We start from the raw sequence: 57,671 nt of genomic DNA, 5'->3' as shown, positions 1-57,671 counted from the left end.
GCTTGGCGGCTTTAATACGTTCTTACTACCCAAAACTTACGGCTGCCCAAGTTAAAGATGTAATTCTAAAATCGGGGCTTCAGCTCACTACAAAGGTTATTGTGGGTGGCGATGCCGAAAATGTTCAGCCATTTACAAGCTTATCGAAAAGCGGCAGAATTGCAAATGCCTATAACGCCTTAATAATGGCTTCAAAATTATAAACACATGAAAAAACTATTTCAAATTTTAATAATTATATCGCTAATATATTCTTGTAAAAGTTCGGATAACATAATTCCAAATCCTCCATCGCCTCCAGCTCCACCAATGGTAAAAGCCCAAGGCAACAGTTATTGGCAGCAACATGTCGATTATAAAATGGACATTGATATGGACGTTAACACCTATCAGTATAAAGGTGACCAAACCCTAGTGTACAGTAATAACTCTCCTGATGTATTAAACCGCGTCTATTACCATTTATATTTTAATGCCTTTCAACCTGGTAGTGAAATGGATGTGCGATCACGCACAATAGCAGACCCAGATAGACGTGTTGGAGATAGAATTAGTAAACTTAAACCAAACGAAATTGGTTATATAAAAGTTAATAGTTTGTCACAAAACGGAACGCCGATTACTTACGAAACTGTTGGTACTGTATTGGAGGTAAAGCTGAATAAACCAATTCAACCTGGTGAAAAGGTCACTTTTAAGATGAATTTTGATGGTCAGGTTCCTGTTCAAATTCGTCGTTCTGGAAGAAATAATGCTGAAGGCGTAGCACTTTCCATGACCCAATGGTATCCAAAACTAGCGGAATACGATGATGAAGGTTGGCATGCAGACCCATATATCGGACGCGAATTTCATGGCGTTTGGGGTGATTTCGATGTCTCTTTAACTATTGATAAAGATTACGTTGTCGGTGGTACAGGTTACCTTCAGGGCGAACCAGCAATTAAAGGCAATAAAAAAACTATGCGTTTTAAAGCGCCCAAAGTTCACGATTTTACTTGGGCGGCAGACCCGGATTATATCCATGATGTTTACCAAATGCCCAACGGACCAACGTTAAATTTTTACTACAAAAAAAATTTACCTGCAGAAAATCTTAAATATTGGAAAGATCTGCAGCCAGACACAGCAAAACTTATGCGTTTTTTCTCTGAAAACGTTGGTGAATACCCTTATGACCAATATTCTGTAATCCAAGGTGGCGATGGCGGAATGGAATATGCCATGTCTACATTAATCACCGGAAAACGAAGCTACGGAAGTTTATTAGGCGTTACTGCGCACGAATTGGCACACACGTGGTTTCAGTTTTTATTAGCAACCAACGAAGCTAAGCACGAATGGATGGACGAAGGTTTTACGAGTTATATTTCTGCCTTAGCGATGAATTCGCTTAGAGATGAGCCAAGAGAAAACCCTTTAACCGGTTCTTACCGTGGTTATTTTGCGCTTGCCAGTTCGGGTAGAGAACAACCGTTAACAACACACGCAGACCGTTACGCGTATAATGGTGTTTATGGCGCTGCGGCATATAGTAAAGGCGCGGTGTTTATAGCTCAATTAGGTTATGTTATTGGTGAAGACAATCTAAAGAAAACACTTAAAAAATACTTTAATGATTTTGCGTTTAAACACCCTAAACCAATGGATATTGTAAGAACTGCTGAGCGCGTTACAGATTTTGAATTGGATTGGTATCTCATCGATTTTGCACAAACAACAAACACTATAGATTATGGTGTAAAATCAGTAGATGAATCAACTATTACCCTAGAGCGTATTGGACTTATGCCAATGCCACTAGATATTAGTGTTACTTATACCGATGGCTCTAAGGAGGATTTTTACGTTCCTTTGCAGATGATGCGTGGCGAAAAACCTACAAACGCAACTATTGTTTCTGATTGGGCTTGGGCTTACCCGACTTACGATTTAAAAACGTCAAAGCCTGTGAAATCTGTTGAGATTGACCCGTCGCAATTAATGGCTGATATAGATAGGGCAAACAACGTTGTTAACTTATAAATCATTTTAAAATAACTATTAAAGGCGCTTAAAGCGCCTTTTTTTATGCCTTATACCAAGGTAAATATCTGTACATGTTTCGTTTAGAAACACGCTCTCTGTTGTATAACAAAAGGTGGGTTTCGTCTTCTTGTTTATTTCTATACCCAAACAAATGGAAAATAGATTTAGCCAGAAAGCGGGTTATTTTTAGATTGGCCCGCAATATACCTTTAGATTTATCGTGCCAACTAATTCCTGGAAGAAATGTAAGAAAGTTATCGGCTTTAAGCTGTCTTAAAACCGAAGATAAATTGAGGAAAAACTTGGGTATTTCCTTTATAATAAAGAATCCATCGTTGCCAGTTTCTTGATACAATGGCATAAATAACACATTGGATGATGGCGCAAAAACAGGTTTATTGTTCGATGTCGCTAACAAAGTTCCCTTTTTTATAGGTTCAAAGCTTTTAAAGCCAGATTTCATTTTAAAATCTTCATTAGTTTTAATAGTGTATTTATAAACCACTTCGTAAATCTCTCTGTTTTCTTTAGAAGCCTCCTTTAATTGCTTAAAGGCATATTGAAAATCTATAGTTTTATCCTCTAAATTATTGGTAAAATAACATGCTAAATGAATAAATGATTCACAATTTACAATAGCTTGGTGATCCGTGTGTTGTCCTGATTCGAAGCCTAAAGACACAAAACCTTTTTCATTAAGGTAACTTAACAAAGGACCATCTAGATATTCTTCAATACCAAGAACAATCGGTACAGGAAACAGTCTTGAAAACTTGCGATTTATTAAAGCATCATTTATGGTAACAAACGGTAGTGTCTTGCTAGAGGTTGTGTGAAAATCTATAAAGTAAATCGGTTCGTTTTGATTTTCCAACAACCCTAGAATAAACTTTAAGATAGATTTTTGTTCTATCTCTTCTGAGGTTAATGTTGTTTTTTGAAACAGTTTGTAAAGCTGTTCTTTTGTCCACATTCTGTTTAAATCATTATCAATATATCTTTTGTTTTGTAAGATGGCACTTGTATTACCGTAAATACCATAAATATCTCCTTTAACTTGGTTTGTGTTTAATTTAGGCAAGACATTCTTTAGCGCTTTTATTCCTGCTTGTTCATTGCCATGAATACCAGCAAAAAAAACCAAAATAGGTCCTTTTTCGTTGCCCTTTACATGATGAATAATTCGCTTATCTAGCAATATTTTTTTTTCTATTTGTTGGGGCATTATTTAGCTTTTTAAATCATTTGTAGTAATAATTCCTAAGAGTCTTTTGTTGTGAACCACAGGTAGGCAATTTATTTTTGCCTTGGTCATGATTTCCTTAGCTTTTTTTATTGATTTTTCTTGACTGATTGTGTAGAGCTCGGTTTTCATTACGTCTTTTACGCTTTGTTTCAAATCGGAATTTCCGAGCTTTATTAAGTCTGTCCAAGTAATCATTCCTGTTAGTATTTTATGCTTATTAACCACTGGTAAATGATGAATCTTTTTCCACTCCATTATATGCGCTACCAATTCTAGACTATCGCTTTCGTGAATAATAAACAATTTACTCTGCATTTTATGCTTCACTAAAGGCTTAAATTTTATTTTATCTAAATCGTAATCCGTAAGCACTGGCCACTGCCCTATGCCATTTTTTGAGAATTGGTTGTCATGTAAATAAGCTGTTAAAGCTTGTCTTGCCTCGAACTGTGTTTTGGTGTGTTGTAAATTTCTATAACTTTTAACCGTCCATTCCGATCCTGTTTTTCCGTTTACGCGTTCTTTTATAACATTTAAATAAAAATCGATATCGTTAGGATTAATTTGTGTGTTTTGAAGTCCTCTTTTTGCAAGTGGTAATAGCTCATTTAAAATTAAGTCTTTTGCAGAAATTGTATCTCCCATCCAATTAAAACTTACGTCCATACCGTATCTGGCGGCCTTAAAAAAATTGTTTTTCACAGCTTTAAACGGCATATTTTGGGGCATATTCTTATAATTCTCTGGTTGCCCAAGCATCACGCCAACCCAAAATACCATGTTGGCAATTTCGTCTGTTAACGTTGGTCCGCTTGGTGCATAACGACATTCTATTCTTAAATGTGGCTTTCCGCCACCAACGCCATAACACACTCGATTCCACTTATAAACAGTGCCATTATGAAGCTGTAGTGCCTTTAGTTTGGGTATCTCTCCTTTTTGCAATACATCAAGGCTATCTTCGTAATCGTCTAAAGCCAGTAAACTTCTAAAACGAGAAATATGGTCTTTAAAAATATCTGTTATCGTTCCTGTTTCCCATCGGTCTCCAAAACTTACACGTGATTCTTTTTCGTTAAAAACCATAGAATTTGTTCGTGTATCTATACTTTGGGTAAAAACAGCAATTCTTGTTTCTGCCCACAACTCTCTTCCGAATAAAAGAGGTGAATTGACACAAGCGGCTAAAATGGGTCCAGAAATGGTTTGTGCCCAATTGTATTTTTCTACAAACTCCTCTAGTTTAATCTGTAGGTGCATCTGAAAACTAGTATTACACGCCTCTAGCATTACACTGTTATGAAACAAGCTAAGCTCATCAGCACCTTTTATATGTATATTAAAGTTTTGGCTTCGTGAATCTTTTAAAGCTTTATTTAAAACTCGATACCTAGGTTTTGGTGTCATGTACTTTTCTAAAATATGTTTATGCCGTAAAGTGGGCAGAATACCAGTAAGCAACACTTTTGTGTTATTAGCTTTTGCTGCTTTCTGAGCTTTTAAAAGCAAGGTCTCTAACTGTTTGTGTAGTTCTGAAAAGCAATTTTCTTTAAGAACAAGAGGGTCGGAATTTATTTCTAAATCATACACGCCTATTTCGGTGGTGAAATGTGGGTCGTTAATAGCTCTAAGAATTTTTAGACAATTCTTATGGGGCGAAAAATCGTCTTTTAGAATACAAAACTCTTGCTCAGCGCCGATTCGTATTGGTGTCTTTTCAAACAAATCGTCTTTAAGCATCTTGTCTAAAGCCTCGATATCCTTAATAAGAAAATGTGTGTAATGGGCTTTTTCCTGTGGAGTTTCTAATTGTTTCACGTTTAATTGTCCCATAATATTCAGATAAAAAAAGGTTAGAATACTGTAAGTTAGGGCTTAAACTTCTGTTTTTACATGATTTTTATCATACCAATATTAGAGTATTGCCGATGTAACGGATATCGCTACATTTGTAATCTGTAGAATAGTTGTATGGTCTTTGGATACTCAAAAAAAGATAAACTAAAACGTAAAAAATTAATAGAACAATTGTTCGCCGAAGGAAAGGCTGTGACTGTTTTTCCGCTTCGGCTTATATACCTAAAGGCTGATTTTAATGATGGTTCTATATTAAAAACCGGAGTTTCTGTTAGTAAAAAACTACATAAAAAGGCTGTAAACCGCAACAAAATAAAGCGTTTGTTACGTGAGGCTTATCGCTTGAACAAGCCCATATACTTTAACAAAAGTGAAACATCTTACCTGTTTATGATTTTGTACATTGGAAAAGAAAAACCTACATTTCAATTGGTAGATGAGAAAATGAAGCTACTTTTTGAAAAGTTTTTAAAGCTCGATAAAAATTAAATTATGGAGTGTTTTTTGCGTTATAATAACAAATGTAAATATGAAATTTCTAATAACCCTACTTTTAACCATTCCGCTAGCGTGCAGCAATAACAGTGGTAGTACTTTAGACGACACTTATTACTCTGAAGACATTGCAATGCCTGAAGTTGCAGTAGAAAATTTTGAAAACACCAAACAATTCGCTGCTACACCACAAAAACAAAAGCTGATAAAAGAGTCGGTAATGCGCTACGAAACGCAAGATATGGCCGATGCCTACTCGAAATTATCTCAAATAATTTCAGCGAATGATGGTTTTATTCAAGACGACTCTGAGATAAAAAGTTATGGTCGTACATCACGGCAAATTATAGCGCGTTTACCATCAGATAATTTTCAGAATGCCATTGATGCCATAACAAAAAACGTTGATTACTTCGATACAAAACGTATAAATTCTAAAGACGTTACTGAAGAATTTATTGACTTAGAGGCTAGATTAAAAGCAAAGAAAACTCTAGAAAACAGGTATTTAGAATTATTAAAGCAAGCAAAAAATGTAAAGGAAATTCTAGATATAGAACAAGAGCTTTCTACTATAAGAGAAGAAATTGAAGCAAAACAAGGTCGACTTAAATACCTGCAAAACCAAGTCGCTTTAAGTACAATACATATAGAGTTTTATAAAGTTACCTCAAACAAAGGCGTTACTAAGTCTTATGGTTCTAAGATGTGGAATGCTGTTAAATCTGGTTTCAATGGTATTTCTATATTTTTCTTAGGATTACTTCATATTTGGCCATTAATCTTAATATGTGGTATTACCTTTTACATTATTAAAAGAAAATTCTTTAAAAAGAAATAAGATGAAAAAAATTCTGACTAAAAAAATACTTATACCATCGGCTATTTTGGTTGTGTTTTTAACAACTACGGCTTTCAATTCAAACTTCTTTGAAATTGCCAAACAGATAGAAATCTTTACGACCATGTTTAAAGAACTAAACATGAATTATGTAGATGATACAAATCCAGGTGATTTAATGGATACCGCAATTAAAAGTATGCTAGACGAACTAGATCCTTACACTAGATTCTATAACGAGCAAGATGTACAATCTGCAAGAATTAATAATGCAGGAGACTATACTGGTATTGGTGCTAAAGTGCGCACTATGAAGGATAAATTGGTAATAGTAGAACCTTATAAAGACTATGCTGCAGATAAAGCCGGATTAAAAGCTGGCGACGAAATTATAAAAATAGATGGTGTAGATATTACGGATTTTAAAGACGATGCGGGTAACCTTTTACAGGGCACCGCAGGCACAGAAGTTAACCTTACATATAGCCGTCAGGGTAAAATAAATACTGTAAAAGTTACAAGAGAATCTCTAGAAATTGATGCCGTTCCACACTACTCTATGATTAACGATAATACAGGCTATATCGTTTTACGGAAATTTAATAAAAAAGCATCCTCACAAACTGCAAAGGCATTAAACTCTTTAAAAAATTTAGGCGCTAAAAATATTGTTTTAGATTTAAGAGGAAATCCTGGTGGACTTTTAAACGAGGCTGTAAATATTGTAAATCTTTTTGTTCCAAAAGACCAGCTTGTAGTGACAACAAAGTCTAAAGTAAAAAAATATAACAAAACCTATTACACTAAACGAGAGCCTTTAGATTTAGAAATTCCTATAGTTGTTTTAATCGATAGCAAGTCTGCATCTGCAAGCGAAATTGTTTCTGGAGCCTTACAGGATTTAGACCGCGCTTTAGTTATTGGTGCTCGGAGTTTTGGAAAGGGACTTGTACAACGCCCAAAGCCTTTGACTTATGGCACCCAAATGAAAATTACCATATCTAGATATTACACACCTTCAGGACGCTGTATACAAGCCTTGGATTATTGGAATAGAGACGAAAATGGTAACGCAACTAGAACAGAGCAGAAAGATTATAAAGCTTTTAAAACAAAAAAAGGACGTTCTGTTTTTGATGGTGGTGGTGTACAACCAGACATAGAAATTGCACAAACTAAACAAACACCAATTTCTAAAGCTATAGAAGAAGAAAACTTAATTTTTGATTTTGCCACAGATTATTTTTACAAGAATACTGTTTCTGATTTAAATAACTACGAGTTCTCTGATAGCGACTTTCAGTCGTTTAAAAATTACTTAAAAACAAAAAATTTTAACTTTAAAACTAAGACAGAAAAAGCCCTTAACGATGCTTTAGAAGTAGCTAAAGAAGAAAATTTAGATAGTGCTATTTCTTCCGAATATCAGAAGGTTTTTAATGCTTTAAGCGATTATAAAAATTCAGCCATTAGTAAGAATAAAGAAAAACTTTCTAGCCTTTTACAAGACGAGATTATAAAACGCTATTTCTATGCTGAAGGCTTATACGATTATTATAAGGCCAACAATAAAGAAATAAAAGAAGCATTAGAAATACTTAATAACCCTTCTAAATACAACGAAATACTTAATTAATTTAGTTGCATTTTTATATGAGGGATACCGTCTTCAAGATATTCGTCTCCGGTTGCTTTAAAACCAAGATTATTATAAAATCGCTTTAAATAGGTCTGTGCTGATATTGTTATTTTATCTGTATCGTAATATTTAGAAATTGCTTTGATAGATGCATTCATAATATCATAACCGTAGTTATTTTGGCGTTTATCTTTAGCTACAACAACTCTACCTATACTAGCTTCATTAAAATAAAAACCCGCATCGAATAATCTGGTATAAGCAACTAGCTGTTGGTTTTCATATCCTAACACATGTATTGCTTCTTGGTCTTTTCCATCTAAATCTTGGTAGACACAGTCTTGCTCTACAACAAAGACTTCACTTCGTAATTGTAAAACATCATATAATTCTTTGGTGTTAAGGTCTATAAAGTGTTTGATTTTAATTTGTAACATTAACCTTGTTTCTAAATTTTAAAATAAGCATAAAGCTAGTTAATAGATATTAATTACTTCAAATAAAAAACCTTAAGTCGCTATTGAACTTAAGGTTTATATAAGTATAATTGATCCCCCAATAAATTATACTGATTGAAATTTTTTTAATAGAGATTAAATATATGCCTATCAGTGTTTTACACCAAAAAAATATTACGAAATACACAATTTCTATTATAAGTGAACAAAATTTGTAAGAATTTTAATCTTGTACTATGATTTCTTTATTATCAGGCTTACCGTATTCTGGCTGAATGTTGATATGATTAATATTATATTTATGTAGTAAAAGTTCTTCAACCTTCTGAAGAATGGTATCAAATTCTGAAAGTGAAATATCTTTATAGAAGTCTAGATGAGCTTCTAAGTGTATTTCATCTTCATTTAACTGCCAAACATGTACATGATGTACATTTTTTATAGATTCAATCGTTTGAACATCTTTAATAATAGCATCTATTGGTACATCTTCTGGAGTAAATAACATTAAAACTTTAGTAGAATTTTTAAGCAAATCCCAACCCATAATAATAAGATATATAGCTATAGCTAGAGTTAAAGCACTATCTACCCAATACACTTGATAATACTTCATTAAAAGTCCACCGATAAGTACTGCTACACTTGCCATCATATCTGTTAATAAGTGTAAGTAAGCACTTTTAAGATTCATATTATCATCGGCACTTTTTTTAAGTAACAATACACTTAGGCCATTACCTAATATTGCAATCATCGATAACCAAATAACAAGATTAGATTTTATATCCTGAGGATTTTGAAATCGTTTTATTGCCTCAAAAATCAGTAATATAGCAACAATAACCAAAGTAGAAGCATTAATAAAAGCTGCTAAAATTTCGGCACGCTTGTATCCAAAAGTCCGTTCTAAAGAGGCTTTTTGTTTTACAAGTTTATTTGCAATGTAACTTATCACTAAAGAAATAACATCACTAAAATTATGTAATGCATCACTTAATAGAGCTAAGCTACCAGAAACGATACCTCCAATAACTTGAGCTGTAGTAATAGCAATATTTAATACGATAGAAATTAAAAGATTGCGGCCATTTATATCTTTATGACTATGGGAATGCTGATGAGAATGACCGTGCCCCATTTTAACAGCTCATTGGTATTTTATCTACACGATTTTGATGACGACCACCTTCAAAAGCAGTATTTAAAAATGTATCAACCATCTTTATAGCTTGCGGTATAGCGGTATAACGTGCAGGAATACAAATTATATTAGCGTTGTTATGTTGGCGTGTCAACTCTGTAATTTCATTCATCCAACAAATACCAGCGCGTACGTTTGGATATTTATTAGCTGTCATAGCCACACCATTAGCCGAACCACAAATAAGAATACCAAAATCTACTTTTGCTTCATTAACATCTTTAGCTACAGGATGCACAAAATCTGGATAATCTACGCTATCAAAAGAATCTGTACCATAATTAGTTACAGTAATTCCTTTAGTTTGGAGATGTTTTACAATAGCTTGTTTGTAATCCGGACCTGCGTGGTCATTACCTATCGAGATTTTCATATTCTTGTGTTGTGTTATACTTTGGTCAAAGTTACAATTATTTCAAATTGGTTGATATGCGTATTCATTACTTGTTAATAAGTGTTGACAAGTATTTAGAAGTAAAATTTTATTTTCTCAATAAAAATTACAAACCAGAATTGGTTTTAGATAACCAAAAAAGTTAGCCTTTAATTTTAGATGAGTTATCAGACGAAAAAGAGTATCTACCAACATAAGATTTTAAAAGAATTATTAAAAATAATACGTTAGTATAGGTTATTAACACTTGTGAATAGTAAATCAAAAAGTACTGAATTCTAAGTCTTTAATTAGCTTATAACTTGTTAATAGAAAACAGTAAGTCATTTTTACAACTAACACTATAAAAAGTTATACCGCTATTAACAAACTATAATAACCATCATTTTTATTTTAAATTTTAAAAAAGAAAAAATGTTTTATATGTATATATGTTGATAAGTAAATAATTTTTTAATTATTAGTTATTTTTGAAGGAAATTATTCAAAGATTAAGTTATGAAAAGAATTATACTACTAATATCTCTAATATTTACAACATGTTTGTTTAGCCAAACACAAATAGGTCAAGATATTGAAGGCGAAGCTGCAAATGATAAATCAGGTTATTCAATTAGTTTATCTGCTGATGGTTCTATTCTTGCTATTGGAGCAAGAAATAACGGAGGTAACGGATTAAATTCAGGACATGTTCGCGTTTATCAAAATGAATCAGGTAATTGGTTACAAATTGGTCAAGATATAGATGGAGAAAATGTAGGAGATAATTTTGGTCAATCTGTTAGCATTTCAGCAAATGGACAAGTATTAGCTATAAGTGCTCAATTTAATGATGGTAATGGTAGTCCATCATCAAATATAGGTCATGTTCGTGTCTTTGAGTTTATTTCTAATAATTGGATACAAATAGGAGTTGATATTGAAGGAGAGGCCATTTTAGATCAATCTGGTTATTCTATAAGTTTATCTAATGATGGAAACCTGATAGCAATTGGAGCAAGATTTAATGATGGAAATTCAGGTGATTCAGGTCATGTAAGAGTTTATGAAAACCAATCAGGTAATTGGATACAAGTTGGTCAAGATATAGATGGAGAAGCTAGTGGTGATCAATCTGGTTATGCTATTAGTTTGTCATCAAATGGATCATTTGTAGCAGTTGGTGCTCCTTTTAATGATGGAAATTCAGGTGATTCAGGTCATGTAAGAGTTTATGAAAATCAATCAGGTAATTGGATACAAGTTGGTCAGGATATAGACGGTGAAGCAGAAGCTGATGGTTTTGGATCCTCAGTAAGTTTATCTTCAGATGGTTCTATTTTAGCGATAGGTGCTCCATCAAACGATGGAAATGGAAACATTTCTGGCCATGTTCGTGTTTTTGAAAATGTAAACGATGTTTGGGTACAAATAGGTCAAGATATAGATGGAGAGGATTCAACTAATCAATCAGGTGTTGCTGTTAGTTTATCTTCAGATGGTTCAATTGTTGCTATTGGAGCGATTAATAATTCTGATAATGGAGCTAATTCAGGTCATGTAAGAATTTATAAAAATCAAAATGGTACTTGGAATCAAATAGGCAATGATATAGATGGTGAATCTGGTAGCGATTTAAGTGGTTTTTCGGTATCTTTATCTTCAGATGGTTCAATTGTTGCTATTGGAGCGATTAATAATGATGGTAATGGCTCTAATTCAGGTCATGTCCGTGTTTTTGATTTAAGTGCTGTTTTAAGCAGTGATAGTTTCAATTTAGATTTGTACAAAATTATTACAGATAATAACTTGCAAGAGTTGCAAATAACTTTAAATCCTAATACTATTTTAAAGCAAGTTAATCTTTATACTATTGATGGAAAGTATTTGTATTCATTGAATCAAAATGTAATTAGTACAAATAATTTATCTTCTGGTGTTTATATTGTAGAGGTAGAAACTAATAAAGGGAAGTCTGCTAAAAAAGTGGTTGTAAATTAGTATAAATCTATAAAAATCTTAAAAAGCACTGTAAATTTTACAGTGCTTTTTTGTTTTCTTAACTTTAAAAATCAATTGTTAAATATTAATAGCTTAGCTTTGTAGAAACTTAATATAATTTCTTCGCCTGATATTAAGTGGATTATAGAAAGAATTCCTGACACTTTTCAGGAAAATGAAATGACAAAATTATAAATGACAAGAAAGAAAAAAAAGAAATCCAATAAAGGCATTTCTAACCTTACAAATACAATACTTAGTATTTTAAAAAAAGAGCGAAACAAATCCTTTAATTACAAACAAATAGGTGCTATACTTGGTGTAAACGACGCAAGTAGTCGCAACCAAATCATTAAAACCTTAGCAAAACTTGCTACCAAAGGTGACATAGAACAAGTCGATAGAGGTAAGTTTAAAGCTGTGGTTACGGCAGATTATTATACAGGTATTTTAGATTTATCAGCCAAAGGAAATGGCTATGTAATCTCAGATGATTTTGAAGATGATGTATTTATAGCTTCAAACAATATTAATAAAGCTTTAGATGGAGACGAAGTAGAATTTTACGCCTACAAACGACGTAAACGAGGTAAGTTAGAAGGAGAAATTACCAATATATTAAAACGTGCCAGAACAGAGTATGTAGGTACAATTCAAATACAAGACAAAAAGAATTTTGCTTTTGTAGTTCCGGATAGCACTAAGATGTACAAAGATATTTTTGTACCCATTAATAAAATTAACAATGCAGAAGATGGAGATAAAGTGCTTGTATCTCTAGAAGATTGGCCAGAAAAAGCAGACTCACCTTACGGAAAAGTGCTTCAAGTTTTAGGAAAACCAGGAGAACATAGTACAGAGATACACGCTATTTTAGCCGAGTATGGTTTACCACACGAGTTTCCTCATGAAGTAGAAGAATATGCTAATAACATCGACATTTCTATTACGGAAGACGAAATAAAAAAACGTCGGGATATGCGTAAAGATTTAACCTTTACCATTGACCCAAAAGATGCTAAAGATTTTGATGATGCCTTATCGTTTAAAGTTTTAGAAAATGGAGACTACGAAATCGGAATTCACATTGCAGATGTTTCTCATTATGTAAAACCAGACACAGTTTTAGATGACGAAGCTTACGAGCGCGCCACTTCAATTTATTTAGTAGACCGCGTAGTACCAATGTTACCAGAACGTTTATCTAATGGCGCATGTTCTTTAAGACCACATGAAGAAAAGTACACCTTTTCTGCAGTGTTTAAAATGAATAATAAAGCTGAAATTAAAGACCAATGGTTTGGTAGAACAGTCACTTATTCTGATGCACGTTTTGCTTACGAAGAAGCGCAAGCTATTATAGAAAATAACCCTTCAATGACGCTTAACTCAGTAAATGCATCTGAGTTAAATACTACAATTCCAACTGAAGTTTCTTTAACAGGAAAAGAATATAATACGGATTCGCAAATTGCTGAAGCCGTTTTAGTTTTAGACAGACTAGCTAAGAAAATGCGAGCCAAACGTATGCGCGAAGGTGCTATTTCGTTCGATAAAGTTGAAGTAAAATTTAATCTGGACGAAGAAGCAAATCCAACAGGCGTATTCTTTAAAACTAGTCGCGATGCTAATAAACTCATAGAAGAGTTTATGTTATTAGCTAACCGAAAAGTTTCAGAATTCGTTGGAAAACAGAGACCAAAAAAGACCTTTGTATATCGTGTACACGACGAGCCAGATGAATCTAAACTAGCACAACTTCAAAATGTAGTAAGTCGCTTTGGTCATAAACTTAATTTTAAAGATAAAAACTCTGTAGCATCTTCACTTAATAATCTTCTTAAAGATGTCGTGGGGAAAAAAGAGCAAAATCTAGTAGATACATTAACTATCCGCACCATGTCTAAGGCGGAATATACGACACATAATATTGGGCATTATGGTTTAGCATTCGATTATTATAGTCACTTTACATCACCTATTCGTCGCTACCCTGATGTTATGGCACATCGTTTACTACAACATTATTTAGATGGTGATAAATCAGCTAACGAAGAGGTTTACGAGGAAAAATGTAAGCATAGCAGTAATATGGAATATTTAGCGACAAAAGCAGAGCGCGATTCTATTAAATACATGCAAATTCGTTTTATGCAAGATCATCAAGACGAAGAATTTTTAGGTGTAATTTCTGGTGTAACCGATTGGGGTATTTATGTAGAAATTATATCCAATAAATGCGAAGGTATGGTAAGCGTAAGAGACATGAAAGATGACCATTACTACTTTGATCAAGATCACTATGCTATGGTTGGTAAAAAGACGGATACTATGTATCAGCTTGGAGACGAGGTTATTGTAAAAGTTAAGAATACAGACCTTGTAAAAAAGCATTTGGATTTTTACTTAATAGGAAAACCGGAAGCATAGCTATTTGTGTAACAAATAGTAAGAATCTTTTACTTATTTAAAAACGAAACTATTTTTTGATACATGAAAACAGATATCTGTAGTGCTTGTGGTTCTTCAAAAATAATGCATGATATGCGCATTGTAGATTTAGGTGAATCTCAAATGAAAAATGATTTATCGGTTGAGATAAAAACAACAAATAGAGCCTTTTTTAATAAATTTGAAAAAGGTACTTTAAAAGCTCAAATATGTGGGTCTTGTGGTAAAGTAGATTTATCCATTAATAATCCACAAGAGTTGTGGCAAGCTTATCTAAAAAATAAAACATTATGATATTAACAACAACCAACTCCATAGAAGGTTTTAAAATAGCAGACTATCTTGGTATTGTTACTGGCGTTGCTATCAATGACGAGACTTTATCTGTAGGTTTTAGTCAAAGTAAATACTATAAAAAAATTCAAGACAGTGTAGATAAAGTTAAAGAGCGCGCGTTTCAAGCCTTAACTAATAATGCAAAAGCATTAGGCGCTAATGCTATTGTAGGTATTAAAATAGAAATAGAATTAACAACAACAAACTATCCTATGGTATCCGTAACAGGTACAGCAGTAAAAATTTTGGTTTAGTTATGTCAGCAAATCTAAAAGCAAATCTTATTTATTTCTTTTCTTTTTTAGTGATATTTTTTGTTTTCAAGATTATTCTTGGTTTGATTTTTAATTTCGAAAACCAACTTATTACTAGTTTCTTTTCAGCGGCATTAGCAGCAGCTTTATCATCTAGAAAAACAATAGTTACTAAACAATCTGGGAAAGAAATTCAGCTAAAATTTATTTTTAGTAAGCGTATTTTTATTGTAAAATAATTAAAACTGTAACAAATAAAGTTTTGCATGGTCTTTGTTATAGTACAATTAATCTTTTAATATGTTATCTATGAAAAATGCCATCATTGCTTTAACCTTAAGTTTATCTGCTTTAGTATCTGCTCAGAGTCCTATTGTAAAACAGATAGGCGAGTTTAAAGAAGTTAAAGTTTTTGATTTAATCAATGTTACTATGATTAAGTCTAGCGAAAATAAAGTTGTAATAGAAGGTGCAAATCGAAGAAATGTAGAGGTTATCAATAAAAACGGAAAACTAAAAATCCGTATGGAGCTAGAAGAATCTTACGACGGAAATCGTACTAATGTAATGTTGCACTACACATCTGTTGATATTATTGATGCAAACGAAGGCGCAGATATTAATGTAGAAAGTACAATAGACCAGTTCGAAATTAAATTAAGAGCTCAAGAAGGCGGAAAAATTACCGCTAAAGTAAAGGCCTCTTATACGGATATTAGGTCAGTCACGGGTGGAGAAATTACACTCACCGGCGAATCTAAAAATCAAGATATTTCTATTTATACAGGCGGAATTTTTAATGGTGAAAATTTCAAAACCGAAAACACAGAGGTCTCTATAAATGCCGCAGGTGAAGCTAGTGTAAATGCTTCAGAATTTGTAGAAGTAAGGGTTAGAGCTGGCGGCGACGTTTACATTTACGGAAATCCAAAAGAAATAGACCAAAAAACAGTTCTTGGCGGTCGTGTAAAACGAATGTAACTGTTACTAATTATTTGCTGATATAATCTACTGTCATTTCGAGCGTAGTCGAGAAACCGTTAGGTTCAGCGCAGCTAAATCTAAATTATTTAGTTTTCTAAGACATCTCGACTACGCTCGATGTGACAGATGACAAGATAATTTTTATAGATTTATTTAAATTTTAGACTGTGTTAGATATTAACGCACAACTTATTTCAGCTATTTAATTATCTATTACTTTCTTACATTTGTGTAAACCATCATGTTTACATGTTCGACGATATATTAACAGCAATTCCCTTTGGGATAATTCTAGCCTTTACTATTGGTCCAGTTTTTTTTGTACTCTTAGAAACTAGTGCAACCAAAGGATTTAAAAGTGCCTTGATTTTTGATTTAGGCGTTATTCTCGCTGATGTTGTTTTTATAATAGTTGCATTTTTTAGTACTAATAAACTCGTCGAAAAAGTTAAAGACGACCCTAGTTTTTTAATTTTTGGAGGCGTTTTACTCATCGCATATGGTGTTATTTCTTTCATTAAAACCTCCAAATCATTTAGGTCTATTGTAAGAGAATATCACAAAGTAGAAATAAAGAAAGGCTACGGAAAACTTTTCGTTAAAGGATTTTTACTCAACTTTATAAATATAGGAGTACTCTTAGGATGGCTTGGTTTTATAGTTATTGGTACTTCTTTAACTACACACGAAAATGGTACTTTAATTTTTATATCAACCATGTTGGTTTCTTATTTCGTAGTAGATTTATTTAAAATTGCTGCAGCAAAACGACTCCGAACAAAACTCACACCACGCCGTATCTTTAAAACAAAAAAGATAGTAGCTTTAGTAATTTTAGGTTTTGGAGTTTTATTATTAACACAAGGCCTATTTCCTGATATTTACGAAAAAGGTAAAGAACAAATAGAGAAAATTAATCCTGTAGGAACGGATTAATTTTTAAAGTGATGTAACATTTTTTGATTTCTGCATCTAAAGTGAAAATCAGAAAATTTAAAAATCATGAAAAACATCACCCTTGCAATTATTAGCCTATTATTCTTTTTTATTACAGAAGCACAAGAAACACCAAAACCTATTCATGTCGAAGTCATAGGACAAGGTCAACCCATACTATTAATCCCTGGATTTACAGTACCAGGAGATAGCTGGACTAACACAGTAAACCGTTTAAAAAAAGACTACGAATGCCATATTGTTACATTAGCTGGTTTTGGAGGTAAGCCGCCGATTAAATTTCCTTGGCTACCAAAGATAAATGAAGCATTAGAAGATTATATAACATCCAATAAACTTGAAAACCTATTAATAATAGGGCATAATTTGGGAGGAACAGTAGCCATTTGGCTAGCGAGCAGAGAAAGTTTAAATCTATCCAAGCTTATTTTAGTAGATGCTTTACCAGCTGCTGGGGCACTTATGTTTCCTAACTTCAACCCAAATAATTTAGCGTACGACAGCCCTTTTAATAATCAACAATTAGCGATGAGTAAGGACGATTTTAGCAAATTGGCTGATGGAATGTCTAAAGGAATGAGTCTAAACCCTAAGGATCAAGAGCAGATAAAGCATTGGATTTTAGAAACAGACCGTAAAACCTACGTGTATGGATATACAGATTATCTTAAATTAGATGTTAGAGAACATTTAAAAAGCATTAAAATACCTGTAACCATTCTAGCCGCAGAGCAACCTTTCGGAAAAGATACAGCTCTAGAGAATTACAAGAGTCAGTATGCCAATCTTAAAGCTTACGATTTAATCGTTGCAGAAAATTCAGCACATTTCATCATGTTTGACCAGCCAGAATGGTTTTTACAACACATAAATAAAAGCTTATCGTTAACTAAATGATTACAGAGAAAGACTTTACTGAAATATATAATGCGCACGCCTCTAAAATATTCAGGTTATGTCTAGGATACGCACAAGGTGACGAAGATTTATCAAAAGAGTGGTTGCAAGAAACCTTTATTAAGGTTTGGAATCATAGAAAGTCATTTAATAAGGAATCTTCTGTGAGCACTTGGATATATAGAATAGCTGTAAATGTCTGTTTAGGAGATTTACGAAAGCCAAAAAAAACAATCTCACTTAAAGAAAACAATATCCCTGACCAAATTGAAGAAGAACATCAAGACAATCAGAATAAGGATATCAACAAATTATATGGTTGCATCAATCAACTAACAGAACAAAATAAAGCGCTTATTTTATTAGAGTTAGAAGATATACCCCAAGCAACTATAGCAGAAACAGTAGGTCTTGCGCACAATGCCATAAGAACTCGATTAAGCCGAATACGAAAAGCACTTTTAAAATGTATGACAAATGGAAAATGATAACCTAAATACAATATGGAACAAGCAAAACGATAGTTTACAAATAGATAGCCCTAGTAAACTTATAAAAATAGCAAAAAACCAACGTAAAGGTCAAATATTAAGTTTGGCCATTATGGCAACAACGGTTGTTGTTTTAATAGCTTTTACTATTTATACCAAAACCAATCAATGGAACGACTTTGCATTGGGATTAACCCTTATGATTTCCAGCCTTTTCTTTAGAATTATCCTTGAAATGTTTACACTTTTCCGAAAAGATAATCAATTAGTCTCGTTAGATAGTAAAACCTATCAGGATTACCTAAAAAAGCATTACAAGGATAGATTAACAATTAACTATATCATTACACCGCTATGCTTTATTGCCTATGTGTATGGTTTTATAAAACTTTTACCCTTTTTTAAAGTAGAATTTTCAAACGGATTTTACACTTATATTTTAGTTTCAGGAATTGTTTCTCTTCTTGTGATACTTTATATCATTATAAAGAGTATTTTGAAAGAAAATCGTTTTTTACAAGAACTAAAACAAAAGAAATGACAATAAAGGGAAAATCAATCAGAGCTTTTATCGGAGCGAAGGATTATGATGTATCACGGAATTTTTATAATGATTTAGGGTTTACTGAGATTATTATTTCAAATAAGATGTCTTATTTTAGATTAGGAGAATTCGGATTCTATTTGCAAGATGCCTATGTAAAAGACTGGATTGATAATTCTATGATTTTCTTAGAAGTAGAGAATCTAGACAACACGTTTGAAACTATAAGTAATTTAAGATTAACTGAAAAATACGATAACGTTAGGTTATCTAACATTGTATATAACGACTGGGGGAATGAGGTCTTTTTACATGACCCTAGCGGAATATTATGGCACTTTGGAGTATTTAACTATTAGCTATAAACTTCAATTAAAACAAGAAGAGGTTTCGTTTGCCCTGTTACGACACTTAGAGATTCACAAAACCGCTATAAATGGAAAGAGCTTTAATTAATTTTTACTTGGACTGAGCTTGTCGAAGTCTAAAAATTAGAAATAAACCCCATCTTACGTTGAAGGTTTAAAGAGGTGTCGAGCGTCCCGACACGTCGGGAGAACCGCGTCAATCTTAATCTAAATTCTCTCAAAATTTAAAGTACAAAAAAACCCTTGATAAAATCAAGGGCTTTAAAATATGAAGAGGTGTCGAGCGGATTCGAACCGCTGTAGATGGTGTTGCAGACCACTGCCTAGCCACTCGGCCACGACACCCTAATGGGACAGCAAATATAAAAATATTTACTGTTTTTTACGTTTTTCGCTCATTTTTATAGTTACCATCTCTACATCACCACCAATAGGAGGATTTATTTTACTAACACTGACGGTAGCTTTACTTACCATACGATCTTCTTTAAAAATCCTATTCAGGATGCGCTTTGCAACAGTTTCTAGTAGTTTAGAGGGTTGAGCCATCTCCTCACGAACGACTTTATTTAAGAACACATAGTCAACAGTATCCTTTAATTCATCAGTATTAGCTGAGGTTTTCAAATTTGCCTTTACCTTTAAATCCACACGATACTCACTACCAATTTTAGTTTCTTCAGATAAACAGCCGTGATATGCAAACACACGGATATTTTCAACTTTTATTATTCCCATACAACAAAGATAATTAATCTATCACACCGAACGCAGGCGAAAAATCATTGAAGTTTAATTCGTAAACAAATCAAAAATATTGCTTAAAGCACTTGTTTTAGCCTTGAAAAATTCGGTGTAAGAGCATTTTTTACATGTAATTGATGTAAATTTCTTGTTCTGCACATCAAATATTTTTGAAAGTGTTCCTCCGGTTGCTCTCATTTCGTCAACATCGTAAGTTGTATTATCACATTTTGGACATTTATACCCCATTTTTATTAGATTTTATAGTTTGTTCTATAGGTGTAAATTAAAGCCTTTTTGTTACAATTTTGTTTAATTTTGTTGCCAAAACAATGATGTTTAACTATGTTGCTGTAAGAAGCGGTTTTTACCCAACAGCTAATAGCTAAAAGCTAACACCAAAAAGAATGTCAGAAGAAATAAAATCGCTCAATTTTATAGAGCACATTATAGAAGAAGATTTAGCAAACGGTTTGCCACAGGACAATCTACGTTTTCGTTTTCCGCCAGAGCCAAACGGTTACTTACATATTGGACACACCAAGGCAATAGGGATTAGTTTTGGTTTGGGCGAAAAGTATAATGCGCCTGTAAATTTGCGTTTCGATGATACTAATCCAGCTAAGGAAGAACAAGAATACGTAGACGCTATTAAGCGTGATATCGCTTGGCTCGGATACCAATGGGAAAACGAATTGTATTCTTCGGATTACTTTCAAAAATTATACGATTGGGCAGTCCTAATGATAAAAGATGGTAAGGCTTATGTAGATTCGCAATCTTCTGAGGCCATGGCAGAGCAAAAAGGAACGCCAACACAAGTCGGTACTAATTCGCCTTACAGAGACAGAACGGTTGAAGAAAACTTGGAACTATTTCAAGGCATGAAAGAGGGTAAATTTAAACAAGGTGATCATGTGTTACGCGCTAAGATTGATATGGAAGACCCTAACATGTTAATGCGCGACCCAATTATGTATCGTATTTTATTTTCTCATCATCACCGAACGGGTGATAAGTGGTGTATCTATCCAATGTACGATTGGACACATGGCGAAAGCGATTACATAGAGCAGATTTCACACTCGTTATGCTCATTGGAATTTAAACCCCACAGAAAGCTTTACGATTGGTTTAAAGCACATGTTTACGAATATGCAAAGGATGAATTGCCAATGCTGCCAAAACAGCGAGAATTTGCCCGTTTAAACCTTAGTTATACCATAATGAGCAAGCGTAAATTATTGCGCTTGGTCGAAGAAGGTATTGTAAGTGGTTGGGACGACCCACGCATGCCAACCATTTCAGGATTGCGTCGCCGAGGTTACACGCCAAATTCTATTCGTCAGTTTATAGAGAAAGTAGGTGTAGCTAAACGCGAAAATGTTATTGATGTTTCGCTTTTAGAATTTTGCGTACGTGAAGACTTAAACAAAACAGCCAATCGCGTCATGGCGGTTTTAAATCCGGTTAAAGTTGTAATTACTAATTATCCAGAAGGAAAAGAAGAATGGTTGGAGACTGAAAATAATCCCGAGGACGCCTCAGCAGGTTATCGAAAAATTCCTTTTTCAAGAGAAATATATATTGAAAAAGAAGACTTTAAAGAAGAGGCTAGCAATAAATTTTTTAGATTAAAATTGGGAGGTGAAGTCCGCTTGAAAAGTGCATATATTATTCAAGCAAATGATGTTGTAAAAGATGCACAAGGACACATCACAGAAATACACTGTACCTATTCAACAGACACTGAAAAGAAAGTAAAAGGAACCTTACATTGGGTATCCGTTAAACACGCCATTACTGCAGAGGTAAGAGAATACGACCGTTTGTTTATGGACGAGTCTCCAGACGGTCATAAAGATAAAGACTTTATGGCATTTCTAAATCCAAACTCGTTAAGAGTAAAAACAGGATATCTAGAACCAAGTTTAGCTGAAGCAAATATTGGTGAGCAGTTTCAATTTCAGCGTTTAGGATATTTCAATGTAGATAATGATTCTCAACTAGATGCTTTAGTGTTTAATAAAACGGTTGGTTTACGTGATAGTTGGGCTAAGCAAAAACCTAAGCCACAACAGAGCCAGAATCAAAATAAACCACAACAACAAGCACGACCTGCAATAAGTGTTATTCAACAATTAGGAAAGAAATACACAAACTTACCAGAAGAAAAACAACTAAAAACTAGAGCCGAAATTCTAGAACTTGCTAAAGATGTGACTTACGAAGAATTAGAGCCTCTTTTTGGTACAGCTGTAAAAAAAGTGGGTACACGTATTGCGGTAGCTTTATCATTAAGCGTGCTGCTTAAAAATGGACAAGAAAGAACGGAAGCAGTTAAGGATTTTATCGAAAAAGCATTAGAAGATAAAAATGAATTATTAGTTAAAGAAGCACAAGCACTTTAATTATTAATTAACCCATTGAGAAAAACCTCTAAGCGCATCACTTAGGGGTTTTTTTGTACTTTTAATTCATTACTAACTAAAAAAATCAAACAATCATGGAATTACCTATTAATCCTATTGCCATTCCTGTAGCGGCAGTAGCAGCTTTACTTATTGGCTCTATTTGGTACAACCCAAAAATCGGTTTTGGAAATGTTTGGATGCGTGCATCTGGAATGACAGAAGAACGAATGAAAAGTGGAAATATGGCTATTATTTTTGGCTTAGCATTACTGTTTTCGGCATTATTAGCAACCCTTTTAATGCAGTTTACAAACCATCAATGGGGCGCCATAGGCATGGTAGGCGGAGACCCAACAATTGCAAAACCATCTTTCGAAGCCTTTATGGCAGATTACGGTACAGATTTTAGAACATTTAAGCACGGCGCTTTACATGGAACTATCTTTGGAATTTTTGGTGCATTACCCATCATTGGTACAATAGCCTTATTTGAGCGTAAAAGTGCAAAATACATTTTTGTTAATGCGGGCTATTGGATTGTGACCCTAGCTGTGATGGGAGCCATTCTTTGTGGTTGGAATTAACCAATTAAAGCAGACAATTGAATAAATCAGTGTCACATCGAGCGTCAGTCGAGATGTCTCAATTATTTCTCGACTAACGCTTGAAATGTCAGAAAAATCCTTTAAGCATCTTTTTTCTTATTAGCATCTGCTTTTTTCATCGCCTCACCAATTTGGTTGCTTGCTGCAAAACTAGCCACCATATCGTTAAGCATGTTGCTACCAGCTTGTGGCGCATTTGGTAAAAGAATAAGGTTGCTATTGGTTTCTTCGCCGAGCGATTGTAGTGTGTCGTAATGCTGTGTCACTACGATAAGTGCAGACGCTTCTTGAGAGTTAATCCCAACACGGTTAAGCACCTCTACAGATTCTTCTAAACCGCGAGCAATTTCACGTCTTTGGTCGGCAATACCCTGACCTTGAAGACGCTTACTTTCAGCCTCAGCTTTTGCTTTTTCCACAATTAAAATACGCGCAGCATCACCTTCAAACTGGGCAGCAATCTTCTCGCGCTCAGAGGCATTAATTCGGTTCATCGCTGCTTTTACTTGTGCGTCTGGGTCAATATCTGTAACTAAGGTTTTAATAATGTCATAACCATATTCCATCATAGCATCATTTAATTCAGCTTTTACGGCTATGGCAATATCATCCTTTCTAACAAAAACATCGTCTAGTTTCATTTTTGGAACTTCGGCACGAACCACATCAAAAACATAAGATGTAATTTGATCATGTGGATAATCGAGTTTATAAAACGCGTCGTATACTTTATCTCTAATGACTTTGTATTGTACAGAAACCTTTAAGCGTACAAATACATCATCTAGCGTTTTGGTTTCTATAATAACATCTAACTGTTGAATTTTTAAGCTTAAACGACCTGCAATACGGTCTACTAATGGAATTTTTAAGTGTAATCCCGATTGACGGATACTTTGAAATTTTCCAAATCGTTCTACGATAGCGGCGCTTTGTTGTTTAACAGTAAAAAACGTTCCTAAGGCAATGATAATTCCCAGAAATATAAAAGGAAATAAATAATAAGGAGGCATAATAATATGATTTAATAATTAGTAAAATAAGTGCTACTAAAAGTAAGTTATATTTTCTCAGAAGACGACATAAATCAAAATAAAAAGCATGTATATATAAATTTTTACCTAGGTTTGTTTTCTTAACTCCCAATTTAAATCATGAAAATCACTAGTTTTTATTTTCTCTTTTTTGCCTTAATTACACTATCTGGATTTGCTCAGAATTATCGTATTCAGAATAGTGTTGGCATTTATGCTGGATTAACTCAGTTCGATATTGAAACAAGTGATTTGATTACCAAAAAAAACAATGGATGGCATGTTGGTCTCGCTGCTACAGTAGATTTACCGCATCGTTGGTATAATGTGAGCTATAACATACAACTGGCCGAAAATAAAATTGGTGTTTTAGCGATGCCGGTTGGTGGTTTGCAAGAAGAGGCGTTAGATTATAAGCTATTTACTGCCCAAATAGCACTAGTAGGACATTTAAAATTGATAAAGAATAATCTTACCTTAGACGCAGGTCCTATGCTACAGTACAACAGCACATTAAATCTTGAGGATGATAGTAAAGAAAATTATATTGTTAGCGGCTATAACACAGTAAGAGCACAAGATATTACTGAAATATCGAGATTTAATGTTAACGGAACGGTTGGTCTTTCGTTGGGATTTGATACTTTTAAACTAAGAGGTCAATATATTTATGGTTTCACCAATTTACTCAACAAGTTAAACAACCAGAACTTTCTAGAAACCGTTAATTTTAAAGGCAATCAAAGTATGCTGGTTTTTTCGGCAATGTTTCTCTTTTAAATCGATTTTATTAAAGCGTCGATACGCTTTACGGTTTCATTTTTCCCTATTAGAAACATAATTTCAAACACATCAGGTCCCTGTAAAGCACCAACTAATGCTAATCGCAAAGGCATCATTACTTTACCAAAGCCAATGTTGTTGTCGGTAATCCAGCCTTTTAGTTTGGTTTGAAGGTTTTGTACAGTAAACTCTTTTGTTGCTGTAACAATTTCTATTACCTTTTGCATAAGTGCCGCTGTGTCTTCTTTTAAGGCTTTTTTGGCAGCTTTCTCATCATAAGACGATGGGGCAGAGAAGAAGAAGTGGCTTAAGGCCCAAAACTCATTTACAAACGTGGCACGTTCTTTAATTAAACCAACCACTAAGGCGATGTAATTTACATCGATGTCAGCTAATTCAGGACGTTGTGTTTTAAAACTTTTAGCTAAATCTAAATCGAGTTGCTGTTGCATGTATTGGTGATTAAACCATTTGGTTTTATCTGGGTCAAAACGCGCACCAGCCTTATTAACTCTAGCTAAATCAAATTCCGAAATTAAATTTTCTAGACTGAATAATTCTTGTTCTGTTCCAGGATTCCAACCTAAAAAAGCCAAGAAATTAACAACGGCTTCTGGGAAATAACCATCTTCTTTATAACCTCTAGAGACTTCGCTAGTCTTTGGGTCAGTCCAAGCTAAAGGAAATACAGGGAACCCTAATTTATCGCCATCACGCTTGCTTAATTTTCCTTTTCCTGTCGGTTTTAAAATTAATGGTAAATGCGCAAATTCTGGAGCGTCCCAACCAAAGGCATTATACAATAATTGGTGCAAAGCCAAACTCGGCAACCACTCTTCACCGCGGATAACATGTGAAATTTCCATTAAGTGGTCATCTACAATATTCGCCAAATGATACGTTGGCATGCCATCACTTTTAAATAATACTTTATCGTCTAACGTATTTGTGTCAATGGAGATATCGCCGCGAATACTATCTTTAAGATGAAGAGTTTCGTCTTGAGGTGACTTAAAACGAATCACATAATTTTCCCCGGCATCAATTTTAGCTTGTGTTTCTTCAGTAGTTAAAACAAGCGAATTTACCAAACGTCCTTTTTCACGATTATGCCAGTTATAGATAAAGGTTTTGCCCTCTGCTTCGTGGTTTTTTCGTTCCGCATCCAAAGCTTCAGGTGTATCAAAAGCGTAATAGGCCTTACCTTCTGCAATTAATTGGTCAGCGTATTGTTTGTATAAATGTTTACGCTCGCTTTGTCTGTAAGGGCCAAATTTTTCGTTTTTATTTGGACCTTCATCAAAAGGAATGTTACACCAATTAAGTGCTTCAATGATATAATCCTCAGCACCTTCAACATAACGGTTTTGGTCTGTATCTTCAATACGAAGCACAAAATCACCACCGTGTTTTTTAGCAAACAAATAGTTGAAAAGTGCAGTGCGTACACCACCAATATGTAAAGGGCCAGTTGGACTAGGCGCAAAGCGCACACGAACGTTTTTAGACATAACGAAATAATAAATATTTTGTCATTCTGAACTTGTTTCAGAATCTCGTGCAAAGATAGGATTAAAGGCGAAAAGTTTGAAGTTTTCTATATTAACTTAAAACCATTTCTCTAGGCACACGCTTATTCATTATTTTAAACCAAAGCGGGGGAAACATGGCCAGCACCATGGATGTAGGATAGCCAAATGGCATTTGCGGACTCTCGTCATGACAATCTAAAATCTGATACTTTTTTGATGATTTGTAGTGGTGGTCACTGTGGCGCGTTAATTCGTATAGTACAATTCGGCCAATCACATGATTAGAATTCCAAGAGTGCATTTCTCTAACACGCTCGTAACGTCCAGATTTAGTTTTAAGTCTAAGTAAGCCGTAATGCTCAATATAGTTCACAGTTTCTAGAAGAATGAAACCAACAACTCCCGAAGCAATCGCAAAAATTAGTCCTGTTGAAGAAAACAAAGCAAACACAACGGCTAAATAACCAAGTTGAAGAATATGATACCAAAATATATCGTTTTTAAAAGATAAAAACGATTGATTGTTATTTTCTAATAATCGCTTCTGAATGCGCCACGCGCTAAAATATTGTCGCACCGTTGATGTTAACCAAAACGAATACACCGTTTGATTATACCTTGCTGTTGCTGGGTCTTCTGGTGTGGCCGCATGCAAATGGTGACCGTGATTATGCTCAATGTAAAAATGCATGTAAAAAGAAGGCAATAGTAAAGCTTTACCAATAAAGCGCTCGTTGGTGGTTTGTCTATGACCAAGTTCGTGCGCTACATTTATACCATTGACGCCCAACACAATCCCAACGGAAACGATAAGACCTACATATTCATAGGTTTCTAAAGTCGCTGAAGACACTATAATAAAACCATAAATTAACAAACTAAAGACTATAGGTAAGTTAAGGTATAGCAACCAATCGAAGATGTGTTTTTTAAGACGATTATCCACAGCGTCTTCAGATAGATTTTTGTTATCAATTGGAAAAATTAGCTCTAGAACAGGAATACATACAAACGCGAATACCGGCGTCAACCAAACCCAATAATCTTGAAAGTAAAGCCCAATAAAGGCGCAAATAGGTATAGAAAACGCAGCTAAATATTTAAAATCTTTCATGACTATGCTGTTTGTAGATAAAAATCTGACGAATTAGGGGCGAATTTAACACTAAACACCACTAAATTAACAGAAACTTATCAAATTTAGAAAATCAAAAATTAAAATAAAATTGTAGTTTAGTGAGTTCTTCAAATAACTATGAGCAACTTTAAGACCATACAAGAAAAATTACAGCAGTTTATAAAGAAATTTTATACTAACGAGTTGCTTAAAGGCGCTATACTTTTCTTTGCTATTGGTCTTCTTTATTTTCTCTTTACTGTTTTTATCGAATACATGCTGTGGCTTAATCCTGCGGCAAGAACGGTGTTATTTTGGGTCTTTATTTTAGTTGAATTTGGGTTGTTTGTAAAGTTTATAGTAATGCCACTAGCACATCTTTTTAACCTAAGAAGGGGTCTTGATTACGAAACAGCTTCTAGATTAATAGGTAACCATTTTCCAGAAGTTGACGATAAGTTGTTAAATGTGCTTCAGCTTAATCAGAGCAACCCCGAAACTTCGGGACAATCCGATTTATTAATTGCAAGTATCGAGCAAAAATCAGCAGAGTTAAAACCAATACCGTTTCAAACAGCTATTAATTTTAAATCAAGTCTCCGCTATTTAAAATATGCGGCCATACCTGTTGCTATCGTTTTAATGTCTTTAATTACAGGAAAAATCAATTGGTTTAGCGATAGTTACCAGCGTGTTGTTAATTATCAAACTGCTTACGAGCCGCCAGCGCCATTTCAGTTTTTTGTTGTTAACGATAAGCTTCAAGCCATCGAAAACAAAGATTTTACACTTACAGTAAAAACCGTTGGTGAGGTTATCCCAGAACAAGTTCAGATAGACCACAACGACCAAACGTATTTTCTTCAGCAAAATGGCCCTGGAGAATTTCAGTATGTTTTTTCTCAGCCTAAAAGCAATATTCCATTTTCCTTATCAGCTAACGATGTAATTTCAAAACCTTACGAATTAAGGGTTGTAAACACACCTACGCTTACAGGTTTTGATATGGTTCTAGATTATCCCGCGCACACACAAAAAAAAGATGAAACTCTTAAAAGCTCGGGTAGTGCCGTAATTCCCGAAGGTACAAAAGTTACGTGGAGCGTCAACACAAAATCAACCTCAGAAGTTGTTATTTACGCAGATGATACCTTAAATTTTAGTACTGAAAGCCCAAATAGCTTCAAGGCATCAAAGCGTCTATATCGCAACTATAACTATAGTATTAATACTAGCAACGAAAATCTAAAAAACTACGAAAGCCTTGTGTTTTCAATAAAAGTGATTAAGGATGCCTATCCCGAGCTAGATATTAAAGTAGAAAAGGATTCTCTAGACCAACAAAGTTTATATTTCTACGGCCAAGCAAACGACGATTACGGGCTGCGTAAACTACAACTGGTGTATTACCCAACAGATAATGAAACTAAAAAAACGCTAGTACCAGTAGATATATCTAAATCAACGTTTTCGGAGTTTGTGAGTGCTTTTCCAGATCAGCTTAATATTAAAGAAGGCGTGTCTTACGAGTTGTATTTCGAGGTTTTTGATAATGATGCGTTACATAATTTCAAAAGTGTAAAAAGCAGTGTTTTTAGCTACAGAAAACGAACAGCAGACGAAGAAGAAACAAAACAGCTTAACGAGCAGAATGAAACCATTAAAAGCATAAGCGAGACCTTTGAAAAACTGAAAGAACAAGACAAAAAGCTTGAAGAATTATCCAAAACTCAGAAAGAAAAGGAAGCGTTAAACTTTAATGATAAAAAGAAATTTGAAGACTTTTTAAAGCGTCAAAAGCAGCAAGAAGAGCTGATGAAGAATTTTAATAAGAAGCTTCAACAAAACCTCGAGGAATTCCAAAAGGACAAAGAGGACGATAAGAAAGATGAGTTTAAAGAGGATTTGAAGGAGCGCTTAAAGGAAAATGAAGAACAGCTAAAGAAAGACGAAGAGTTATTGAAGGAATTAGAAAAAATGACTGAAAAGATTAATAAAGAAGATTTCAGTCAAAAACTTGAAGAATTAGCTAAGAAAAACAAAAATAAAAAGCGCAGTATGCAGCAATTATTGGAGCTAACTAAGCGCTTTTATGTAACAAAGAAGCAAGAAAAAATTCAGAAAGAACTAGAAGATTTATCTAAGAAGCAAGAAGAACTTTCAGAGAAAGAGCAGAAAGAAAACACAAAAGAAGCTCAGGAAAAACTAAATAAAGCGTTCGAGGACGCGCTTAAAGAACTGGATAAGTTAGAGAGCGAAAATAGAAAGCTTCGTAACCCAATGGATATCGAGCGCGATGAGCCAACGGAAGAAAGTATAAAACAAGACCAAAAGGAAGCTAAAGAAAATTTAGAGTCGCAAAAGCAGAAAGAGAATCAAGAAAGACAAGAGCAAAAGCCAATGACGCCTCAGCAAATGCAAAAAGCAAAGAATAAGCAAAAGGCGGCCGCTAAAAAGATGAAACGTCTTGCAGAAATGATGAAGCAGAATATGATGAGCGGCGGCGGTGGCGGTGACCAAATAGAAGAAGATGTAGAGATGTTACGCCAAATTCTAGACAATTTGGTTTTGTTTAGTTTCGACCAAGAAGCCTTAATGAATCGCTTTAACGAAATAGACATCAACCACAATCAGTACGGTAAGTTTATTATTAAGCAAAGCACATTAAAAGAACATTTCGAGCATGTAGACGACAGTTTATTTGCTTTATCGCTTCGCAATCCAAAGATTTCAGAAAAGATAAATTCTCAGATTACCGATGTGTATTTTAATATCGATAAAAGTTTAGCTCAACTTACCGAGAACAGAATTTATCAAGGCGTTTCCGCCCAACAATACACCATTACAGCTGCAAACGACTTAGCTAACATGCTAAGCAATATGTTAGACAACATGGAGATGCAAATGAATATGTCACCGGGTCAAGGAGGCAAAGGAGAAATGCAACTTCCAGATATTATTATGAGCCAAGAAGAGCTTAATAAGAAAATGGAAGAAGCAATGAAAAAGTTGGGTGAAGGCGAAAAAGAAGGAGAAGAAGGCAAAGAGGGAGAAAAGGGTAATGAAGGTGAAAAAGGCAAAGAGGGCAAGGAAGGAGAGCAAGGTCAGTCTGGGCAGAAATCTGGAGGGCAAGAAGGCGATGGAAAAGAAGGAAATAACGAAAAACAAGGAGAAGGTTCAGAAGGAAATAGTGGTAAAGACGGAAAGGGTAACCCTGGAGAAAACGGTAAAAAAGAAGGATACGGCGAGGGCGGAACCGAAGAGTTAAATGGTGAGCTTTACAAAATTTATCAGCAACAACAGAAGTTGAGACAGGCGTTACAGGACAAAATAGGTAAGGAAGGTGGTCAAGGCAATGCGGGCGATTTAATTAAACAGATGGAAGAGGTGGAGTTAGATTTAATAAACAAGGGCTTCACAAATCAAACGTTACAAAAGATGATGGATTTACAGCACCAATTGCTAAAGTTAGAGAATGCGACATTCACTCAAGGTGAAGACGAAAAGAGAGAATCCAAAACTAATAGAAAAGAATATAATTCTAATACCAAAAGCCAAATCCCAACGGCTAAACAATATTTTAACACCACAGAAATTTTAAATCGTCAAGCGTTACCTTTGCGCTCGCAATTAAAAAAGAAATTGCAAGATTATTTTAAAAACAAGGATGATTAGTTTTAATTACGAAATCGATTTTAAATTAGAAGACGAACAAAGAAAGCGCGAATGGATTGCTCGGTTAATTCAAGAAGAAAATTGTAGCGAAGGAGAGATAAATTATATTTTTTGTTCAGATGTGTATTTACATAAAATTAATGTTCAGTTTCTTAATCATGATACGTTAACCGATATTATTAGCTTCGATTATTCGGTAGGAAAAGAGCTACATGGTGATATTTATATTTCTATAGATAGGGTTAGAGATAATGCAAAAGATTTTAAAACGACGTTTAAACAAGAGCTATCTAGAGTTATGGCTCATGGGGTTTTACATTATTGTGGATACAAAGACAAAACAAAATCCGACCAAGAGTTAATGACCCTAAAAGAAGATTATTACTTGTCTAAGTGCATTTAATATCAGGGATTTCAGCGTATATTTGCAAACTCAAAATTTAATACTGTTCCACGTGGAACACAAAACGTGATTTATGTTTAGTGAAGTTTATGATGTGATAGTGGTTGGCGCCGGACACGCAGGAAGCGAAGCTGCTGCCGCTGCCGCTAATATGGGTAGTAAAACACTTCTCATTACTATGAATTTGCAAAACATTGCACAGATGTCTTGTAATCCCGCTATGGGCGGAATTGCCAAAGGGCAAATTGTAAGAGAGATTGATGCGCTTGGTGGTTATAGCGGAATTGTTTCTGACACATCCGCTATTCAATTTAAGATGTTGAATAAATCAAAAGGACCTGCAATGTGGAGTCCTAGAGTACAAAGCGACAGGATGCGTTTTGCCGAAGATTGGAGGTTGCTTTTAGAAAACACCCCAAACTTAGATTTCTACCAAGAAATGGTTTCAGGTCTTATTGTAAAGAACGGAAAAGTTGAAGGTGTAACTACCTCACTTGGAATCGAGGTAAAAGCCAAGACGGTTGTGTTAACCAACGGTACTTTTTTAAACGGTCTTATTCATATAGGTGAAAAGAATTTTGGTGGCGGAAGAGCAGGTGAAAGAGCAGCGACCGGAATCACAGAACAGCTTATCGATTTAGGCTTTGATGCCGGACGCATGAAAACAGGGACGCCACCTCGTGTAGATGGACGCTCTTTAGATTATTCTAAAATGATTGAGCAACCTGGCGATGAAAATCCAGAAAAGTTTTCTTATCTAGATATTACAAAGCCTCTGAAGGAACAGCGTTCTTGCCATATGACCTACACTAGCGAGGAGGTTCATGATTTACTTCGCGAAGGTTTCGACAGGTCACCAATGTTTAATGGTAGAATTAAGAGTGTCGGCCCAAGATATTGTCCGTCTATAGAAGACAAAATTAATCGCTTCGCGGATAAAAATAGACACCAGTTATTCGTAGAGCCAGAAGGTTGGAATACAGTAGAAGTTTACGTGAATGGTTTTTCTACGTCGTTACCAGAGGATGTTCAATTTAAAGCACTTCGATCTGTAGCAGGTTTTGAAAATGTGAAATTTTTCAGACCAGGTTATGCCATCGAATACGATTATTTTCCACCAACACAACTAAAGCATACTTTAGAAACTAAATTGGTTGATGGTTTGTTTTTCGCAGGTCAAATAAACGGAACCACAGGTTACGAAGAAGCTGCATCACAAGGATTGATGGCAGGTATAAATGCTAGCTTAAAAGTTCAAGAAAAGGACGCTTTTACGCTCAGAAGAGATGAAGCTTACATAGGTGTTTTAATCGATGATTTAATTACTAAAGGAACGGAAGAGCCATATCGCATGTTTACGTCTCGTGCTGAATACAGAACCTTGTTACGTCAGGATAATGCAGATTTTAGATTAACACCGAAGGGATACGAATTAGGACTTGCCTCGGAAAAGCGTCTTAGACGTATGGAAGAAAAACAAGCAAAGTCTGATAATTTTGTAGAATTCTTTAGGACAACGAGCGTAAAGCCAGAGGAAATAAATCCTATTCTCGAGGCGAAAGATTCGGCGGCTGTTAAGCAGCAAGATAAAATGTTTAAGTTGTTTGCCAGACCAAATATTACGATTGACGATATGAGGAAAGTGACTGTTGTTGACAACTATGTGCGCGAAAACGATTTGGATATAGAGGTATTAGAGCAGGCTGAAATACAAGTTAAATATGCAGGATACATTGAGAAAGAAAAGAATAACGCAGACAAACTACAACGTTTAGAAAATGTAAAAATTCCAGCTAATTTCGATTATACAAAATTGCAATCCATGAGTTTAGAGGCAAGAGGAAAGTTAACCGAAATTCAACCTGTAACAGTTTCACAAGCCTCAAGAATTAGCGGTGTGTCTCCTGCCGATATTTCTGTATTGTTAGTCTATTTAGGCCGATAATTTTTTAAATGTTCCACGTGAAACAATATGATGGTGGCTTCTAGAGCCTCAGCCACCAAGCTGGTCATTGAGGCTCTCGAAATGACCAATATATGATAGATGATAATCAGATTTTTTTAGAAGTAAAAGACCATTCTGTTTCAGGAGAACAGTTTAAATTGGTGTTGGATAAATATGAAGATATTTTAGAAACATCGCCACAACCATCAGCTGAAAATTTACCCAAATATTACCAAAGCGAGGATTATATTTCTCATACAGACACAAAGCGAAATCTATTAGAACGAGTTTATCATCTAATAAGAAAACGTGCTTTAAAGAATAAGTTAAGTTTAATTAATTCGTTTCAGCCAGAAGAGAAAACACTTTTAGATGTTGGTTGCGGAACAGGAGATTTTCTTAAGACAGCAAAAGAAGATGGCTGGAGAGTTTCTGGAATTGAACCTAATCCAGAGGCGCGAGAAATTGCCAATTCAAAAACTAAATCTTCTGTTTTTGATGTTCCTAAACTTTCAGAATTTAACGCTAACAGTTTTGATGTTATTACCCTTTGGCACGTGTTAGAACACTTACCAAATTTAGAAGAACACCTTGAAATTTTTAAGCACCTTTTAAAACCTAATGGTCATTTGGTAATTGCCGTACCAAATTATAAAAGTTACGACGCGGAATATTATCAATCGTTTTGGGCAGCTTATGATGTGCCTAGACACCTTTGGCATTTTTCTCAAAATGGAATTAAACAATTATTTGAAGGATTTGGTTTCGTTTGTAAAAAAACAGTACCGATGCCTTTTGATTCGTTTTATGTAAGTCTGCTTTCAGAAAAATATAAAAAAGGGTTTATGAATCCGTTTATGGCATTTTGGGTTGGCTTAAGGTCAAATCTCAAAGCAAAACGCTCAGGAGAGTATTCATCCCTAATTTATGTCTTCAAAAAAGCCTAAAACTTAAAATAAGACGTTTTAAGCGACTTTTAATGCTAATACTATATTTATACTATTCGGTTAAATAAACCTGTCGATTTTATAGATTATTTTAATCTGTTTTTAATAGACCACAGTTATTTGTAACATAATTCACGATAGAAAAATCTTATAGTAAATATTTAGTGTCAATTATCGACCAACTTTTATACATTTGCCAAAATTTAATTTCAATATTTTAAACAAAGATGAAAAATATATTTAGAGTTTTAGGATTAGCACTTTTACTATCGTCCTGCCAAGAGCAATTAAAAGTTGGGTACATTAATAATGGCGATGTTATCGATGGCTATCAAATGAAAAAGGATATCGAAGAAACATATAAAGCAAGAAACGAAGCCTTTACTAAACGTATGGATAGTATCGATAGAGAGTTTCAGGTAGAGGTAAAAGCGTTTCAACTAGCGTCTGGTAAAATGTCGCAAAAGAAAGCTCAAGAAAAATACAATGAGTTGGGTCAGAAAAATCAGCAATTAACGCAGCAATTTCAAGCAGACCAGCAAATTCTTCAGTCTGGTTACAATAAGGAAATGGATTCTGTAATTAAAAAGGTTAATGCTTTTGTAAGAGACTACGGAAAAACAAATGGGTACGATTTTATTCTAGGACAAAATGAAGTTGGTAGCAGTGTTATCTTTGGAAAAGAGGCTAGCAATCTAACAAAAACGATTACAGATGCATTAAATACCGAGTACAAAAATAAAGACAAAGAAGAAGCAGAAAAATAAAAGATTTATTTATAAAACACTAAAAGTCAAGCATTTGCTTGACTTTTTTTATGCAATAATCTTGTGAGTTTTATAGAAAGATCCGTCAGAATTATCTTAGCATTACCGTTTCGCTCAATATGATAAATAGCGTCTTCAAGCTCATTTGTTATCTCTAAAATGTTACTATCATGTACAAAAGGCGCAAATTTCTCCAGTTTAAAACTATCGGACTTTGGCTCTAAATAGACCAACTCATTTGCTTTGTAATTCAACAGCATGGCTTGCCTAAAATAATTAATGCAGAAATGTAAAAACTGCTTTTGGGTTTCTCTACCTGTTTTGGCAATTTCTTCAGACCAAGCAATTAACTCTCTAATGGCAGATTTGTTTCCTTTGGCCTTAAAAGCGGCGCGCACCCAGAGAATAAACCACTTTTCAAATTGTATGTCCTCGCTGTCTTGGTAAATAAGGTCACAAGCCTTATTAAAATTTCCACTAGACTGTTGCGCAATTTTATTAGCAATACTTTGGTCTATATTATATTTATCGACCAGCGCTTCGGCAATTACAACTTCAGAAAGCGGCGGGAAATGCAAGACCTGGCAGCGCGAGCGAATTGTGCTAATAATCTGCTCTTCGTCTTCGGCAATAAGAATAAAAACTGTTTTTTCTGGCGGCTCTTCTATAAGCTTCAGGAGTTTGTTAGCAGCCGATGTATTCATCTTTTCTGCCATCCAAATTAGCATAACCTTATAGCCGCCTTCATAAGCTTTAAGGCTTAACGATTTTACAATGTCTTGAGCTTCGTCCACTCCAATTTGCCCTTGTTTATTATCAACTCCAAGCAGTTTGTACCAATCAAACAGATTTCCATAAGGCTGTTGGCTAAGCAATTGTCGCCATTCCTCTAAAAATAATTTAGATACAGGATGCCGTTTTACCTTATCGTTCGTGGTAACAGGAAAAGCAAAATGTAAATCGGGATGCGAAAAATTCTGAAATTTTAAGTTGCAACTGTCGTTACCTTCGGTGTTTTCGGAATTTTTATTCTTGCATAGCACATATTGTGCGTAGGCTATTGCCATTGGTAAAGTGCCAGAGCCTTCTGGACCCACAAACAGTTGCGCATGCGGAATTCGCCCAGCAGCCGCAGTTTTTGTTAAGTGCGCTTTAATATGAGTTTGCCCTAAAATTTCTGAAAATAGCATAGCACAAAGCTATGTATTTTTTTGGGACTAATTTCAACAAAATAGGTGTACAGATAAGTAGTCTTTATAATGGGAATATTTATATTTGTTATTCTAAACGCTATTATAATGAAAATCCTAAACGACTTCAATTTTAAAGATAAAAAGGCCCTAATCCGAGTTGATTTTAATGTACCATTAGACGAGGATTTTAATGTCACAGACGATACCAGAATTCAATCTGCAAAGCCAACAATAATAAAGATATTAGAAGATGGTGGCAGTTGCGTTTTAATGTCGCACTTAGGTCGTCCAAAAGGCGTACAAGATGAGTTTTCTCTGCGTCATATAGTGGATAAAATCGAAGATGTTTTTGGAGTAGAAGTTACATTTGCTAGCGATTGTATTGGTGAAGAGGCCGAAGCTAAAGCAGCAGCTTTACAGCCAGGCGAAATTCTATTATTAGAAAATCTGCGCTTTTATAAAGAAGAAACTAAAGGCGATAAGAGTTTTGCCGAAAAACTTGCAAAACTAGGAGATATTTACGTTAATGATGCGTTTGGAACTGCACACAGAGCGCATGCATCTACAACGATAGTCGCAGAATTTTTTCCTGAAAATAAGTGTTTTGGTCATTTATTAGCTAAGGAAATCGAAAGTATCAAAAAAGTGATGGAAGATGGTGAAAAACCTGTTTTAGCAGTGCTTGGAGGCGCCAAAGTATCTTCAAAAATCACAATTATCGAAAATATTTTAGATAAAGTAAATCACCTTATCATTGGCGGCGGCATGACGTTTACATTTATTAAAGCGCAAGGCGGAAGTATTGGCGATTCTATTTGCGAAGACGATAAAATGGAACTAGCTCTAGAGATTTTAAAACAAGCCGAAGTCAAAGGCGTTAAAGTACATCTGCCTGTCGATGTCTTGGCGGCAAATGCATTTAGTAATGATGCAGACACACAAGTCGTCGATGTTACAAAAATACCAGATGGTTGGCAAGGTTTAGATGCTGGCCCAAAATCTAAAGCTAATTTTCATGAGGTTGTGATGCAGTGTAAAACTATTCTATGGAATGGTCCTTTAGGGGTTTTTGAGATGGAAAACTTTGCCAATGGCACCATAGAACTGGGTAATTCTATAGCAGAAGCGACAGAAAATGGCGCATTCTCCCTAGTTGGAGGCGGCGATTCTGTAGCTGCAGTAAAGCAATTTGGCTTTGAAGATAAGGTAAGCTACGTAAGTACAGGTGGTGGCGCAATGCTAGAAAGTTTAGAAGGAAAAACATTGCCAGGCATTGCGGCTATTTTAGATTAATCGTTTATTTTTCTAATTTAAAACACAATTTTAATAGGGCTATCCGTTAGCAGTATTAAATGTATAAACATATGAAATCTAAAATCTGTATTCTTTTTATCGTTTTTTTTGGCGCACTTGGGATAGCGCAAGATTCTATACCTGCGTCAACAAATAAGAGAATCACAGAGAAAGATTTCAAAAAAGGGAGAACGTATGTCATAGACACCATTATTAATGGGCAAACATACTACAAACCATCCAACACCAGGGTTATTGATGGGTCTAAAGCATCAACCAGTAAAATCCCAGCTGTAGCAGATTCAATAAAAATAAACCAACTAGAAGATAATGAGCTTGCAAAGCAGCTCGATGAAAAGTGGCTAGAAGAATTATATAGCAATGCGCTTTTCGATTCTATTTACAAATCTGTGACGGAACTTAATTATAAACCTGTCGATTATCCAGAGCTTCCTACAGATACATTAAAAGCAAGACTAAAGCGTCTAAATGCCAGAACGCCTTTTAATATTGAGTATAATCCGTCTTTAGAAAGCGTGATAAAAAGCTATCTAAAAAACCGAAGAAATTCTATGGAGCGTTTAATGGGCTTGAGTCATTTTTACTTTCCTATGTTCGAGGAAGCGTTGGACAAAGAAGATATCCCATTAGAAGTAAAATATTTGGCAATAGTGGAATCTGCCTTAAAACCAAAAGCACGCTCTAGAGTTGGCGCAACAGGATTGTGGCAGTTTATGTTTGGTACAGGAAAAGAGTATGGGCTAGATGTAAGTAGCTATGTAGACGAGCGCAGAGATCCCATAAAATCAACAGAAGCTGCAGCAAAATATTTAGCGAGACTATATAAAATTTTTGGCGATTGGGACTTGGCTTTAGCCTCTTATAATTCAGGGCCAGGAAATGTCTCTAAAGCCATAAGGCGTTCTGGAGGTTACACCAATTATTGGAATATTAGGCCACACCTTCCGCGTGAAACAGCAGGTTATTTGCCGGCTTTTCTAGCGACCATGTATATTTTTGAATTTGCCGAAGAACACGGATTTAAACCCGAAAAGCCAAAATATCAATATATTGAGACAGACACTATCCGCGTTAAGCAAATGATAACCTTAGACCAAGTAGCAGAAGTAACCGATGTAAATATTGAAGAGCTTCAGTACTTAAATCCTGCATATAAGCTAGATATTATCCCATATATTAAAGACGAAAATTATACGCTTCGTTTACCAAGGCATGCCATTGGGCCTTTCGTTGCTAATGAAGAAAAGATTTATGCCTTTGCGAAGGCCGAATTTGATAAGCGTGAAAAACCCTTACCTCAATTTTTTGAAAATGACACTAAGGTTAGGTATCGTGTTAAAAGTGGCGATTACTTAGGTAAAATTGCTAGAAAATATGGCGTGCGTGTTAGCCAAATAAAACGGTGGAACGGTTTAAGAAGTAATAATCTTAAAATTGGACAACGACTCACAATATATCCAAGAAATCCGGTGGCAAGTTCTAAGCCAAAGGCTACGACAAAAGTTAATACAGCGGGGAAAAAGACCTATACAGTTAAGGCTGGAGATTCATTATGGAGTATTGCACAAAAATTTTCGGGTGTTTCCGTTCAGAATTTAAAAGATTGGAACGATATTAGTAGCAACAAACTTAAAATTGGAATGACTCTTGTGGTGTCCCAATAAACCAATTCAAAATATTCAAGAATATGAAGCATATTATCTATTTATTCTGTCTGCTTTTAGTACTTAGTTGTGATGATAAAAACGATAACGTACGTTACCTCACGGCATCTTCAGGAAACATAAACTCTATCTCTGTTGTTGCAGATAATGTGCTTTGGGAAGGCAAAGTGGGTGAAGCTATACGTAAAACATTAGCCGCACCAGCAAAAGGATTACCTCAGGACGAACCAATGTTTTCTCTAAAACAAATCCCAACACCAGTATTTAATGGATTTGCCACAAAAAGCAGGATTATTTTAAAAGTTGAAAAGACAGATACAACCGCTGTTGTCATTAATAAAGATGTATACGCCAAACCCCAAACTGTGGTGACAGTAAAAGGCAAAACAAATCAAGAAATTATAGATTTAATTAAAGAAAACGAGTTAAAAATTATTGATGCGTTTACAAAACAAGAAGTGGCAGAAAAATTAAGACGGATTAATAAATCCTTACTTAAAGATGAAGACATGGAGAATGCTTTAGGTTTTACCATCGATATTCCATCAGCGTATAAAATAGGTAAAGCCGAAGATGATTTTTATTGGGTGCGTAAAGCGTTGAGCAATAATAAAACTATGGATTTAATGTTTTACAGCTATCCGCTAGATTCTATTAGACAAGGCGATAGCACGATTGTAGATATTATAAAAATGCGAGACAAAATAACAGCAACTAAAATACCAGGAGAAGACGGTATAATTATGCAAACAGAAGACGCCTATGTGCCTTCACTTTTTAATGCTATAATAGATAACAAACCAGCCTATGAAACAAGAGGCGTTTGGGAAATAGAGGGCGCTTATATGGCAGGGCCTTTTATTAACTATGCAATAGAAGACAAAGTAAATAATAGATATTTGGTTGCAGAAGGTTATGTTTACGCACCATCACTAGATAAACGCGAATATGTTTTCGAGCTAGAATCTATAATAAAGTCAATAAAGCTTAAGTAATTTAAAGCCGCGTGCAAAGACTGTAATAAAAAAAGCCAACTCTTACGAGTTGGCTTTACTTTTATACTACAAGAAAAATTAATCTTTTTTCTCTACGTCTTTAGAGTCGTCTTTGCTAGCATCCTTAAATTCTTTAATTCCGCTCCCTAAACCTTTCATTAATTCTGGAATCTTCTTCCCGCCGAACAAAAGAATAATGGCTAACCCAATAATCACCCATTGCCATGGGCCGATAGCTAATACAATTGACATTAAAATCATAATAATTAAATTAGATTACAAAGTTAGTAATTAAAGTTTAATTACAACGCTATTGGGCTAACTTTAGGATTTAATAACTTAGGGATTACGCTATTTTATATACTTTTGTTTAACCTATGGCAAAAAAAGAGAAAAAGAAAAAACAGCTTAAGAAAAAGCTGCTTCATAAGTATCGTTTAGTGGTGCTAAACGAAGACACCTTCGAAGAGCGCTACGCTATAAAACTTAATCGGCTTAACGTGTTTGTTTTAACCGCGATATCTGCCATTGTTTTAATTGGTTTTACAACAATTTTAATCGCATACACACCATTGCGTGAGTATATCCCAGGATATTCCTCAACCTCTTTAAAGAAAAAAGCAACCGAATTAACCTACAAGGTCGATTCTCTTCAGCAACAACTTTTATTTAATGACCAGTATTATGCATCCATCAAAAAAGTGCTTACAGGAGATGTTGCTGAGGTCGATTTTAATCGTGATTCAATAATAGAAGCTGCAAAAATAGAAGACTTTGAAACTATTTATCCCAATAAGCAAGATTCACTTTTAAGAGCAAAAGCGGATAAAGAAGATAAGTATAATTTATTCGACTCTGAGACGAACAGTGCTAATTTTGTGCTTTTTCCGCCAGTAAATGGTATAATTTCAGAAGGCTATAATCTTGAAGAAAAACATTTTGCGGTAGATGTTATTGTACCAGAAACAACACCTGTAAAAGCTACGGCAGACGGTATTGTTATCTTTGCGGAGTGGACTGTAAGTACAGGATATGTTATTATAATAGAACATAGTAATGAGCTTATTTCTATTTACAAACACAATGGCTCAGTTACAAAAGAACAAGGAGATTTGGTAAAAGCTGGAGAAGTTATTGCGCTATCAGGAAATACAGGCGAGTTAACCACTGGACCTCATTTACATTTCGAGCTTTGGAGTAAAGGCTATCCCATAAACCCAACAAACTTTATCGACTTTCAATAATGACATCTATAAAAGCATTGTTAACAAAGCCTTTTGCAAAAATTGTCGCAAAAAGAATAAAAAGGTGGTCTTCTAATCCTCTTGAAACTCAGGAAAAGGTGTTTCAAAAACTAATTTCTGAAGCTGCCTCAACAGTATTTGGTAAAGACCACGACTTTGTAAGTATTAATAACCATGACGATTTTGTAAAACGCGTTCCCGTGAGAGATTACGAAGCTCTAAAGCATTATGTAGAGCGCATTGTGGATGGAGAAGAAAATATACTTTGGAAAGGAAAGCCCTTATATTTTGCAAAAACCTCGGGAACAACATCTGGTGCTAAATACATACCAATTACCAAAGAGAGTATGCCTAGCCATGTCGAGGCGGCAAGAAACGCTATTTTAATGTACATCAACGAGACTGGTAAATCTAGTTTTGTAGATGGTAAGATGATATTTCTTCAAGGAAGTCCAATATTAAAAGAACAAAATGGTATTCAATTAGGACGTCTATCTGGTATTGTGGCACATTATGTGCCTAAATACCTTCAAAAAAACCGATTACCTAGTTGGGAAACAAACTGCATCGAGGATTGGGAAACCAAGGTCGATGCCATAGTAGAAGAGACCCTTCCAGAAAATATGACCATAATATCTGGCATACCTTCTTGGGTTCAGATGTATTTCGAGAAGCTCATCGAAAAAACGGATAAAAAGGTCGGGGATATCTTCAAAAATTTTAATCTTTTTATTTTCGGCGGCGTAAATTATGAACCTTATCGCGCGAAGTTCGAAAATTTAATAGGTCGTAAAGTAGACAGTATTGAGCTTTATCCTGCGAGCGAAGGCTTTTTTGCATTTCAAGATAAGCAAGATGAAAAAGGAATGTTGCTTCAACTTAATTCGGGTATATTTTATGAATTTATTGAAGCCGAACACTTTTTCGATGAATCTCCAAAGCGAATCACCTTAAAAGACGTTAAAATTGGTGTTAACTATGTAATGATTATATCTACCAATGCTGGTTTATGGGCTTATAATATTGGAGACACCGTTCAATTTAAAAGTACAGCGCCTTTCCGTGTTATTGTTTCTGGTCGCATAAAGCATTTTATCTCGGCTTTTGGAGAACATGTCATAGGAAAAGAAGTAGAACAAGCCATTAACGACGCTTTAAAAGAAACAAATGCTTCTATTAACGAATTTACTGTAGCGCCACAAATTAATCCAGAACAAGGTTTGCCTTATCACGAGTGGTTTGTAGAGTTTGCAAACGCGCCAGAAAACTTAAACACTTTTGCAGAAACAATAGACCAATCGCTGCAAGAGCAGAATAGTTATTACAAAGATTTAATCACAGGAAAAGTTCTAATGCCTTTAAAAATCACTTTAGTAAAAAAAGAAGGTTTTAAGGATTATATGAAATCTATTGGTAAATTAGGAGGACAAAATAAAATACCAAGATTAGCCAACGACCGAAAAATTGCCGATAAACTTTATCAAATGAGATTAGTGAAATAGTTATATTTGCAGGCTAATACAACTGATGAAAACCCCAATAAAGACACATAAAAGAACCCGAGCCCAAGAAAGTTCTAACGCTATAGAGCGCATGTATATTACCATGCGACACTTATTTAATCGTGGTTTTTATAAGCCAATGGGTGTTTCTGGAGAAACACTAAGAGAGGCTTTGTTACTTCTTAGACCAGAGATCTATGGGTCTATTGCAGACGAAAAAGCAGAGTTAGAAGGACTATTGTATGTAATTGACCGGTTACCCAATGGCATAGAGGAGTGCACGTATATTAATTTAACAAGTGATGAGGGCTATGGAGACTCACATTTTAAAGTTATAATTCCGCCAAAACGAAGACGTAATTGCTACCGTATCGATGCGGAGCAGATGAATATAGAAATTACACGCGGTCGTTCCGAGATTTACGATATTCTAACACACCTTACCTTTTTATTTGTAGAATCGCATAAAATAAGTAAACGTGTTCTAATCGATGATAACGGAGGCACCATTAGAGATTGGAACAAATTAGAAGATGCTGTAAATAAAAATAAAAAACTCACTCAGAAAGAGCGTGAAATTGCAATTACCCATACAGCACATATTTTAGGAAGAACATTTAGTGAGATTTCTCAGGTATATTCGGATTTTGCCACTGAAAGTCAACCAGAACGGTTTCTTAATATCGTGTTTTGGCTGGGTAAATTAGCCATAGAGGAAATTGTCAATAGCAAAAAACGCACGGTAACCTTTAGTCCCGTATTACGGGAACGATTGGGGCATCATATTCATGGTGAAATATGGGCAAATACTATTAAATCTGTTTTAAATGAGAAAGGATTACTGCGAAGACCTATTCATATTATTAGCGCAAATATGCATAGTGTGATGAATTCTTTATTCGCAAGTTCTGCCTTAAAATCTTCCAAAGAAAAGCGAGAAATTTACGAGCTTTACCAGGCGTTAAGTCAACCACAGAATAGCACAATGCGAAGCAAGGTGGAAGCGTTGGCTCTTAAAAACGGAATGACCAATATCAAAGACACATCAGGGACAAATATAGATGTTCAGATTTTTGATACGAACAATTTAGATTTTTCTAAAACAAGTTTTAAATACGAGGAAACAACTGTAGAGAACAAAGCGGTAATCATAGTTATGGACTATGCTTTTGGAGAGCAAGCCTATGAAACTATGGACGAGTTGCTGAAACCCGTATCCTTTAATGGAGATAAAGTACATTTAGATGTTAAGTCTATCTCAATAATGGGTAAGGCGGGTATACTTCAAGGCGGTAAAGGTGATGTTATGATTCCTTCGGCACATATTTTTGAAGGTACAGCAGACAATTATCCGTTTAAGAATGAGTTATGTAAACAAGATATGGTAGATTGCGGAGTTGACGTTTATGAAGGTTCAATGATAACTGTACTAGGCACATCATTACAAAACAAAGAGATATTAAAGTTCTTTAAAAAGTCTACATGGAATGTTATAGGACTAGAAATGGAAGGCGCGCATTACCAAAAAGCCATACAAGCGGCCTCAAGAGTAAGAGGCAATATAAACGAGGATGTAAAAGTGAGATATGCGTATTACGCTAGTGACAACCCATTAGAAACAGGAAGCACATTAGCATCTGGAGGGCTCGGCTCAACAGGAGTAAGACCAACATATGTGATAACAAATAAAATTTTACAACAAATATTTAATCAATTATAGATTATGAGTGAAAATAGCCAACAAACAAATCAAGAAGAAATAGATTTATTAGGAATATTAAAAGCTATAGGAAAAGGATTTCAGAAAATTTTTGATTTTATTTCATCACTTTTTGGTTCGATTTTTAAATTGATAGTATTAATAGTTGCCCACTTTTTTAAGTTTTGGAAATTATATGCTGGGAGTTTAGTCTTGGGTTTGATATTAGGTTTTATTTTGGATAAAAATTCTGAAAAAGTTTATGAGGCTAATATGTTTATTAAAACTAATTATGACTCAGCTTATCAGGTTTATGAAAACATTTTAAACTTAAATGAATTGGCTAGTGTAGATCAAGATTCAATTAAGTTATCTGAGGTATTAGATATTGATGTAGAATTGGCCTCGAAAATAAAAGGTTTTAGTATTGAACCAGAGACGAATGAGAATGAGAAAACAAAAATGTTCTCAAATTTTTTAAGGGAATTAGATTCGGTAACCGCATCAACTAAAAGTTATAAAGATTTTGAAATGTCCCTGCAAGGTTATCAATTTGAAACTCATAAATTAATTGTTGAGTCCACTGATAAAGATATCTATGCTCATTTAAATGATAAATTATCTAAAGTTTTATCAGAGAATGTATACCTAAATTCATTACTAGAGGTAAACCAAAAAAATCTTGAAAGAGAAAAACAGAGCCTAGTTAATCAAGGAGAAGAATTAGATGTACTAATAAATAAATATTTAGAAATACGTGTTAAGGAATCTCAAAAAGAGCCACCAGTTCCCAATGCAGGAACTAATATTAGTTTAGGCAGTAACAAAGAGTTGAACCTTTTGGTAAATGAAGCTCCGTTATTAAAAGAAAAGCTTGAACTTCAAAATAGGATACGAGAGGTAGAGGCAACTAGAGTAAAAGAAGCTAACATAGTATCTGTTTTAGCTAATTTTCCCGAGACGGGCTATATCAAGAAGGAATGGTATGAGAAAAATAAGTACAGGATTCCCGTTGCTTTATTTTTTACTACTATTCTAGTAATGATATTGTTTTCACTTAAGAGTTATTTAGAAAGAAAAGAATATATATAATTGAAATTTTTAATAACAGGAGGATTAGGATTTATAGGTTCCAATTTTATTGAGTACTATTTAAAAAAGTATTCGGGATATCAAATCGTAAATTTAGATAAGCTCACCTATGCAGGAGAGCTTTCTAATTTAAAGTCAGTTGTAAATCACCCTAACTACACTTATATCAAAGGAGATATTTGTGATAAAAACTTAATTAAAAGTCTCTTTGAGGAATATAACTTTTCGCATGTCATTCACTTTGCGGCAGAATCCCACGTAGATAATTCAATAGCAAGCCCTGATGCATTTATAAACACTAATGTTGTGGGGACATTTAACTTATTAGATATCGCTAAAAATCATTGGATGCAAGGACCATTTAAGTTTAAAAATGGATGCGAAAAAAATCGATTTCATCATATTTCTACAGATGAGGTTTACGGCACATTAGAAGAAACAGGTTTGTTTACAGAAACCACAGCTTATGCGCCCAATAGTCCGTATAGTGCGTCTAAAGCATCATCAGATTTTTTAGTAAGAAGTTATTTCCACACCTACGGAATGAATGTTGTTACAACCAACTGCAGCAATAATTACGGGCCAAAACAACATGACGAAAAACTAATTCCAACCATTATTAGAAAAGCTTTAAAAGGTGAGCAAATTCCTATTTATGGCGACGGCAAAAACATTAGAGATTGGCTTTATGTTTTAGACCATTGTAAAGGTATTGACTTAGCGTTTCAGAAGGGTAAATCAGGAGAAACCTATAATATTGGCGGCAAAAACGAAAGAGACAACCTTTATATAGCTAATACAATCTGTAGCATTTTAGATAATTTAAGACCACGAGAAGACTCTTATTCGAGTTTAATAACTTTTGTGTCAGACAGACCAGGTCACGATTTTAGGTACGCTATTGATGCTTCTAAAATTGAAAATGAATTGGGTTGGAGCGCAGATGAAGATTTTGAATCAGGTATTATAAAAACCGTAAATTGGTACATCAATAAATACGAGCAATAAATGAAAGGAATAATTCTAGCTGGAGGTTCTGGAACTCGATTGCATCCGCTCACATTAGCGGTAAGTAAGCAGTTGATGCCTATTTATGATAAACCAATGATTTACTACCCACTTTCTACGCTTATGTGGGCAGGGATTAGGGAAATATTAATCATATCAACCCCACAAGATTTACCACTTTTTAAGAAACTTTTAGGTGATGGCTCTCAATTGGGTTGTAGCTTCAATTATGCAGAGCAATCACATCCTAATGGTTTAGCCGAAGCATTTATTATAGCCGAAGATTTTATAGGAAAAGATAAAGTGGCGCTTATTCTGGGAGATAACATTTTTTATGGCACTGGACTTTCAGATTTACTCCAGCAAAACAATAATCCTGAAGGCGGAATAGTTTATGCCTATCACGTTCACGACCCTGAAAGGTATGGCGTTGTCGAATTTGACAATAATCAAAATGTAGTTTCTATAGAAGAAAAACCTCATAATCCAAAATCTAATTTTGCAGTACCAGGTATTTATTTTTACGACAACAATGTTGTTGAAATAGCCAAGCAAATTAAGCCGAGCCCAAGAGGAGAACTCGAAATTACAGATGTAAACAAGGCTTATCTAAAAAATGGAAATCTTAAAGTAAGTATATTAGATAAAGGCACTGCTTGGTTAGATACAGGGACTTTTCAGTCGTTATTACAAGCTTCACAATTTGTTGAGGTTATTGAAGAGCGTCAAGGCCTTAAAATTGGAGCCATTGAAGAAGCTGCATACACTATGGGCTACATCGATGATGAGCAGCTAATTAAGCTAGCCGAACCATTAGTTAAAAGCGGCTACGGTAAGCACTTATTAAGCCTAGTTAAGAGCAGATAATATGCAGATTAAAAAGACCAATCTTGATGGGTGTTACATTATACAACCGAGACTATTTAAAGACGAACGAGGCTCTTTTTTTGAAAGTTTTAATAGCAAAGTTTTTAAACAACTAACGGGATTAAATTTAGATTTTGTTCAGGATAATCAATCAACCTCTTCAAAAGGTGTTTTAAGAGGGTTACATTTTCAAAAAGGAAAATATGCCCAAGCAAAATTGGTACGTGTAGTCAGAGGCTCAGTTCAAGATATTGTGGTAGATATTAGACCAAAATCCAAAACTTTTGGAGCGTATTTTTCAATTGAGCTTTCAGAAGAAAATAACACTCAGCTTTTTATCCCTAGAGGTTTTGCACACGGGTTTTTAGTTCTAGAAGATGATACGATTTTTACGTATAAATGCGATAACTTTTATAATAAGGAAAGTGAGTATGGTATAATCTACAATGACCCAAATCTTAATATCGAATGGAAAAATCTAGATGTAGATTATAAACTATCACAGAAGGACTTACAATTACCTAAACTTGAAGATTTAGTATTATGATTTCGGTTTTAGTAACGGGTAAAGACAGTCAACTGGGACTATGCATTAGAGACTTACAGGATAGCCATACAGAGATATTGTTTGATTTTAAGAATTCAAAAGAATTAGACATTACCTCAGAGCAATCTATAGCAAAAACTTTTGAAGCCAATGCTTACGATTATTGTGTTAATTGTGCTGCTTACACAGCGGTTGACAAAGCCGAAACAGAACCTGAAAAAGCAAAATTAATTAATACCATTGGTGTTAAAAATTTAGCCTTAGCCTGTAAGAATCATGGTGTTGTTTTAATTCATATTTCAACAGATTTTGTTTTTGATGGCAAAAAGAAAACGCCTTACACAGAAGAAGACCTGACTAATCCTATCAACGTCTATGGAAAAACAAAACGAGATGGCGAAATTGAAATAGATAGAGTTTTAGATAGATATTTTATTATTCGTACATCTTGGTTATACTCTCAATACGGAAATAACTTTGTTAAGACCATATTGCGTTTAGCAGAAGAGAAAGATGAAATTAATGTGGTGGATGACCAACTTGGGAGTCCAACTAATGCAAATAATTTAGCCGAGCTTATAGTAAAATTAATAAGCACAAAGAATAAAGCTTATGGTATTTATCATTTTTCAGATAAGGGAACTACAAGTTGGTATGGTTTTGCTAGAGAGATTTTCTCCCGTTCAGGTGTAAAGGTCCAATTAAACAATATTACTTCATCTGGTTTTTATACTGCTGCAAAGCGACCAAAATATAGTGTATTAGACACTTCTAAAATCTCAAAAGAAATTGGCCTAATCAGCAAAGACTGGAAAGATGGACTCAAGCGATTATTTTTCCAAACGAATATATCTAGCGACCTGTAATATCTTTAAAAATAAACGATATTTGCAGTATTATCCACACACCTTAAATTTGTTATAAATTGAATATGGAACACAAAATTGCAATTATTGGTTTAGGTTATGTCGGTTTACCTTTAGCTGTAGAATTTGCAAAAAAATACAAGGTCGTAGGTTTTGATATAAACGATGAGCGCGTAAATCAATTAAATAACGGGCATGATTACACTCTAGAGGTTGGCGATGCTGACTTAGCTAGGGTTTTGACAAAAGGAAGTGAGATAGGCTTAAGGTTGTCCTCTAATGTGGATGATATTAGGGACTCTAATATATATATCGTTACTGTGCCTACTCCAGTTGACAGGAACAATAGACCAATTTTAAAACCACTAATAAAGGCTTCTGAGACAGTTGGAAAAATTTTAAAGGCGAAGGACATAGTTATCTACGAATCTACCGTTTATCCTGGTGTTACAGAAGATGAATGTGTTCCTGTTTTGGAGAAATTTAGTGGCTTAAAATTTAATGAGGACTTCTTCTGCGGCTATTCTCCAGAACGAATAAATCCAGGCGACAAAACACATACAGTCGCAAATATTAAGAAAGTAACATCTGGATCCACTCCAGAAATTGGAAAAGTTGTTGACGAACTTTATAAGTCTATAATCGTTGCAGGAACACATTTAGCACCTACAATTAAAGTTGCTGAGGCTTCCAAAGTAATAGAAAATGCACAAAGAGATGTAAATATTGCATTTGTCAATGAACTCGCCATAATATTTAACAAGCTTGGTGTTGATACTCACGACGTTTTAGAAGCGGCAGCGACAAAATGGAATTTCCTTTATTTTAAACCCGGTTTGGTTGGTGGTCACTGTATAGGTGTAGACCCTTTTTATTTAGCGCAAAAAGCTCAAGAGGTTGGCTACCATTCAGAGATAATATTAGCAGGAAGACGCTTAAATGATAGTATGGGAGACTACATTGCCACTGAGATTCTAAAGTTTATGGTAAAAAAAGATATTACCGTAAAAAATGCCAAAGTATTAATGTTGGGAATAACTTTTAAAGAAAATTGTCCAGATATTAGAAATACTAAAGCTATAGATGTTTATAAATCTCTTGGTCAGTACGGAATGCAAATAGAGGTTTACGACCCATGGGCAAATTTTGAAGAGGTTAAGGCAGAATACGAAATACAAATGATTCCTGAATTAGGTGCTAACTATGACGCTATAATACATGTTGTTGCACATAAAGAATTTAAGGATATTGACTTTAATCGATTAAAGTCTAACAAAGGTGTTATTTACGATGTTAAAGGAGCCCTATCAAAAAATATAATTGATAAAAGATTATAATCTGTAAAAACAAATTATTAGGCGTTAACTCTAATTGTGTAGGCAAAAAAAATGAATCTAAAGTACTATGTAAGTTCAATTGGCCTTTCTTTTTTTGCAAAAGCAATAGGATTAATAAACATTATGCTAATTATTCCGTTGCTTGTAAACAATTATTCTGCAGATGAATTTGGCATATACATATTGTTAACTCAACTGATTACAATTTTTGGTGTTTTAGACTTTGGTTTAGGAAGTGTTTTAATTAACGAAATATTATTTTTCAGAAATTCTAAACAATTTGGAAAGATAAAAGAGATTATTATTCAATCATTTAGTTTTTTATTAATTGTTTCTCTTGTTTTGACTTTATTGACGGTTTTTATTCTTTTTATCTTAAAAGAGCCTAAATCATATGATTTTTTACCGGATATAATTAAATCTGCTAAGAATTTAGATTTATTCAAAATTTCGGTTGTTTTCTTTCTAATTCTTCCCTTTACACTTATTCAGAAAATACAATTTGGTTTTTTAGATAATGCTGTTTTTCATTTTGTTGAGGTCATACAAAAAATAATTCAAGGTGTTGGAATTTTTATTATGGCCAAAAACACTTATAATATTTTTGACATAGTCTTTTTTTATTATAGTGTCATACTTTTAACAGACATGCTGAATGGAATTATTTATTTTTTCTTCATAAAGAAGCCTATATTACAGTCAACGAAGTTTACTAGGCAAAATTTACTTCCGCCATTATTTAAAAAGTCTTTTTATTTCTTTTTAGTTAGTTTATTCTTTTTCTTTTCAAATACAATTGACACCTACCTTATCAGTGGTTTTGGAAATTTTCAAATGCTTAAAGATTATGATATTATAAAAAGACCATATGAGATATGTATGGTAGGTATAATGATAATAATTTCAGTATTATGGCCTGTTTTTGGAGAGGCATATCAAAAAAAACAAGTCTCTAAGATTAAGATGATTGTTAGAAGGTCTTTATTAACTGTAACAACAGGGTTACTTCTCCTTTCTTTGACAATGTTCTTTTTCGGTAACGAAATCATTAGTCTTTGGATAAACCAGACGAAAGAATATAAAGTTTACTTATTTCTTATAGTTGGATTAATGTATTTAATGTTCAGTCTAGGAAATGTTTTTATTGCATACTTAAACTCGGCCAATAGTATTTCTGTACAGGTTATTATCTATTCTGTGATGACATTTATAGGTGTTCCTTTTAAAATTTTCTTTATTAAATCTTATGGCCTAGATGGTTATTTTATAGCGTCTTCAATTATACTTGCCTTTTTATTTGCAATTCCATTATATTATCAATATTCAAAAAAAGTAAAAAAAGCTAAATTAGAATCAGACACATAAATGCGTAAAAAAAGATGATATTAAAAGACACCAACATAATCAAAATTGATAAAGCTATAAAAACAATGGTTTTGTTAATTTCTTTCTCACTTCCTGTAAGCGAGAAGTTGTGTTCTGTTTTTATTGGTCTTACAACAATTCTTTTAATATTTAAAGGTAGGTTCTTGAAATTGCCAAAGCATTATTTGTTGTTTGTGCTAGTTTTTTTCGCCTTACTATTTCATTTTTTAAACGAAACAGGATTTGATTTAAAAATTTTTGAGAGAAGATTGAGCTTTTTAATATTACCATTTATAATCGTCAATGCTCAGGTGGTTAAGCATAAGATATACAAAGCATTTATTATTGGCACCATATCTTCTTATTTAATATTAATGGGCATTGCATTTTTTAAGTTTATTGAAAATGGATATTCTTTTGTTAGTAGAGGATGTATAACTTGTACTTGGTTTAACTCAATCCCCAAATCAGCAAACTTCCTATTTCACTCTCAATTTACTGAATATACTCATCACTCATATTTTGGGGTCTTAGTCACCCTATCTTTATTGTTACTCTACTTTGTTAGAAATAATTTTTCTAAAAAGAGATTGTATTTATTTGCAATCGTTTTAGTCTTAGCTTTATTTCAATCTTTTAGCCTAGTTAGTTTTATAATAGCAGGTTCTATTTTGATGTTAATAATCTTAAAAAAACCTTTAGGAAAACTCATAAGAAATTTACAAGTATTAGTAATTACTTTTCAGGCATTGGTAGTTCTTGCTTTTTTTTTAATAAGCAGTATTAGTACAGATAATAGGCTTTTTCTTTGGAAATCATCTACAGAACTCATCAAGGAAAATAGATTCATAGGAGTAGGAATTATAAAAGTTAAAAAGCAGCTGTATCAATACACGGAGCATAAAGAGAAAATAAAAGGTTTTAACGCTCATAATCAATACTTACAATACATATTAGAATATGGATTGTTACCCTTTTTAGTGCTAGGTTATTTTTACATTAAAGAGGTTGGTTTAATTAAAAAAAGAGAATATCAGTTAATTGGAGCTGTATTCCTGTTGTTTGGTTTTGTAGAGTCCTTTTTAGCAAGAGCCTTAGGAATTATGATGTTTAGCTTTTTTTATTCTATAATTTATAAATTTAAAAATAATGAAGAGCATTATTAAAACAGGGATTATTTACATCATCTGTATACCTGTTTACATTTTTAATAAATATTTAGTTCACTTGATTAGAAAAGCTAATTCTATAATGGTAAGTAGAGGTATTAAGACAGGAAAAAATGTTATACTACATGGAAATGGTCAGATTTTAGGCAAAGAAAATTTAGTTATAGAAGATAATGTAAGGATTGGAAATAATTATTTTTTATTTGCTTTGGGAGGCATTAGGATTGGGAGAAATACACAGATTTCTAGAAACGTTTGTATATACTCTTCTAACCATAATTATGAGAGTGATTTGAGTATTCCTTATGATAATACTTATATAAATAAACCCGTTGTAATAGAAGAGTCTTGCTGGATTGGAATGAATGTAAATATAATTCCAGGTGTCCGACTTGGTAAAGGTTGTATTGTTGCAATGGGGTCTACTGTTACACAAGATGTCGAACCATTTACTATTGTTGGGGGAAGCCCAGCAAGACCAATTGGTAAACGAAAGAAACTAAACTTATTTAATGAAGAGCCAAAAAAAGAATTTGGGAGTGTTTTTCCAAAAGATTAATAGTATTGTAAAAGGTAAAAACACCAGCTTTCTATTTTATAACCTAGTAAGTTCTTTTGGCAACATTCTTATTATAATATTATTAAGTCGTTTTTTAGACAAAAACACTTACGGCCTCTATCGACAGGTGTTTTTCATATCAGAATTATTAGTTCCTTTTATCTCTTTTGGTCTAGCAAATACAGTGTTTTATTTTTTTGGAGTTGAGAGAGACAAACGAAAAACTCTAATTAACTCAATTTCCATAGTTGCGCTTTTTGGAATCCCATTTATCATAATAGCGATAGTTATAAATAAACTTAATTTAATTTATTTTGAAGAAGCAAAAGAGTTAATAAGCTATCTATGGTTAACGATTTCTTTTGTGTTAATTCAAACTACAATTAGGCTTTGTATAGCATATTTTGTATACGTAAAGAAGATTAAGCCTATACTAAGAATTACAATATTTCAATTTTTAGGATTATTAATACTCAATTATCTTGTTCTGATGGGGTTTAACAGCCTCTTATACTTAATTCTAGTTAGAGTTTTAATTTATGCAATTGTTATAATTTTACTTTTAAGAATTTTAAAATTAAAGCTAAATGCAATAAATAAAAAAACTATAGCCTCTCAGATTAGATATTCTACGCCCTATGCATTAGCACTTTTAGTAGGTATATTATCTACTCACCTAGACAAAATAATAGTTCTAAACAATTTTACCACTGAGGATTTTGCCAATTATATTAATGGTGCTTTTGAAATACCAGTAATAATAATAATAACAAGCACCTTATCTGGTTTAACTATTGGCAAACTAAATGAATTTTGCTCTACGAAAAGATATCAGAACGCGATAAACTTGTTTAAGAACAGTATGGAAATATCTGCTTGTTTCCTGTTTCCAGTATTTTGTTTCTCGATAGTGTTTTCCGAACAGATTATGATATTTTTATTTGGCATACAGTATGCCGATGCAGCGGTAATCTTCTCTATCTATTTATTGCTTTTACCAATTAGGATTATTATCTTTTCTGATATACTTATAGCACTTGGGCATAGCAAAATTTTTCTATTCAGAAGTTTAATAGAGCTTCTAGTTAACTTTTCTTTGAGTATTATTCTTTTAAAGTTCTTAGGAGTTAAAGGCGTTGCAATCGCAACAGTACTATCTGTACTACTATGGACAGTACCATTCAACTTTTCAACAATTCAAAAGACTACTAAAATAAAATCGGTTATTCCCTTAATACCGTTATTTAAAATATTATTACTATCCTTTACACTTTCTATTTTCGCTTATTATATATTTGGGCTCTTATTAAATCATTTTAACTTGTATCTATTGATAGTCTTAGTGACATTAATTTATTTCCTAATTTATTTCGCTGTTGGCGTGAAGCTTAAAGTAGTAAAACTTAATAAGTTTCTTGAATTATGAGTTCAAGCGCAATCATATTAGCCATTTTGTTTCCTTTATGTTTTTACTTTATAAAGCCAAAAAACAAACCAAAGGATACACGCTTTTTATTTATGATATACTATGCGTCAATTATACTCTCAATTTTTTACGATGTATCAAAAGACATTAAGTCTTACAGGTCAATAGACGAATATAGTGTTGGTTCTTTTTTACTTTTTGGTGCTCTAATATTATTGGCTTTATATCCATTAATGAAACTGAGGCCAATAGTAAACGTTAACTCTAAGCTTAAGCTGTCAAAGAGAAATATGATTCTGGTTAAGATTTTAGTTTATGGTAATTTTTTAGCAGTATTATATTTTCTACCTTCAGTCATTGAGGCATTTGGACTTGGGGCAGAAAAAGTACGTGTAGATGTTTTACAGCTTGAAAAAGGATCAATACTCCCTAAGTCTATTTTCACTACCTTATTTGTTACGTTTACAGCATTTAACCCCCTAATTATAGTTCTGTTTTTTTTGAATTTAAATAACATGTTTAAGTTCAACAAGTATATTTTAGGATTAGCTAGTTTATCGTACATTTTTAATTCGCTAGCATTTCAGGCAAGAGATGGTTTTATTTATTATATTTTTATATTTCTGGTAGTTCAGCTCAATTGTTATGGAAAGGTCCCTAGCATTTTGAAACGAAAAATCACTAAAAAACAAAGTTACATATGGCTATCGTCCTTAGTGTTTTTGATTGTTTTAGGGTATATAACAGCACAAAGATTTCATAAAAATATTTCAGATTTTTTTAATGGTATCATAGGTTATGTTGCACAACAACCTTATACTTTTGCTGAGAATTATTTAATAAGGTCGGAATACGATAATTTCTATGGACCATTTTTCCGTTTTCCAATTATCTGGCCATTACATAATGAAGAATTAGAACGTACCATGGCGTACGAGTGGAATTTTGGCACCTTCATAACAGATTTTTATAATATCAATGGACTTTTTACCTGCGTGTTAATATTGTTGTTTATGAACTTTATATTTAGGCAAATTTTAAAGAATAAACATCCGCTGGGATATATTATTGCATACTCTTTAATCATTCATTTTTATATATCTGGTTTGTTTTATTTTAGATTAGGTAACATGCTTGGCAACACATATATAATAGCAATGATTTTAATGTCTATAATCGTTTCTAAAAGAATAAAGTTTAAATGAGTGAAGAAAGATTAGAGTTATGCTTACTTATTCCTATACATGATTTCAATCATTACCAAAAAAAAATGATTGAATCTTTAAAAGTGCAGGACAGTGAAAGTTTTATGGTTTACTTTGGGTTTAATGGGATATCAAGAGAGAAGTTTTTTGATTGCGAAAAATCGCTTTCAAAGTTAATTAATAAAACTTTTTCCTTTAAGAGCTTGTATAATGAAACAGGAGATGCCAATTTAATGAGACAGATTCTCTTCGAAAAGAGTAATTCAGACATTCCTTATGTAATGTATTTAGACTCCGATGACAGATTGGCTAAAGAAAATTCACTTTCTGAGATTATAAACCTAAAAAAAGAACATTCTCCTGATATTTTATGTTTAAATATTTCTACTACAGACGATAGTGGAGAAACCATATATTTTAAGGATAGGCTCGAGTTTAAATATGGAGATAAACTCTTAGACAAAACAAAAAACACTAATCAAATCATAGAAGATTATAGGAGTAATATTGTAGCAAAAGTTATAAATCGTCATTTACTGGAAGGTATTAATTTTAAGTCTTTGCCAATGTTTCAGGATTGGAATATCTCAGGAAAACTTTATGATCGTTTTTTTAGTATATATAATTCTACAACAGTACATTACCTCTATATTCATAGAGAAGACTCTGTTTCAAACAGTTTTAGGAGAGAAAAATTATTTAAGCTAGCAGAGTGCGTAAAGGATATTAACTCCAATATACAGAAATCTAAATACCATTCTCATTTAAATATCTCTTTTTGGTTAAATTTTTTATCATATTCAGTTAAGTCAAATTATTACAAACCTTTCTTTAGAGAGTATAGATATTTTATGAAAGAAATAAACCCCTTTAAAATTATATCGATTAAGCAATTTATTAAGTATTTTTTCATTGCCATTCCTGTTACAGGTATTTTGTATTTTAAATTTTTTAAGGATGATTAAAATAGTATTTCTATATACAGAGATAATGCCATACACGGTCGCAATGTGTAAAGAGTTGATTTCAGAAAATAATGCTAGTATTCTTTTTTTTTCTATTCAAGAAGGTAAGTTTTCAAAATTTAGCTTTAATAACAATTTAGATCCAAAGAGGTTTGAATACGTCGTTGCCGAAAACCTATCATCAAATGATATCGTAAATAAAATTAGGGTTTTTTCTCCCAGCATATTATTTATTTCTGGATGGGGGCATAAATCGTATAACAA

54 protein-coding genes and 1 tRNA gene (2 of these 55 cut by a window edge) are annotated in these 57,671 nt (G+C 33.8%); 42 read left to right on the top strand and 13 right to left on the bottom strand.

Going from position 1 to position 57,671, the window contains the following annotated elements; all coding sequences use genetic code 11:
• Together DFQ05_RS08115 and DFQ05_RS08110 are read left to right on the top strand one after the other, a co-directional pair.
• Positions 1 to 203: the final stretch of a S8 family peptidase gene (locus DFQ05_RS08115; protein WP_132704890.1), read on the top strand. Its footprint begins 1,402 nt before the window's first position; the window shows 203 of its 1,605 coding nt (coding positions 1,403-1,605); its start codon lies beyond the left edge, outside the window; it ends in the stop codon at positions 201 to 203.
• Between the two features lie 4 nt (positions 204 to 207).
• The gene (locus tag DFQ05_RS08110; protein WP_132704889.1) at positions 208 to 2,025 is read left to right on the top strand and encodes a M1 family metallopeptidase; all 1,818 of its coding nucleotides are present in this window, start codon (positions 208 to 210) and stop codon (positions 2,023 to 2,025) included.
• A gap of 43 nt (positions 2,026 to 2,068) precedes the next feature.
• On the opposite strand, the gene DFQ05_RS08105 is transcribed toward DFQ05_RS08110, so the two are convergent.
• Both DFQ05_RS08105 and DFQ05_RS08100 read right to left on the bottom strand, forming a co-directional pair.
• Complete coding sequence (locus tag DFQ05_RS08105) at positions 2,069 to 3,253, bottom strand: succinylglutamate desuccinylase/aspartoacylase family protein (protein ID WP_132704888.1); 1,185 nt, start codon at positions 3,251 to 3,253, stop codon at positions 2,069 to 2,071.
• A gap of 3 nt (positions 3,254 to 3,256) precedes the next feature.
• The gene (locus DFQ05_RS08100) at positions 3,257 to 5,107 is read right to left on the bottom strand and encodes a CBS domain-containing protein (RefSeq protein WP_132704887.1); all 1,851 of its coding nucleotides are present in this window, start codon (positions 5,105 to 5,107) and stop codon (positions 3,257 to 3,259) included.
• Between the two features lie 138 nt (positions 5,108 to 5,245).
• Between DFQ05_RS08100 and rnpA the strand changes: the two genes are divergently transcribed.
• Genes rnpA through DFQ05_RS08085 form a run of 3 tightly spaced genes read left to right on the top strand, consistent with a single transcriptional unit; the run spans position 5,246 to position 8,103 of the window.
• Positions 5,246 to 5,620, top strand: coding sequence for a ribonuclease P protein component (rnpA, locus tag DFQ05_RS08095; RefSeq protein ID WP_132704886.1), 375 nt, complete (start codon positions 5,246 to 5,248; stop codon positions 5,618 to 5,620).
• A gap of 40 nt (positions 5,621 to 5,660) precedes the next feature.
• The gene (locus DFQ05_RS08090) at positions 5,661 to 6,467 is read left to right on the top strand and encodes a DUF4349 domain-containing protein (protein ID WP_132704885.1); all 807 of its coding nucleotides are present in this window, start codon (positions 5,661 to 5,663) and stop codon (positions 6,465 to 6,467) included.
• A gap of 1 nt (position 6,468) precedes the next feature.
• Positions 6,469 to 8,103: a S41 family peptidase gene (locus DFQ05_RS08085; protein WP_132704884.1), complete on the top strand. Its 1,635-nt coding sequence runs from the start codon at positions 6,469 to 6,471 to the stop codon at positions 8,101 to 8,103.
• Here the strand turns inward: DFQ05_RS08085 and DFQ05_RS08080 are convergent.
• The 3 genes from DFQ05_RS08080 to rpiB all read right to left on the bottom strand — a co-directional run bounded on the left by DFQ05_RS08080 (position 8,100) and on the right by rpiB (position 10,141).
• The gene (locus tag DFQ05_RS08080; RefSeq protein ID WP_132704883.1) at positions 8,100 to 8,543 is read right to left on the bottom strand and encodes a GNAT family N-acetyltransferase; all 444 of its coding nucleotides are present in this window, start codon (positions 8,541 to 8,543) and stop codon (positions 8,100 to 8,102) included. The two genes, DFQ05_RS08085 and DFQ05_RS08080, sit on opposite strands and share 4 nt — an antisense overlap.
• Positions 8,544 to 8,787: 244 nt before the next feature.
• Positions 8,788 to 9,705: a cation diffusion facilitator family transporter gene (locus DFQ05_RS08075; protein ID WP_132704882.1), complete on the bottom strand. Its 918-nt coding sequence runs from the start codon at positions 9,703 to 9,705 to the stop codon at positions 8,788 to 8,790.
• 1 nt (position 9,706) lies between these two features.
• Positions 9,707 to 10,141, bottom strand: a complete 435-nt coding sequence (gene rpiB / locus DFQ05_RS08070) for a ribose 5-phosphate isomerase B (RefSeq protein WP_132704881.1) — start codon at positions 10,139 to 10,141, stop codon at positions 9,707 to 9,709.
• A gap of 519 nt (positions 10,142 to 10,660) precedes the next feature.
• Between rpiB and DFQ05_RS08065 the strand changes: the two genes are divergently transcribed.
• The 10 genes from DFQ05_RS08065 to DFQ05_RS08020 all read left to right on the top strand — a co-directional run bounded on the left by DFQ05_RS08065 (position 10,661) and on the right by DFQ05_RS08020 (position 19,415).
• The gene (locus DFQ05_RS08065; protein WP_132704880.1) at positions 10,661 to 12,142 is read left to right on the top strand and encodes a T9SS type A sorting domain-containing protein; all 1,482 of its coding nucleotides are present in this window, start codon (positions 10,661 to 10,663) and stop codon (positions 12,140 to 12,142) included.
• A 195-nt stretch (positions 12,143 to 12,337) separates the two neighbouring features.
• The gene (gene rnr, locus DFQ05_RS08060; RefSeq protein WP_132704879.1) at positions 12,338 to 14,572 is read left to right on the top strand and encodes a ribonuclease R; all 2,235 of its coding nucleotides are present in this window, start codon (positions 12,338 to 12,340) and stop codon (positions 14,570 to 14,572) included.
• Between the two features lie 63 nt (positions 14,573 to 14,635).
• On the top strand, positions 14,636 to 14,887 hold the full coding sequence (locus tag DFQ05_RS08055; RefSeq protein WP_132704878.1) for a hypothetical protein: 252 nt from the start codon (positions 14,636 to 14,638) through the stop codon (positions 14,885 to 14,887).
• Complete coding sequence (locus DFQ05_RS08050; protein WP_132704877.1) at positions 14,884 to 15,183, top strand: heavy metal-binding domain-containing protein; 300 nt, start codon at positions 14,884 to 14,886, stop codon at positions 15,181 to 15,183. Before DFQ05_RS08055 ends, DFQ05_RS08050 begins: the two co-directional genes overlap by 4 nt.
• A gap of 309 nt (positions 15,184 to 15,492) precedes the next feature.
• A complete protein-coding gene (locus DFQ05_RS08045) occupies positions 15,493 to 16,164 on the top strand; it encodes a head GIN domain-containing protein (protein WP_132704876.1) in 672 nt (223 codons plus the stop codon).
• A 252-nt stretch (positions 16,165 to 16,416) separates the two neighbouring features.
• Positions 16,417 to 17,103 (top strand): LysE family translocator, encoded by a 687-nt coding sequence (locus tag DFQ05_RS08040; protein ID WP_132704875.1) that lies wholly within the window; start codon positions 16,417 to 16,419, stop codon positions 17,101 to 17,103.
• A 66-nt stretch (positions 17,104 to 17,169) separates the two neighbouring features.
• Complete coding sequence (locus DFQ05_RS08035; RefSeq protein ID WP_132704874.1) at positions 17,170 to 18,021, top strand: alpha/beta fold hydrolase; 852 nt, start codon at positions 17,170 to 17,172, stop codon at positions 18,019 to 18,021.
• Complete coding sequence (locus DFQ05_RS08030; RefSeq protein WP_132704873.1) at positions 18,018 to 18,509, top strand: RNA polymerase sigma factor; 492 nt, start codon at positions 18,018 to 18,020, stop codon at positions 18,507 to 18,509. Before DFQ05_RS08035 ends, DFQ05_RS08030 begins: the two co-directional genes overlap by 4 nt.
• On the top strand, positions 18,499 to 19,053 hold the full coding sequence (locus tag DFQ05_RS08025) for a hypothetical protein (RefSeq protein ID WP_132704872.1): 555 nt from the start codon (positions 18,499 to 18,501) through the stop codon (positions 19,051 to 19,053). Before DFQ05_RS08030 ends, DFQ05_RS08025 begins: the two co-directional genes overlap by 11 nt.
• A complete protein-coding gene (locus DFQ05_RS08020) occupies positions 19,050 to 19,415 on the top strand; it encodes a VOC family protein (RefSeq protein ID WP_132704871.1) in 366 nt (121 codons plus the stop codon). The genes DFQ05_RS08025 and DFQ05_RS08020 overlap by 4 nt, the downstream gene beginning before the upstream one ends.
• Positions 19,416 to 19,698: 283 nt before the next feature.
• On the opposite strand, the gene DFQ05_RS08015 is transcribed toward DFQ05_RS08020, so the two are convergent.
• The 3 genes from DFQ05_RS08015 to DFQ05_RS08005 form a co-directional block, all read right to left on the bottom strand.
• Positions 19,699 to 19,769, bottom strand: a tRNA-Cys gene (locus tag DFQ05_RS08015).
• Between the two features lie 27 nt (positions 19,770 to 19,796).
• Positions 19,797 to 20,162, bottom strand: coding sequence for a dihydroneopterin aldolase (folB, locus tag DFQ05_RS08010; RefSeq protein WP_132704870.1), 366 nt, complete (start codon positions 20,160 to 20,162; stop codon positions 19,797 to 19,799).
• Between the two features lie 54 nt (positions 20,163 to 20,216).
• Positions 20,217 to 20,417 (bottom strand): zinc ribbon domain-containing protein, encoded by a 201-nt coding sequence (locus DFQ05_RS08005; RefSeq protein WP_132704869.1) that lies wholly within the window; start codon positions 20,415 to 20,417, stop codon positions 20,217 to 20,219.
• A 158-nt stretch (positions 20,418 to 20,575) separates the two neighbouring features.
• Between DFQ05_RS08005 and DFQ05_RS08000 the strand changes: the two genes are divergently transcribed.
• Both DFQ05_RS08000 and DFQ05_RS07995 read left to right on the top strand, forming a co-directional pair.
• On the top strand, positions 20,576 to 22,579 hold the full coding sequence (locus tag DFQ05_RS08000) for a glutamine--tRNA ligase/YqeY domain fusion protein (RefSeq protein WP_132704868.1): 2,004 nt from the start codon (positions 20,576 to 20,578) through the stop codon (positions 22,577 to 22,579).
• Positions 22,580 to 22,674: 95 nt separating this feature from the next.
• Positions 22,675 to 23,166 carry a DUF1761 domain-containing protein gene (locus DFQ05_RS07995; protein WP_132704867.1) on the top strand — a complete coding sequence of 164 codons (492 nt, stop codon included), beginning with the start codon at positions 22,675 to 22,677 and terminating at the stop codon, positions 23,164 to 23,166.
• 101 nt (positions 23,167 to 23,267) lie between these two features.
• On the opposite strand, the gene DFQ05_RS07990 is transcribed toward DFQ05_RS07995, so the two are convergent.
• The gene (locus tag DFQ05_RS07990) at positions 23,268 to 24,200 is read right to left on the bottom strand and encodes an SPFH domain-containing protein (protein WP_132704866.1); all 933 of its coding nucleotides are present in this window, start codon (positions 24,198 to 24,200) and stop codon (positions 23,268 to 23,270) included.
• A 141-nt stretch (positions 24,201 to 24,341) separates the two neighbouring features.
• On the opposite strand from DFQ05_RS07990, the gene DFQ05_RS07985 reads away from it, so the two are divergent.
• Positions 24,342 to 25,001: a hypothetical protein gene (locus DFQ05_RS07985; protein WP_132704865.1), complete on the top strand. Its 660-nt coding sequence runs from the start codon at positions 24,342 to 24,344 to the stop codon at positions 24,999 to 25,001.
• Here DFQ05_RS07985 and gltX read toward each other — a convergent pair.
• Together gltX and DFQ05_RS07975 are read right to left on the bottom strand one after the other, a co-directional pair.
• Complete coding sequence (gene gltX / locus DFQ05_RS07980; RefSeq protein ID WP_132704864.1) at positions 24,998 to 26,515, bottom strand: glutamate--tRNA ligase; 1,518 nt, start codon at positions 26,513 to 26,515, stop codon at positions 24,998 to 25,000. The genes DFQ05_RS07985 and gltX overlap by 4 nt on opposite strands.
• A 91-nt stretch (positions 26,516 to 26,606) precedes the next feature.
• Positions 26,607 to 27,650, bottom strand: coding sequence for an alkane 1-monooxygenase (locus tag DFQ05_RS07975; RefSeq protein WP_132704863.1), 1,044 nt, complete (start codon positions 27,648 to 27,650; stop codon positions 26,607 to 26,609).
• A 141-nt stretch (positions 27,651 to 27,791) separates the two neighbouring features.
• Between DFQ05_RS07975 and DFQ05_RS07970 the strand changes: the two genes are divergently transcribed.
• From DFQ05_RS07970 to DFQ05_RS07950, 5 genes are all read left to right on the top strand, one after another.
• The gene (locus DFQ05_RS07970; protein ID WP_132704862.1) at positions 27,792 to 31,328 is read left to right on the top strand and encodes a DUF4175 family protein; all 3,537 of its coding nucleotides are present in this window, start codon (positions 27,792 to 27,794) and stop codon (positions 31,326 to 31,328) included.
• On the top strand, positions 31,321 to 31,731 hold the full coding sequence (gene ybeY, locus DFQ05_RS07965) for an rRNA maturation RNase YbeY (RefSeq protein WP_132704861.1): 411 nt from the start codon (positions 31,321 to 31,323) through the stop codon (positions 31,729 to 31,731). Before DFQ05_RS07970 ends, ybeY begins: the two co-directional genes overlap by 8 nt.
• 73 nt (positions 31,732 to 31,804) lie before the next feature.
• Positions 31,805 to 33,676 (top strand): tRNA uridine-5-carboxymethylaminomethyl(34) synthesis enzyme MnmG, encoded by a 1,872-nt coding sequence (gene mnmG / locus DFQ05_RS07960; protein WP_132704860.1) that lies wholly within the window; start codon positions 31,805 to 31,807, stop codon positions 33,674 to 33,676.
• A gap of 92 nt (positions 33,677 to 33,768) precedes the next feature.
• Positions 33,769 to 34,623 carry a class I SAM-dependent methyltransferase gene (locus DFQ05_RS07955; RefSeq protein WP_132704859.1) on the top strand — a complete coding sequence of 285 codons (855 nt, stop codon included), beginning with the start codon at positions 33,769 to 33,771 and terminating at the stop codon, positions 34,621 to 34,623.
• A gap of 227 nt (positions 34,624 to 34,850) precedes the next feature.
• Entirely contained in the window at positions 34,851 to 35,390 is a 540-nt protein-coding gene (locus DFQ05_RS07950) for an OmpH/Skp family outer membrane protein (RefSeq protein WP_132704858.1), read from the top strand.
• A gap of 26 nt (positions 35,391 to 35,416) precedes the next feature.
• Here the strand turns inward: DFQ05_RS07950 and DFQ05_RS07945 are convergent, their stop codons facing one another.
• Positions 35,417 to 36,580, bottom strand: a complete 1,164-nt coding sequence (locus DFQ05_RS07945) for a DNA polymerase III subunit (RefSeq protein WP_132704857.1) — start codon at positions 36,578 to 36,580, stop codon at positions 35,417 to 35,419.
• Positions 36,581 to 36,688: 108 nt separating this feature from the next.
• Here DFQ05_RS07945 and DFQ05_RS07940 point away from each other — a divergent pair, with 108 nt between their 5' ends.
• The 3 genes from DFQ05_RS07940 (at position 36,689) to DFQ05_RS07930 (ending at position 40,556) form a co-directional block, all read left to right on the top strand.
• Complete coding sequence (locus tag DFQ05_RS07940) at positions 36,689 to 37,876, top strand: phosphoglycerate kinase (RefSeq protein ID WP_132704856.1); 1,188 nt, start codon at positions 36,689 to 36,691, stop codon at positions 37,874 to 37,876.
• 71 nt (positions 37,877 to 37,947) lie between these two features.
• Positions 37,948 to 39,561 carry a LysM peptidoglycan-binding domain-containing protein gene (locus tag DFQ05_RS07935; protein WP_132704855.1) on the top strand — a complete coding sequence of 538 codons (1,614 nt, stop codon included), beginning with the start codon at positions 37,948 to 37,950 and terminating at the stop codon, positions 39,559 to 39,561.
• A gap of 23 nt (positions 39,562 to 39,584) precedes the next feature.
• A complete protein-coding gene (locus DFQ05_RS07930; RefSeq protein ID WP_132704854.1) occupies positions 39,585 to 40,556 on the top strand; it encodes a DUF4837 family protein in 972 nt (323 codons plus the stop codon).
• Between the two features lie 78 nt (positions 40,557 to 40,634).
• Here DFQ05_RS07930 and DFQ05_RS07925 read toward each other — a convergent pair whose 3' ends face one another.
• The gene (locus DFQ05_RS07925) at positions 40,635 to 40,817 is read right to left on the bottom strand and encodes a twin-arginine translocase TatA/TatE family subunit (RefSeq protein ID WP_132704853.1); all 183 of its coding nucleotides are present in this window, start codon (positions 40,815 to 40,817) and stop codon (positions 40,635 to 40,637) included.
• A gap of 116 nt (positions 40,818 to 40,933) precedes the next feature.
• Here DFQ05_RS07925 and DFQ05_RS07920 point away from each other — a divergent pair, with 116 nt between their 5' ends.
• The 16 genes from DFQ05_RS07920 to DFQ05_RS07845 all read left to right on the top strand — a co-directional run.
• Positions 40,934 to 41,800, top strand: coding sequence for a M23 family metallopeptidase (locus DFQ05_RS07920; protein ID WP_132704852.1), 867 nt, complete (start codon positions 40,934 to 40,936; stop codon positions 41,798 to 41,800).
• The gene (locus DFQ05_RS07915) at positions 41,800 to 43,302 is read left to right on the top strand and encodes a GH3 auxin-responsive promoter family protein (RefSeq protein ID WP_132704851.1); all 1,503 of its coding nucleotides are present in this window, start codon (positions 41,800 to 41,802) and stop codon (positions 43,300 to 43,302) included. Before DFQ05_RS07920 ends, DFQ05_RS07915 begins: the two co-directional genes overlap by 1 nt.
• Positions 43,303 to 43,327: 25 nt before the next feature.
• Positions 43,328 to 45,022 (top strand): DUF6909 family protein, encoded by a 1,695-nt coding sequence (locus DFQ05_RS07910; RefSeq protein ID WP_132704850.1) that lies wholly within the window; start codon positions 43,328 to 43,330, stop codon positions 45,020 to 45,022.
• 3 nt (positions 45,023 to 45,025) lie between these two features.
• On the top strand, positions 45,026 to 46,093 hold the full coding sequence (locus tag DFQ05_RS07905) for a hypothetical protein (protein WP_132704849.1): 1,068 nt from the start codon (positions 45,026 to 45,028) through the stop codon (positions 46,091 to 46,093).
• Positions 46,094 to 47,101: a dTDP-glucose 4,6-dehydratase gene (rfbB, locus tag DFQ05_RS07900; RefSeq protein WP_132704848.1), complete on the top strand. Its 1,008-nt coding sequence runs from the start codon at positions 46,094 to 46,096 to the stop codon at positions 47,099 to 47,101.
• Complete coding sequence (gene rfbA / locus DFQ05_RS07895) at positions 47,102 to 47,968, top strand: glucose-1-phosphate thymidylyltransferase RfbA (protein WP_132704847.1); 867 nt, start codon at positions 47,102 to 47,104, stop codon at positions 47,966 to 47,968.
• Position 47,969: 1 nt separating this feature from the next.
• Positions 47,970 to 48,515, top strand: coding sequence for a dTDP-4-dehydrorhamnose 3,5-epimerase (rfbC, locus tag DFQ05_RS07890; protein WP_132704846.1), 546 nt, complete (start codon positions 47,970 to 47,972; stop codon positions 48,513 to 48,515).
• The gene (rfbD, locus tag DFQ05_RS07885) at positions 48,512 to 49,381 is read left to right on the top strand and encodes a dTDP-4-dehydrorhamnose reductase (RefSeq protein ID WP_199221974.1); all 870 of its coding nucleotides are present in this window, start codon (positions 48,512 to 48,514) and stop codon (positions 49,379 to 49,381) included. Before rfbC ends, rfbD begins: the two co-directional genes overlap by 4 nt.
• 65 nt (positions 49,382 to 49,446) lie before the next feature.
• Complete coding sequence (locus DFQ05_RS07880; protein WP_132704845.1) at positions 49,447 to 50,718, top strand: nucleotide sugar dehydrogenase; 1,272 nt, start codon at positions 49,447 to 49,449, stop codon at positions 50,716 to 50,718.
• Positions 50,719 to 50,769: 51 nt separating this feature from the next.
• On the top strand, positions 50,770 to 52,083 hold the full coding sequence (locus DFQ05_RS07875) for a lipopolysaccharide biosynthesis protein (RefSeq protein WP_132704844.1): 1,314 nt from the start codon (positions 50,770 to 50,772) through the stop codon (positions 52,081 to 52,083).
• Between the two features lie 14 nt (positions 52,084 to 52,097).
• A complete protein-coding gene (locus DFQ05_RS07870) occupies positions 52,098 to 53,249 on the top strand; it encodes an O-antigen ligase family protein (protein WP_132704843.1) in 1,152 nt (383 codons plus the stop codon).
• The gene (locus DFQ05_RS07865; RefSeq protein ID WP_132704842.1) at positions 53,233 to 53,811 is read left to right on the top strand and encodes an acyltransferase; all 579 of its coding nucleotides are present in this window, start codon (positions 53,233 to 53,235) and stop codon (positions 53,809 to 53,811) included. Before DFQ05_RS07870 ends, DFQ05_RS07865 begins: the two co-directional genes overlap by 17 nt.
• On the top strand, positions 53,765 to 55,237 hold the full coding sequence (locus DFQ05_RS07860; protein ID WP_132704841.1) for an oligosaccharide flippase family protein: 1,473 nt from the start codon (positions 53,765 to 53,767) through the stop codon (positions 55,235 to 55,237). Before DFQ05_RS07865 ends, DFQ05_RS07860 begins: the two co-directional genes overlap by 47 nt.
• On the top strand, positions 55,234 to 56,442 hold the full coding sequence (locus DFQ05_RS07855) for an O-antigen polymerase (RefSeq protein WP_132704840.1): 1,209 nt from the start codon (positions 55,234 to 55,236) through the stop codon (positions 56,440 to 56,442). The genes DFQ05_RS07860 and DFQ05_RS07855 overlap by 4 nt, the downstream gene beginning before the upstream one ends.
• Positions 56,439 to 57,407: a hypothetical protein gene (locus DFQ05_RS07850; RefSeq protein WP_132704839.1), complete on the top strand. Its 969-nt coding sequence runs from the start codon at positions 56,439 to 56,441 to the stop codon at positions 57,405 to 57,407. The genes DFQ05_RS07855 and DFQ05_RS07850 overlap by 4 nt, the downstream gene beginning before the upstream one ends.
• Positions 57,400 to 57,671, top strand: partial view of a glycosyltransferase family 4 protein gene (locus DFQ05_RS07845; RefSeq protein ID WP_132704838.1) — the beginning only. It continues 766 nt past the right edge of the window; 272 of the gene's 1,038 nt are visible here — the first part of the coding sequence; the start codon lies at positions 57,400 to 57,402; the stop codon falls past the right edge of the window. Before DFQ05_RS07850 ends, DFQ05_RS07845 begins: the two co-directional genes overlap by 8 nt.

The sequence above is a fragment of the Winogradskyella wandonensis genome (assembly GCF_004346845.1).
GTDB lineage: Bacteria > Bacteroidota > Bacteroidia > Flavobacteriales > Flavobacteriaceae > Winogradskyella > Winogradskyella wandonensis.
This window is presented reverse-complemented; position numbering and strand designations above follow the sequence as displayed.

Bases quoted from the DNA above. Each gene is read 5' to 3' on its own strand.
- DFQ05_RS08110 (WP_132704889.1), top strand. From the start codon at position 208: ATGAAAAAACTATTTCAAATTTTAATAATTATATCGCTAATATATTCT.
- DFQ05_RS08105 (WP_132704888.1), bottom strand. From the start codon at position 3,253: ATGCCCCAACAAATAGAAAAAAAAATATTGCTAGATAAGCGAATTATT.
- DFQ05_RS08100 (WP_132704887.1), bottom strand. From the start codon at position 5,107: ATGGGACAATTAAACGTGAAACAATTAGAAACTCCACAGGAAAAAGCC.
- rnpA (WP_132704886.1), top strand. From the start codon at position 5,246: ATGGTCTTTGGATACTCAAAAAAAGATAAACTAAAACGTAAAAAATTA.
- DFQ05_RS08090 (WP_132704885.1), top strand. From the start codon at position 5,661: ATGAAATTTCTAATAACCCTACTTTTAACCATTCCGCTAGCGTGCAGC.
- DFQ05_RS08085 (WP_132704884.1), top strand. From the start codon at position 6,469: ATGAAAAAAATTCTGACTAAAAAAATACTTATACCATCGGCTATTTTG.
- DFQ05_RS08080 (WP_132704883.1), bottom strand. From the start codon at position 8,543: ATGTTACAAATTAAAATCAAACACTTTATAGACCTTAACACCAAAGAA.
- DFQ05_RS08075 (WP_132704882.1), bottom strand. From the start codon at position 9,705: ATGGGGCACGGTCATTCTCATCAGCATTCCCATAGTCATAAAGATATA.
- rpiB (WP_132704881.1), bottom strand. From the start codon at position 10,141: ATGAAAATCTCGATAGGTAATGACCACGCAGGTCCGGATTACAAACAA.
- DFQ05_RS08065 (WP_132704880.1), top strand. From the start codon at position 10,661: ATGAAAAGAATTATACTACTAATATCTCTAATATTTACAACATGTTTG.
- rnr (WP_132704879.1), top strand. From the start codon at position 12,338: ATGACAAGAAAGAAAAAAAAGAAATCCAATAAAGGCATTTCTAACCTT.
- DFQ05_RS08055 (WP_132704878.1), top strand. From the start codon at position 14,636: ATGAAAACAGATATCTGTAGTGCTTGTGGTTCTTCAAAAATAATGCAT.
- DFQ05_RS08050 (WP_132704877.1), top strand. From the start codon at position 14,884: ATGATATTAACAACAACCAACTCCATAGAAGGTTTTAAAATAGCAGAC.
- DFQ05_RS08045 (WP_132704876.1), top strand. From the start codon at position 15,493: ATGAAAAATGCCATCATTGCTTTAACCTTAAGTTTATCTGCTTTAGTA.
- DFQ05_RS08040 (WP_132704875.1), top strand. From the start codon at position 16,417: ATGTTCGACGATATATTAACAGCAATTCCCTTTGGGATAATTCTAGCC.
- DFQ05_RS08035 (WP_132704874.1), top strand. From the start codon at position 17,170: ATGAAAAACATCACCCTTGCAATTATTAGCCTATTATTCTTTTTTATT.
- DFQ05_RS08030 (WP_132704873.1), top strand. From the start codon at position 18,018: ATGATTACAGAGAAAGACTTTACTGAAATATATAATGCGCACGCCTCT.
- DFQ05_RS08025 (WP_132704872.1), top strand. From the start codon at position 18,499: ATGGAAAATGATAACCTAAATACAATATGGAACAAGCAAAACGATAGT.
- DFQ05_RS08020 (WP_132704871.1), top strand. From the start codon at position 19,050: ATGACAATAAAGGGAAAATCAATCAGAGCTTTTATCGGAGCGAAGGAT.
- folB (WP_132704870.1), bottom strand. From the start codon at position 20,162: ATGGGAATAATAAAAGTTGAAAATATCCGTGTGTTTGCATATCACGGC.
- DFQ05_RS08005 (WP_132704869.1), bottom strand. From the start codon at position 20,417: ATGGGGTATAAATGTCCAAAATGTGATAATACAACTTACGATGTTGAC.
- DFQ05_RS08000 (WP_132704868.1), top strand. From the start codon at position 20,576: ATGTCAGAAGAAATAAAATCGCTCAATTTTATAGAGCACATTATAGAA.
- DFQ05_RS07995 (WP_132704867.1), top strand. From the start codon at position 22,675: ATGGAATTACCTATTAATCCTATTGCCATTCCTGTAGCGGCAGTAGCA.
- DFQ05_RS07990 (WP_132704866.1), bottom strand. From the start codon at position 24,200: ATGCCTCCTTATTATTTATTTCCTTTTATATTTCTGGGAATTATCATT.
- DFQ05_RS07985 (WP_132704865.1), top strand. From the start codon at position 24,342: ATGAAAATCACTAGTTTTTATTTTCTCTTTTTTGCCTTAATTACACTA.
- gltX (WP_132704864.1), bottom strand. From the start codon at position 26,515: ATGTCTAAAAACGTTCGTGTGCGCTTTGCGCCTAGTCCAACTGGCCCT.
- DFQ05_RS07975 (WP_132704863.1), bottom strand. From the start codon at position 27,650: ATGAAAGATTTTAAATATTTAGCTGCGTTTTCTATACCTATTTGCGCC.
- DFQ05_RS07970 (WP_132704862.1), top strand. From the start codon at position 27,792: ATGAGCAACTTTAAGACCATACAAGAAAAATTACAGCAGTTTATAAAG.
- ybeY (WP_132704861.1), top strand. From the start codon at position 31,321: ATGATTAGTTTTAATTACGAAATCGATTTTAAATTAGAAGACGAACAA.
- mnmG (WP_132704860.1), top strand. From the start codon at position 31,805: ATGTTTAGTGAAGTTTATGATGTGATAGTGGTTGGCGCCGGACACGCA.
- DFQ05_RS07955 (WP_132704859.1), top strand. From the start codon at position 33,769: ATGATAGATGATAATCAGATTTTTTTAGAAGTAAAAGACCATTCTGTT.
- DFQ05_RS07950 (WP_132704858.1), top strand. From the start codon at position 34,851: ATGAAAAATATATTTAGAGTTTTAGGATTAGCACTTTTACTATCGTCC.
- DFQ05_RS07945 (WP_132704857.1), bottom strand. From the start codon at position 36,580: ATGCTATTTTCAGAAATTTTAGGGCAAACTCATATTAAAGCGCACTTA.
- DFQ05_RS07940 (WP_132704856.1), top strand. From the start codon at position 36,689: ATGAAAATCCTAAACGACTTCAATTTTAAAGATAAAAAGGCCCTAATC.
- DFQ05_RS07935 (WP_132704855.1), top strand. From the start codon at position 37,948: ATGAAATCTAAAATCTGTATTCTTTTTATCGTTTTTTTTGGCGCACTT.
- DFQ05_RS07930 (WP_132704854.1), top strand. From the start codon at position 39,585: ATGAAGCATATTATCTATTTATTCTGTCTGCTTTTAGTACTTAGTTGT.
- DFQ05_RS07925 (WP_132704853.1), bottom strand. From the start codon at position 40,817: ATGATTTTAATGTCAATTGTATTAGCTATCGGCCCATGGCAATGGGTG.
- DFQ05_RS07920 (WP_132704852.1), top strand. From the start codon at position 40,934: ATGGCAAAAAAAGAGAAAAAGAAAAAACAGCTTAAGAAAAAGCTGCTT.
- DFQ05_RS07915 (WP_132704851.1), top strand. From the start codon at position 41,800: ATGACATCTATAAAAGCATTGTTAACAAAGCCTTTTGCAAAAATTGTC.
- DFQ05_RS07910 (WP_132704850.1), top strand. From the start codon at position 43,328: ATGAAAACCCCAATAAAGACACATAAAAGAACCCGAGCCCAAGAAAGT.
- DFQ05_RS07905 (WP_132704849.1), top strand. From the start codon at position 45,026: ATGAGTGAAAATAGCCAACAAACAAATCAAGAAGAAATAGATTTATTA.
- rfbA (WP_132704847.1), top strand. From the start codon at position 47,102: ATGAAAGGAATAATTCTAGCTGGAGGTTCTGGAACTCGATTGCATCCG.
- rfbC (WP_132704846.1), top strand. From the start codon at position 47,970: ATGCAGATTAAAAAGACCAATCTTGATGGGTGTTACATTATACAACCG.
- rfbD (WP_199221974.1), top strand. From the start codon at position 48,512: ATGATTTCGGTTTTAGTAACGGGTAAAGACAGTCAACTGGGACTATGC.
- DFQ05_RS07880 (WP_132704845.1), top strand. From the start codon at position 49,447: ATGGAACACAAAATTGCAATTATTGGTTTAGGTTATGTCGGTTTACCT.
- DFQ05_RS07875 (WP_132704844.1), top strand. From the start codon at position 50,770: ATGAATCTAAAGTACTATGTAAGTTCAATTGGCCTTTCTTTTTTTGCA.
- DFQ05_RS07870 (WP_132704843.1), top strand. From the start codon at position 52,098: ATGATATTAAAAGACACCAACATAATCAAAATTGATAAAGCTATAAAA.
- DFQ05_RS07865 (WP_132704842.1), top strand. From the start codon at position 53,233: ATGAAGAGCATTATTAAAACAGGGATTATTTACATCATCTGTATACCT.
- DFQ05_RS07860 (WP_132704841.1), top strand. From the start codon at position 53,765: ATGAAGAGCCAAAAAAAGAATTTGGGAGTGTTTTTCCAAAAGATTAAT.
- DFQ05_RS07855 (WP_132704840.1), top strand. From the start codon at position 55,234: ATGAGTTCAAGCGCAATCATATTAGCCATTTTGTTTCCTTTATGTTTT.
- DFQ05_RS07850 (WP_132704839.1), top strand. From the start codon at position 56,439: ATGAGTGAAGAAAGATTAGAGTTATGCTTACTTATTCCTATACATGAT.